This is a genomic window from Terrimonas ginsenosidimutans, assembly GCF_022012415.1.
In the GTDB taxonomy this organism is placed as follows: domain Bacteria; phylum Bacteroidota; class Bacteroidia; order Chitinophagales; family Chitinophagaceae; genus Terrimonas_A; species Terrimonas_A ginsenosidimutans.
In genome coordinates this window covers 1-57,671 of the sequence record NZ_JAKLTR010000017.1, presented here as the reverse complement: position 1 = coordinate 57,671, position 57,671 = coordinate 1, and the positions used below count along the sequence as shown (strand labels likewise).

Below are 57,671 nucleotides of genomic sequence, written 5' to 3'. Positions count from 1 at the left end.
CCGGACAGAATAATAAGTGTAAATTAGTATTACTTCGCTCTTGTCAGTAGCACAACTTAATACATACCCCCGAAAGCCGCTTGCTACATTCATATAATTGCAGCATAGCTCCAACAAAAAGTAACAGCGTTTGCTGAATGATATTCTATTGCCTGGACGGTACTGGAAAAGGTGAAGGTTTACGGAGAACAAAGGGATATCGCTGGTGGGCGATATCCCTTTTTACTTTTACAGAGGTGCACCGGGATTGGTTATACCAGAAATCTTCTTCCCGCCTTCCCGCTTTTCTTTTACCGGTATCATAGTAAGCCAGGAATGCCCCGGTCTTGTGGGCTCATGAGCGGTCAGTTTGATAAGTCAGCCCGTACCGGTAAATGCGATGATCACTTCTTTATGCCTGCGGATTCTTTGATGCCTGTAAATAACGATTTCCACGAAAGGTGAAAGATAGACCGGTGTTTGTCTCTTGTGAAGTTGACATTTGCCACGCGCGGCTCTTCTTTCTTTTTTGATGGGTTTGAATTCTTGATCATGATATTTGCGGCAAAGCTTGCGAGCTTTTTCTTCTCCAGTTTTTTACTCTCATCATCTTTTTGCAACAGCGAAACTTTTAGATCATCATACAGCATTTTAACCTGTCCGGTCATATTATTGGTATTGCCGCTCAATGTAAAGCTGAGTCCGTTGATCGTACCCTGTTCTATACGGGCCGGTCCCATTGGCACTGACAATGCGTTTATAGCTGTAGCGTCTATAGTACCGAGGTTGCCATTTATATCGAAGCGTCCGTTCGGGTGGAAAAGATAGAATTTCCAGGTAACACGCAAAGGCGCTTTATTCAGGAAGCGTGTATTGATGTTGATCGCAAGTATATTATTCTCGGCAGCAGCATCCTGCCGGTTCGTCAGATTGGTAATGGTAGCATAGGTGTTATAGAACTGAACTTTACCCGCCTGTCTTGAGATGACCGCTCTTTCCTTGTACTCAATAAACGCATTGGACAAAACGATCTTTTTGATTTGAAAAGGCAGCGGTGCTTTTACCATTGATTGATGAGGAAACAATTTGACCGGTCCTCTCATTCCTGCCTTATAGCCAAGGTCGCGGTAGATTTTTATGGATGCAGTGGCCACACCGATACTGTCTGCAAATAGTTCTTCTTTGAACAATGCGGGAAAGTTCATGCCTTTGATGGAAATTCCTTTTAAAGAAAAATCAAATCGGTCGTCCTGGCGTGGCAAACTCTGAATGAATTTATCTTCCGGGAGCAACGGATCAATATGGAAATGTCCAACACGGATCTCATTGGATGCTGAATTAAGCTGCACACTGTCCAGTCCGAAAGAGTAGGGTCTTTCTTTCGATTTCCAGGTAACGGATCCTGCGTTGATCTCCACCTGCTTTGCAAATAGCAAGCGAGTGGTGTCTTTCCAGGAAGCGCTGTCAACGCTCACATCCAGCAGGCGGATCGTGGTATTGATCACCTCAACTTTTACGTTACCGGTATTGATGTCGCGGGTTGAGATCCTCGCGTTATTGACCGTTAGCGTGTCTACTTTGATGAGGTTGAGATTGCCAAGGATCTGCTCATACACTTCGCGGGTTGGAGTGCTCCTGAGAGAGTCCCGCCCGGAATAAGTGTATATGATATCTATCACGGGATCATTGATCTGCAAGTTTTTCCCCACAATCTCTTTGTCGATAAGAGCCCGGGGTGTTTTTACCCCTGATACAATGATTGATGGGATTTTTATATTCAGCAGGGTGGGAGGCGCATCGTTTGCCTGTTTCATGGAGAGGTATTTCATACTGTCGTATGACAGGGAAAAATCCGTTACCGCCAGATCTCCGGCTACTTCATCCAGATCGAGTTTATCATATACGATCTTGTAGAGTCCTTTGCTTTTTTCTTTGATCGTATCTTCAAGCTTTGTGCGAATGATCTGTTTCCTGTAAAATCCCCAGTAGATCACAGCAGCGGCAACAATACCAAGCAAGCCGACGATGATACCAAAAAAAATCAGTTTACCTTTAGGGGTAGATGTAGCTTTTCGTATTTTGTGGGGTATGGTTCGCATAGCAGGCGTATGACAATTTCTGTTCCAAGAAAAAAAACACCTGTGAAGATGATGTTGTACAATATTTTACAAATATTCACCCCTGTAAACTACCAACAGGTTTTCTTGCATCCTTTTTGACTGATCAAATACATACCTTAGTATCACTATGCCTACATTCAACGACCGGATCAAACAGGTTTTGCTGTTAATGATCATTATTCTGCTCGCTTATCTAGTTATCATCGAATTAACGGTTTTTCTTCCCGGCTTACTGGGTGCATTGACCCTGTATATTTTAAGCCGCGCAAACTATTTTCAGCTGATCTACCATCGTAAATGGAAAAAAGGTGGTGCAGCAGGCTTATTTATCATCTATTACCTGTTTTTACTTGGTTTACCCATATATCTCGCCATTACGCTGATCAGTCCGAAGATAAATGCATTTCTTGCGGATCCTAATGCAATGATCGCAGCCGCAAGGCATTCACTTGATACGGTTCAGCAAAAGATCGGGTTTACGATCGTTTCAGAGGCAACGCTTACCAATTCATTAAGCAAGCTGACAGCATTTATCCCAAGTGTGCTGAACAGCACGGCTAACCTGATCAGTAACCTGGCGATCATGTTATTCATTTTGTATTTCATGCTGACGAATGGGCGGGAGATCGAACGTATGCTCAACCAGATCATTCCGTTGAAACAGGAGAACATCAATATGTTGGCTGCCGAAACAAAAAAAATGGTTCGGGCGAACGCTCTCGGCATTCCGCTGATCTCGATCATCCAGGGATTGGTGGCAACGCTTGGGTATTTTATTTTCGGAGTGAAAGAATGGGGATTGTGGGGCTTTCTGACCGGTGCATTCGCTTTCTTCCCGGTTGTTGGTACCATGGTGGTCTGGGTGCCAATGGTGATCTATATGTTTGCCGTCGGCGATACCTGGAATGCGACCTGGATCACGCTTTACAGCATCGTCGTTACCGGTAACGTCGATTATATCGCCCGTATCACGATCATGAAGCGGATGGGTGATGTTCACCCGGTGATCACCATCCTCGGCGTGATCGTCGGCCTTGGCCTGTTTGGCTTTATCGGGCTGGTATTCGGACCGCTTCTGATCAGCTATATCATTGTCCTCTTCAAGATCTATATGAGTGAATTTGTAAACAAAGACATCCCGAAGATCGCGGAAGAAGTGAAGGATACGGAAGAGGCAAAATTGCCCGGAAATCACTCCTGAAATAGAAGAATCTTTTGAGTGGTTCGATAGCATTTGAGCGATGGGCTGATTCTCCATCAGGAATATTTTATAAAGCAGAAGCCCTCCGGTTCAGGAGGGCTTCTGCTTTATAATGTTTGTGACTGAAATTTTCATCATTGGCGAATGACCGTAAGCGCCTGGGGGATACCTAGTCTCTCAGTTTTGAGAGTAAGCGCAGGATTTCCAGATACAGCCATACCAGCGTTACAAGCAGGCCGAATGCACTATACCATTCCATATATTTTGCTGCACGCACTTCAACACCTTTTTCGATCGTATCGAAATTGAGGAGCAGGTTGAAGGAAGCAAGCCCAACCACAAGAATAGAAAACCCGATACCGAGGGGTGTCGATGCATTTGTAAAAGACGCGATCGGAGATCCCATTGCGAGGTAAGTGATCCATTGGATCAGATAGAATATACCCAGCGCCGCGGTGGCGATGGTGATCACCATGCGGAAACGACCTGTTACCCGGATGATCCTGTAACGATAGATCAGGAACATGACCAGGGCAACGATCAGCGTAAGCGCAACCGCCTGCATTGGCAAGCCCGGTGCTGCAAAATCATAATAGGCGCTGACAGCTCCCACGAACAAGCCTTCCATCAATGCATATACCGGAGCGAGAAATGGAGACCATTCCTTTTTGAACATCATAATGATCGCAAGCACCAATCCGCCGCCGACACCGGCAAGTATCAGGGGCATAACATTTTCGCCTTTAACAGCCTGATTCCAGGAATAAACGGTAGTAACACCCATGGCCAGTAATAAGAACCCCAGCTTATTCATCGTTCCTTTAGTGATCGTTGTCCGTTGTCCGTTGTCCGTTGACCGTCAACGATTGTACATTACCGGTTCACTGCGATTTACCATTCACATAACAAAAAAAGCAGAAGCCGCCCGTTTTCCGGGCACTTCTGCTTTATAAGATTGTTCAATTCCCTTCCGGACAACGGACAACGGTCAACGTTCAACGTTCTTCGAACTGCCCGAAACCCCTTCCCGCTCTAATAATGCCATCTCACAAACGCCTCCATTGCCGCATAATGCGTCAATCCGAGATCAGCATAAATACGTGCGGTAGCGGCATTGCGGGCTTCGGCGCGCTGCCAGAACTCCCGGGAATCGCTGCCCTGGAATGGTACCATGTCTTTCTGGGACTGGTGGATGAAGATGCCGAAGCGCTTTTTTACTACCTGGTCGGGGCTCATCGGGATGGCCATTTCGATCTCCTCGATGTTCCATTCCTGCCATGCGCCTTTGTAAAGCCATAACCAGCAATCGCTGAGCCATTCGTCGCCATCGGCCTTAATGCGTCTCAAGGCTTCCAGTACTACGTTAAAACAAACGAGGTGGGTACCGTGCGGATCAGCGAAGTCTCCTGCACAGTAGACCTGGTGAGGTTTTATTTTGCGCAGCAGTTCGATCGTGATCTCGACGTCCTTTTCACCCATCGGATTCTTTTCAATGGTGCCGGTTTCGTAGAAAGGAAGGTTCTGGAAGTGTATGTTCTTGTCGGGGATGCCAACATAGCGACAGGTTGCTTTTGCTTCGCAACGGCGGATCAACCCTTTTATATTGCGGATGGTTGGGGTATCTACCTGATTTGATTTCTTTGAGGAGATGAATTCGCGGGCTTCGGCGAGGATCTGCCCTGATGTTTTTGTATCAATGCCAACGATCTCTTCAAATCCTACGGCAAAGTCGAGGAACCGCGTAACAAACTCGTCTGTCACGGCGATGTTGCCGGAAGTCTGGTAGCCCACATGCACATCATGTCCCTGATCGTGCAGCCGCTGGAATGTTCCTCCCATACTGATGATATCATCATCGGGGTGGGGGGAGAAAATGATCACGCGCTTTGGATAGGGCTCTGAACGCTCAGGATGGGCAGGGATCACCGCGTCAGGTTTTCCTCCGGGCCAGCCGGTGATGGAATCACGCAGCATGTAATATACCTGCAGGTTGATCTCGTATGCATCGCCTTTTTCGACCAGTAGGTCGCTCAGGCCAAACTCATTGTAATCACTGTTGGTAAGACTCAGGACCGGCTTTTTGAGCTTCAGTGCCATGTTTACCACGGCTTTTTTGATCATCAGGGAAGTCCATTCACAGTCGCCGGTCAGCCATGGTGTTTTGTTGCGGGTAAGCTCCGCTGCCGCGGCCTCATCAACGAAAAAGGTAACATCATCATGATTCTGCAGTAGAGAGGCCGGTACATGTTCAGAATCGTCATCTTCAACAGCCTGTTTGATCACCGGAGCTTTCGAAGGACCCCACGCAAGGAGGATCACTTTTTTCGCTCTTAATATGGTTCCGATCCCCATGGTGATTGCGAGGCGGGGAACCTGCGAAATATTGGCAAACTCGTATGCATTTGCAATACGGGTTGAATTATCAAGTGTGATAAGCCTTGTGCGTGAGTAGATGCCTGAACCGGGTTCGTTAAATCCGATATGTCCGTTCGTACCGATGCCAAGGATCTGCAGGTCTATTCCTCCAGCCGCTTCGATCTTTTTTTCATACTGGATACAATGAGATTTGATCTCTTCTTTCTCTATTTCACCATTTGGGATATGAATGTTTTCCGGTAAGATATCAACATGATCAAAGAGATTCGCCTTCATAAAGCGGTTATAGCTTTGCAGGGCATCTGTTTCGATCGGGTAATATTCATCCAGGTTGAATGTGATCACATTCTTAAAACTCAATCCTTCTTCCTTATGCATTCTAACGAGTTCTGCATAAAGGGATTTTGGAGTGGAGCCTGTTGCAAGCCCCAATACACAAGACTGTTTTTGCTGTTGTTTTGACCTGATCAAATTTGCAATTTCCACGGCTACTGCCGCAGATCCTTTTTTAGGATCAGGAAATACTTTAACGGGGATTTTTTCAAAGCTGTCTGAAAGATCCATTGCAGCTGCTTTTTTTGCCATAGTGGTTATTTTCCTATCTGAATTGAGTGGCCAAAGATATTAAAATGTAACCATTCTAATAGGGTCAATTCGTTGGTTTCAAACGGAGAATGCGAAGATTTAACCTGCAAGAAAACGCAGTACGGGTGTTAGTTTGGGTTTGGAAGGTTTCATAGGTTCCATAAGTCAGTTACTACAGACATAAGTAGTAAAGTTGATAAAGTGCACTTCCTATTATCTGTTATGTATAGAACGAAAAAAGGCGTAATAAACTTAGGGAACCTATTAAACCTCCCATCACAACACCCATCCCACCAGCATGAGCAAAGTCTTCTTCAGCGCCTTGATTGCCTGGCTCATCAGGTTGCGTGCCACCTGGTAGTTGATGTTCATGATATCGCTGATCTCTTCGTAGCTGAGTTCCTGGTAGATCTTCAGGTAGATGATCTCACGCTGGCGATTGGATAATTTTTTAAGTGCATCGATGATACGCTGTTTCTTATTTTGATCTTCCTGTTTTTCGATCATGAAATTATCATGACTCACTTCAAACAACATTTCGGAAGGCTCATTTTCGTTTAGTGCAGCAGAATGAGGTAAACGTTGTTTTTTATACAGTTTATATTTTAATGCTTTAAGCAGGTAGGCCTGAACAGACTGAATTTCTGAACGCGACTTACTTTGCCAGATCTCTGCGAACAGATCCTGAATGCTGTCTTCCAGTAAACCTTTATCTGCACAGATCTTACTTCCATACTTTATAAGTAATGGATAATAGGCAGTAAAAAGTCCGGCAAGTGCATCCCGGTCTCCATTCTTCAGCCCATGCCAAAGTTTAATATGAGGGTGCTCAATTCGCAAACGTTATGAATAGATTTTCTGCAAAATAGGCTTTAAACATCAACAATCAATAAAGAGCGGAAGAAGGCTTAATGGTGCGAAAAAATATTTTTTTTAAAAAATCACATTACAAAACAAATCCGGGCGGCACCCGGTATTTTTATAACAAAAAGAGATATGAGCAGGAGCTTTCAACGGGTCGAAGATGTAATCGAAAATGAGGATTTTCAGGCGTGGTTTACGGGAAAACACGTAGCGGGATGGGAGGAATGGCTCACTGCAAATCCTTCGCAGGCGGAACTGGTGAACGAGGCGGTCGCTTTCATGAAAGATATCCGAATGCAGGAAGCACCCATATCTGCACAGGAGATCGCACGTGCCTATTCACGGCTTGAAGACCGGATCGGAGAGGACGAGCAACGGGGACGCGTTGTGTCTATGTCACGCAACCGATTTAAACGTTGGATCGGCGTCGCTGCCGCTCTCGTGCTGCTTGCTGCTGTATTTTCTATCTGGAAATATGTTTCCAGGGATCCTTCAGTCAGTACTAAATACGGGCAGATTGCCAGCCATCAGCTGCCGGATGGTTCAACAATGGTGCTGAACGCAAACAGCTGTGCTACGCTCAGTAAAGACTGGAAAGAGGGTAAAGACCGGGAGATCTGGCTGAATGGGGAAGCATTCTTCCATGTAAAGAAGACGGTAAAGAAAGACCGGTTTGTAGTACATACCAATGACCTGGATGTGATCGTGACCGGAACACAATTCAACGTATGGACAAGAGATAATAAAACAAGCGTTCTGCTTACAGAAGGAAGTGTAACGATCCGGACAGCAACAGGCGAGGAGATAAAGATGGTTCCCGGAGAATTTGTTCAGATCGATCACAAAAGCCTTGAAAAGAAAACAGCAAACGAAGAACGGATTCTTGCATGGAAAGACAACAGGATACTGTTTGACAGTACTCCTATCAGAGAGGCGGCTCGCATAATACAAGAACATTACGGCATCAAAGTGACGGTAGATGATTCGGTACCTGACGCTAACACGCTTGGAGGTATGATGCCAAACAACAACCTGGATGTACTGCTACGTTCAATAGAAGCAACGAACGATTACAGGATTTCCCGTAAGGACGGAGAGATCCTGATATCAAAGCCTTAACAGTTGCCCGGCAATTACGCTAATGGCGCGGATTACGTAATTGTTTCAATTGCCTGAGGTTAGCATATCGCTAAACAAATAAAACTGCAACAATGAGACATTCAAAGCCCTTTTACCGAATGCTGGGGTGTTTGATGAGCGCCCAGCTATTGGTCAGCCTGGACGGTTCTGCGCAAAGCAATGGAATTTCCTTTGCATCCAACTCTTCTCAAAGAATTCCTTCATACACACAACAGCAACCGAAACAGGAAACCGGCGAAAAGAAAACACTTTTCAATGTTCTGAAAGACCTGAACAAAAAGAAAGGAACCTACTTCCTTTTTTCCGAGCAAAGTCTCGGTAGTAAACTCGTAAGCCCGGTAAAAGATGTAAACGCATCCGTTGAAAAAATACTGGATGAATTATTGAAAAATACCGGACTCAGATACACAAAAGTTTCCGACAATACATTTGTGATCGTAAAAGAAAAAGAAAAAGTTTCGGAAGAGAACCTTCAGCATCTCAACTTCAATTCTGAGAATCCTTCCGGCAGCAGGAAAATGGTCTTTGATCCGATCACCGGGAAGATCACGGATGATAAGGGAGCACCGCTGGCCGGCGTTAGTGTTTCACTGAAAGGAACTAACAAAGGAACAACGACAAATGCTAATGGCGACTTTGTGATCGATGCCAAAAAAGGTGATGTACTGCTGGTCTCTTATGTTGGCTATGCAGAACAGGCGATCACCGTCGGCAATGATGCGCAGCTTTCTATCGCACTGGCTCCGGGTGCCACGCAAATGACAGAAGTGGTGGTCACCGCGCTCGGCATAAAAAAAGAACGCAAGGCGTTGGGCTATTCTGTAACGGAAGTAAAAGGCAGCGATGTTACACAGGCCCGCGAAACAAACGTAGCCAACTCGCTTGTTGGTAAAGTTGCGGGGGTTAACGTAAGTTCTGTATCCGGTGGTCCGGGCGCATCTACCAGCGTCATCATCCGTGGTGTATCAAGCTTATCGGGAGATAACCAACCACTGTATGTGATCAATGGGATCCCTATGACCAACAACCTCGCTACAGGGAATGACCTGGCCAACACGAAAGGGCAGTATTATAACTCACCTGATTATGGTGACGGTATCCAGAACATTAACCCCGACGATATCGAATCATTCTCGATTCTTAAAGGTGCGGCTGCTGCTGCATTGTACGGTTCACGGGCAAAAGCAGGCGTGATCCTGATCACCACAAAATCCGGCAGCGGTAAAGGAACGATCGAATTCAACTCAAACTATACGGCAGATAAGGTAATGGACATTACCGACTGGCAGTATGAATATGGCAATGGTGCCAATGGTTTAAAGCCCACTACCGCAGTTGCTGCATTCGATGCCGGTAACTCGAGCTGGGGAGCAAAACTGGATGGCTCCGGCGTCATTCAATTCGACGGTCAGACAAGGCCTTATGCTGCACAAAAAGGAAATATCGGCCGCTTTTACCGGACTGGCAGCACGCTGACCAATACGGTATCATTCGGCAAAGCATTTGAAGGAGGTTCTGTACGTTTCTCCGCCAGCAATCTTCACAACAGCGCGGTAATACCAAATTCAGGACTTAACCGCAACACACTGAATTTTGCGACAAGCTACTCTGTAAGCAGGAATCTTACCATCGATGTAAAAGCGAACTATGTAATGGATAAAGCGCGTAACCGTCCGATACTGGCTGATGGTGCAGGTAACGCGAACTTCCAGACCATGTTTCTTCCAACGAGTCTGAACATAAATACACTCAAGCCAGGAACAAAGGCTGATGGAAGCGAGCTGCTATTCACCAATAACAACTATGCAACCAATCCATGGTTTGCCGCTGATAAATTCATCAACAACACGACACGTAACCGCCTGATCGGCGTGGTCAGCGCGAGGTACACTTTCGACAATGGATTCTTTGTCCAGGGACGTGCGGGCCGCGACTTCTACTACGATCGTTATACAGGCGTAGTGCCTAACGGTACCGGCTACTATGCGCAGGCATTCCGCAATATCACCGAAAACTTCAACCGTGTTTCCGAACTGAACGTGGATGTCCTGGCGGGTAAATCATTCAAGATCGGGCAGGACCTGAACATCACCGCCAATGCCGGAGCAAACCTCATGAAAGCACGCGCAGAAGGAACAACGGAAGGCGGAACTGACTTTGCTGTTCCTTATGTATACACGATCCTGAATGCAAAAAACAAAACGATCGAGTATACCGATTTCCGCCAGGAAGTTCAATCAGTATATGCAACACTTGATCTCGACTATAAAGGCTTCCTGTTCCTGAACGCGTCAGGCAGAAATGACTGGTTCTCCACACTTGCGCCTTCCAGCGATCTGGATGTATTCTATCCATCAGTGAACGCTTCTTTCCTGTTCACCCAATTCATTAAACCAACATGGATGAACTATGGTAAACTCCGGATGGGTTGGGCAAATGTGGGTCAGGCAACAAGACCATATCAGACCTTGCTGAACTACGGATTGTTCCCTCAGCAATTGAATGGCCTGCCATTGGGAAACATTACGAACACATCTATTCCTAATGCCAAACTTCGTCCGTCAAGCGCAAGTGAGATCGAAATAGGAGCAGAATTAGGTCTACTGGGAAGTAAACTTACCGTAGATGTGGCGTGGTACAACAAGAAATCAAAGAATGAGATCTTTGAATCGCCCGCGTCCAACACTTCCGGTTATACAGGTGTGATCCTGAACATTGGTGAACTAAGGAATAAAGGGTTTGAGTTTCTTGTAACGGCAAAACCATTTGACAGATCATCCAATTTTGGCTGGACCAGCTCTGTGAACGGCTCCATCAATAAAAATGAAGTTGTCTCCCTTACAGACGGACAGGCTGAACTTGCCGTAGGTACATCCCGTACCGGGTTTGGGTTCACCCGTCATATCGTTGGCTCTCCGGCCAATCAGGTAATGGCGTTCGATTATCAGTATGATGCTGCCGGGAAGATCGTACTCGGTGCGAATGGTGTGCCGGCAAGAGGGGAACTGGAAGCATGGGGTTCTGCTTATCACAAATACACGATGGGTTGGAACAACGAATTTACTTTCAACAATTTCACCCTCGGATTCCTGATCGATGGTAAATTCGGAGGCAAGCTGTTCTCTGCAACGGATTACTATGGATACTTCTTCGGTCTTCATCAGAATACACTGGAAGGACGTGAAAGTAATTTCAATCCTAATCCGGGTGGTACGGCAACAAATGCACAGGCGTACTATACAGAACTGGCCGGCAATGTTTCCAAACTCTTTGTTTATGATGCGAGCTTTATCAAATTCCGCCAGTTCACACTCGGCTATACATTGCCGAAGAAATGGTTTGGAAAAGCGATCAAGGGCGCAAGCCTCAGTTTGGTGGGAAGAAACCTGTTCATCCTGATGAAGAAGACGGATAACATCGATCCTGAAGCAAGCTACTCCGGTTATACGCAAGGCCTCGAACTTGGTGGCGTACCTCCAGTAAGAAGCTTCGGTGCAAACCTCAATTTAAAATTCTAGGCGACTTAACGATTACCGGCTGCCTGGCAGCTGAACCAATAAAAAATTATACGGATGAAAAACAAATTTATAAAACTGCTTGGTTTGTTTTCCGCCACCGTGACATTGTACACCAGTTGTACAAAGGACTTTGACGAACTGAATACAGATCCGACGGCGTATAACCCAACCAATTTTGAACCTAATTATCTGCTGACCACCGCTCAGCTTGCGTACACCGGCAGCTTTGATTTCAGCTATGAAACCTGGCGCGGGAACCTGATCTATTCATCTACAATGATGCAACAGTTGTCTACTGTGATCGGTTACTGGGCAGGTGATAAGTACATCCTGAATGCAGATTACACCGCTGCCTACTGGTTCGTGGCTTATCCTGAACAAGTGAAACCGGTAGCTGATCTTGTTGAGCTGACAAGAAACAAAGCACAGTATAAGAACCTGCACCAGATAGGGCGTATCATGCGGGCGATGATCCTGCAACGGATCACTGATCTGTATGGCGATGTTCCCTATTCCGCAGCAGGTCTCGGTTATTACAGCGGAACCTATTTCCCTGTATACGACAAACAGCAGGACATCTACACTGATATCATCAAAGAATACGAAGAAGCAGCCATCGCACTCGATCCTGCGGCAGATAAGCCAAACGGAGATGCGTTCTACCGCGGTAAAACTGATCAGATCGAAAAGTGGAAGAAACTGGCTTACTCTCTGATGCTTCGTGCAGGAATGCGCCTCTCAAAAGTAGACCCTGCCAAAGCACAGGCAACTGTTGCCAAAGCCATTGGTAAAACGATGCAAAGCAACGATGATAACGCTTACCTCGTTCATGATGAAGCCGGCGGACGTCCAACAGTGAACCGTAACTTTCAGGTATTGCAGGGTCAGCCAGAGGCCGACTATGTGAAATGGTCTAAGAAGCTGATCGATTTCATGAAGGATAACAATGATCCGAGACTTGGCGTGATCGCACAGGTGAACAATGGCGACCGGACGCCAGCCAATCAGAAAGGCATGCCGAATGGCTATGACCTCAGTGGCGTTGCCGGAAGAGATATCTCCTCAGCACCAGGTTATACAACCATGGCTGCATATTCCAAACCAAGCTCATTGCTTAACAAACTGAATGCGCCAACATTCGTATTCACTTATGGTGAGTCTGAATTGTTGCTTGCTGATGCTGCTGCGAGACTGACGGGTATTCCCGGCATTGGTGCCGCTGCGACGTATTACAATAATGGTGTGAAAGCTGCCATTACTTATATGGCACCTTATGATGCAGCTGCAGCGATCTCCGCAACGGCTGCTGATACATACCTCGCAGCACATCCGTACGTTGCAGGAAGCGGTCTCGAAATGATCAACACACAGTATTTTGCTTTGACCGCCACTATGTTCGATTTTTATGAGGGATGGAGTAACTGGAGAAGAACAAACATCCCTAATCTTACACCGGTGGTTTATCCGGGCAACGTAACCAACGGAACTGTACCACGTCGTTTCCCGTACCCACTCTCAGAAGCGAATACCAACCCGACCAACTATAAAGTTGCCCATGATGCGGTACCGGGAGGAGATCTGCTGATCGGAAGGGTTTGGTGGGACAAACAATAACGTGAATGCGGCACGTATGGTCGCGAAAAAAGTTCTATGATTGATAAATGTTGCACCGGTTAGTGCATATGCAAAAAGTCTAAGCAGTTGTATACATATAGTAAGTGAGGAGCTGCCCCGGATGGGGCAGCTTTTTTTTGCGTTGCTCAATATGCAATCCTGGATGCTTTTTTGACGGATAATGCTGATGTTTTCCCAGGATCTTTGCCGTTATTTTCACTTGAGAATTGGTGATCATCCCTTGGTCTCAGCCCTGTCGCAGTGCGATCTTTACCGAAGAGAATTCTTAAAGTTCACCGTCATTTTCAGGGCTGGTGGAGGAGGTCAGCCATGGAGGTGGCGGTGACTTTTTTATTTATTTGTTGAGAATTTAAAAAAGAAGAAAATGAGATAGTAATAAAAGAATTATACATAAGAATGTTCGCGGGCGAAAACGTATAGGATACGGATGAGAACGCATGTACGCACTACTGGAAGCAATCTTACTGAATGCTTCTGATAGTGCTTTTCGCGATCGCACACTGCAAAAAAGCGTCGCAAGCTGCGCGCGCACGTAGTGAGAGGTTTTTCAAAGTGGTGTGGTGAATAGTCTAACTGCGACTTTCCCCCACGAGCCAATTAGAAAATATCGCTTTACCATTCTCCAATTATTCAACCTGCACCACCTTCTTCTGTCATCGATTGTATTTTGCAAACAGGTATTGAGGGATTTTCTCCGAAAGGAGAAAGGGAATATTGATGCTATTATGATCAAGATTACTGAAGGTGGTAAATACCAGGTTTTTATTGCCGGATAGTTTTCTGTAAAGAAGTTGGCTGCCTGCATAAGGATTTTCCTGATCTTTCTTGCCGTGAATCAGCCAGATGGGTTTGCTGCTGATCCGGCCAGTGTTTGACATATCAGGAACACCAGCGATCGAAACCATTGCTGCGAATTTTGCAGGTGCGATATTCAGCAGGTTTTGGGCTGTTGAGCCACCCATTGAGTAGCCAACAAGATAGATCCTGCTTTTGTCAATACCGGGATATTCTTTTTCCAGGCTGTCGATCAGTTTTAGTAAAACAGGTACGTCGGCGGAGGGGTTCGAAACAAGTACTCCCTGTCCGTTCGGAGTGTAGTCTGAAGAACGTTTACTGAAATGAGGCGCGAGAACGAAACATTTGTATTTGCTGGAAATTTCCGTTCTTAACCAGATTCTCGCTAACGGCTCCAGTTGATTTTCATTATCAGTGCCTATTCTTGAAGAGTTGTGGAGTGTGACGACCAATGGATATTTCTGTCCGCTTTTAATGTCATCAGGCAATAACAACCGGTATGGAAGCTCAACATCACCACTCTTATAAGTCTTCTTCAAATACTTTGCCGGTGACAGATCGATCAATACTTTCCGCGTTTGCTGAAAAGTAAGACTATCAACTTCCGCATTATCATAGGTATGAACCTGGCCTACAGCTCCGGATGACATCAAACAAAAAAGAAAAATAGCAGTTAACCTGAACCACATATAAAAGAATTTGAACCACAAGATAGGAATGTGGACTTCAAATAAAGGCCGTTTAGATTTGAAGAACCTGAATTTTCCATAAAGAAAACAAGACATTCCAAACCTGAACGGCCTATTCGCGTTCTTCGCTATTCATGTTCATTAGCGAACCTCGAGTTCGTCGACGAACAACCATGCCCTGTGATCCGCTCCCGGTAAACCTGTCGGGATGACTCCTTTATTCTTTACCCAAACGCGGATGTAGCGCGTCTGTAAAGGCGCAGGGAGTGGGAGGTTAAGTGTTTTTTGAGCAGTTATATCGGAAGTTGTGCCGACTGATTTGAAGCTCTTGCCATCTGAAGAAACAAATACTTCCATTGCAGAAGGATAATAGATCCAGGTGCCGCGCTGCTCAAGTGTATGGGCCGTTATTTCTTTTACAGTAGTCAATTTTCCCAGATCTATTGTGGCATCGCAATCCGTTCCTTCAAAACCGAGGAACTCGCGGGCGCGAGACATGCCCTTTTCATTCTGTATACCGTTTACCAACGTGAATGCACCATCACTGATGTATTTGTTTGCCGGAGGCGTTGCGAGGGTGACCTTTTTACCCGTTGCAAGGTTGAAACGGAATTCCTGGACGATCGGCTGATTGTTCACCTGTGTACCGGTTGTGCTCCAGCCAGCGATAGTGGTCGAGCTTTTGATCGGCACAGCAGTTTTATATATTTGAGAACCGGTGGTAATGTCTGTCTCCACACCGGGTGCGGATTGCTTATAACGGATCTGCACCGATGGTTGTTTTGATTCAAGCTTCCATATCAAACCATTGTTGCCGGGAGCAGGAAGGACAGATGATTTGAGATCGAAGAATGCACGACTGTAATTCGTATTCCAGCGATCAAAACGTTTGAACTGAGTTTGTAAGCGTTTTTCAAAATCAGCCCAGCTTTTATTAGCCGGTTGTGTCCACAAAACTTCACTTAGTGCTGTCATCCTCGGGAAGATCATGTATTCCACTTTGCGCGTATTCTTCAGGTATTCAGACCATAGATTGGCCTGTGCTCCGAGAACATATTTTGCTTCAGCGGCATTCAGCGCCGGTGGTATAGGGTTGTAGCCATACACTTTCTCCAGATTCACATAACCACCGATTGTTACCGAATCTTCATTGGTTGTCTGTGAATAATCAAAATATACATAATCGGTTGGCGTCATCACCACTTCGTGATGCTGTTTTGCAGCAGCAATACCACCGGCTTCACCGCGCCAGCTCATTACTGCGGCATTAGGAGCGAGGCCTCCTTCCAGGATCTCATCCCAGCCGATCAGCTTGCGTCCTTTTGTATTCAGGTATTTTTCCATACGCTGGATAAAATAACTCTGCAGTTCATGCTCATCCTTCAACCCATTTTCTTTCATTCGTTGCTGGCAGAGAGGACATCTTTTCCAGTTTGCCTTCGGACATTCGTCGCCACCAACATGAACGATCTCAGATGGGAAAAGTGGCAATACTTCATCCAGCACATCTTTCAGGAAATTGAAGGTATTCTCTTTACCGGCGCAGAACACGTCATCGAATACACCCCAGGTCTGTTGCACCTGTTTTCCGGTTGTATCACCAGCCCAGGTACAGTCTTTCGGAAAGAAACTTTTGGTCGGTTCAGTTGGAAAACAACTCAGATCAGGATAGGCCGCGATCGCTGCGGAAGCATGTCCGGGCATCTCGATCTCCGGTACCACGGTCACATGTCTTGCGGCTGCATAAGCCACTACTTCTTTTACTTCATCCTGGGTATAGAAGCCTCCATATTTCAGGCCGTCATTACCCGTGCCCGGATAGCGGCCGATGATCGTACCGTTCCTCCAACCGCCAACAGTTGTCAGCTTCGGATATTTTTTGATCTCAATCCTCCATCCCTGATCATCTGTAAGATGCCAGTGGAAGTAGTTCATCTTGTGCATCGCGATGTAATCAATATACTTCTTTACAAAGCTTAACGGGAAGAAATGACGGCTCACATCAAGGTGCATGCCCCGGTAGCCGAAACGTGGAGCGTCTTGTATGGAAACTGCCGGTACTTTTAGCAGCGTTGCTTTTGTGACCGGCAACAGTTGGATCAGGGTTTGCATCCCGTGAAATGTTCCTGCATAGGTATCTCCGCTTACGCTGATACCTTTGGCAGTTGCTTCAAATGTGTAGCCGTCTGTTTCCGGAGCCTTGATGAACTTTTTTGTATAGAAACGGATCGTATTTATCCCGGGCGTTTTACTCACTGTTAATCTGAATCCATAGATCTGCTCAAGATAGCTGTTCAAAAATTCCGCGGCAGGAAGGTCTCCCTCATCCTGGATCACCAGCGATGTTGATTTAGACAGGTTGAAAACACCTGTTCCTTTTTTCAGGGATGCCGGCTTGGGAATAATTGAAATCTCCTGTGCTCCACTACAGAGAGAAAAGGAGAGCAGCAAAATCAGGTAAAGAAATGATCTCATAGCGCTTTTTAATAAATAGTGTCTATTTGCACGTTACTGTAATACAGGCAGCACTACATTGCTGCTGTTTTTTCCGTCATGGAAGATGCGGATCGTTGCTTTCTGGAAATCCTTTGCATCCATACCAGGAATATAGCCGAACTTCTGGGGGTTTCTGTCAACCAGCGGGAACCAGCTGCTTTGCACCTGTACCATGATCCTGTGTCCTTTTTTGAATGTATGAGCCACTTCATTCAATCTGATCGTTACTTTTTCGATCTTGTCTTTGACGAAGGGCTCAGGTTTGCTGAAACTATTCCTGAATTTTCCACGGAATACGTCGGCTCTTACCATCTGCTGATAACCGCCCATTGGTGTGGGGCGGGCATTCGGGGTGCCTGCCGGCGCGGGGATCATTTCATTTTCGCCCCAGACATCAATCAGTTTCACCACAAAATCAGCATCTGACCCAGTAATGGACACTAATAGGTTCGCGATTACTTCACCAGTCAATGTAAGATCGTTTGTCAGCGTATCCGTTTCAAAGCTGATCACATCAGGACGCTGTGAAGCAAAACGCTGGTCTTCCACCAGGTACTCATTGTTTCGCCTTGGGCTGATCACGCCTGTATAAGGGACAGGTTTGTTCGGGTCACTGAGATAATCAGTAGAACTGTTGACACCGGCTGGTTTGGCCGTCGTTAATTTACCGGAAGGCTGAAAATAATAGGGAACAGGCTTGCTGTCGGCCGGAGGCCATACGTCGTAGCTTTTCCATTTGTTGGATCCTGTTTCGAACAGGGTCACTTTCGACCTGTCAAAGCTGCCTTTATCTTTCAGATAGAAATTGAAGAATTTTGTTTCGATCTCATCCTGGAAAAACTGGTTGAGGTTTTCGCCAAAATGATACTGGCCATAGCTTGTCCAGCTTGGGCCGGCCCAGCCTCCATGTGTCCATGGTCCCATTACGAGCCGTGCATTGCTTTTAGGGGATTGCGAAGCAATTGCCGAATATGTTTTCAGGGCACCATACATATCTTCCGCATCAAACCAACCTCCCACGACCAGTACGGCCGGCGTGATGTTTTTCAGGTGCTGTTTGATATTGCGTGATTGCCAGAATTCGTCATACGTATCATGTTTGATCACCTGACGCCATACACTGTTGCTGTCTGAAAAGAATTTGTCCGTATTAGCATTCTTTAATGGACCAAGATCGAGGAAATATTTGTATGCATCTGAGTAACGAGCACGGAAGAAAGGAGCGTAGCTTTCTCCATTGGCTGCTTTAGGGCCATCAAAGCCGCTGTAGAAACCAAAGTTATCCATCAGGAAGAATGCTCCGTTATGGTTGCAGTCATCGCCCATGAATTCATCAGACATCGGCGCCTGCGGTGATACGGCTTTCAATGCAGGATGCGCATCCGGCAAAGCTGCGGTAGAATAAAAACCGGGGAATGAAATACCGGTGATCCCTGCCCGGCCATTGCTGTTTGTATTCTTCAGCAGCCATTCGATCGTGTCATACGTATCGCTTGATTCATCAACATCTTTATTTGATTTTTTATTCGGAATGTATGGCGTCATTTCCCTGAATGTGCCTTCACTTTTGTAACGGCCGCGCGCATCCTGGTAAACAAAAATGTATTTTTCTTTCATCAGGCTGGTGTTCGGGCCAAGCCTTCCACGATAGTTCTCCTCACCATATGGTCTGCAGGAATACGGAGTACGCTGCATAAGGATAGGGTACTTCTGCGAGCTGTCTCTGGGTGTATAAACGGCAGTATACAACCTGATGCCATCCCGCATCTGGATGTAATATTCTTTTTTAAGAAAATTCTCTTTGATCCATTTTTCATCAGGATTTCCACCCTGCGCAAAAGCGAGGATCGGGAACAAAAGAAATAAATAGAGCGCTATCTTTTTCATAAATGAGTTTACGTGTTCGAAATGAAGGGGCAATTAAAAAGTTTAAAAAGTTTATTGTTTAAAAGTTTAAACGTTCCCTGTTTCTGTCCAAAAATCATTAAATCACTGGCATCTGCTCAACTATCCAACTTTTAAACTTTTATCGCAACACCGGCAGCGTCACACTACTGCTATTAACATTATCATGATAAATGCTGATGGTAGCTGTTTTGAAATCTTTCGGTTGGGCTTTATAAATATCCATAAACACCTGCGGGTTGCGATCAGCTAAAGGGAACCAGCTGCTCTGCACCTGTATCATCAGCCGGTGGCCTTTTTTGAACGTATGTGCAACATCGGGTAGTGAGAATTTTACGGTCTCCACTTTGCCGGGTTTGAATGGTACCGGTTCAGAAAAGCTGTTGCGGAACTTGCCACGCATGATCTCTCCGCGGACAAGCATCTGGTAAGCGTTCATCGGGTAGGAACCGCCTGGTGCGCGGCCGGGTTGAGGAACGTCGCCCGGATAAGCAAAATCGTCGGGGAAAACGTCAATGATCTTTACCACAAAATCTGCATCTGTGCCAGTGATGCTTGTCTTCAGGTTGGCAATGACTTCACCTGCGAGCGTAAGATCGTTTTCCAAAGGAGCTGTCTGGAAGGTCAGCACATCCGGGCGGCGCGAAGCAAAACGCTGATCATCGGTCATGTATTCGCGTGTACGGTTGAAATGCACATCTTCAGTATAAGGGACCGGGTGCGCGGGATCGCTTATATAGGAATAAGGAGCAACTTTTGATGTTGGTTTGTCCCATGACAGCTGATTGTCTGCGGAGAAATAGATCTCCCGGCCACTGGTTGCTGCGGGCGGCCATTGCTCAAACTTCTTCCAGGCGTTCTCCCCGGTAAAGAAGATGCTTGCTTCCGGTAACTCAGGATTCTTTCCTTTTCCCTTCAGGTAAAAGTTAAAGAACGGGATCTCGATATTGTTCTGATACCATAGTGCGGTATTGCTGCCGAATTTTACATTTCCGAGAAACCCTCCGTCGCGGCTGGCCCATTGACCATGATACCAGGGGCCCATTACGATCTTGTTGTTGGTAGAGGGACTTTGCTTTTCAATTGCCTTGTAAAGATTCCAGGCACCATAACAATCTTCTGCATCGAATAAGCCACCAACCACAAGTGTGGCGGGTTTGATGTGGTACATGGCTGTTCTTGCATCACGCGCCTTCCACCATGCGTCATAATTTGGATGAGAATACATTTCTTTCCAGAACCTGATACTGTCACCCATGAGTTCTCCCAGCTTCGCGAGAGACCCTGCTTCGAGATAGAATTTGTAGGCATCTTTTACGGGGAATTCAAATCCCTTCGGACCTATCGTCGTTGGTTTAGGCCTGGGTTTTCCGAATGATGAATAAAAACGGAAACCATCCATCTGGAAGAAAGCGCCATTGTGGTGGAAATCGTCGCCCATGAACCAATCTGTTACCGGAGCCTGTGGAGATACGGCTTTCAGCGCCGGGTGAGCCGAAGCGGCGGCCATCGTGGAATAAAACCCGGGGTAGGAGATGCCGAACACCCCGACATTACCATTATTTCCGGGAATGTTTTTCACCATCCAGTCGATCGCATCATACGTATCGCTGGCTTCATCAATATCTGAGTTTGATTTTTTGTCTTTGTTAAACGGGCGTACATCCATGAATTCACCTTCGCTCATCCAGCGGCCGCGTACATCCTGGCGAACGATGATATATCCTTCACGCAGGTAATATCTCAGGTGCTGCAGCCAGAGATTGGAAGGGTAGAGCGTGTCTCCGTAAGGCGCGCAGGAATAGGGTGTCCGTGTCATCAGGATCGGATGTTTCTCCGTCATATCTTTCGGCGCGTATACGGCAGTGAATAGTTTTATACCGTCGCGCATAGGAATATAGACTTCGCGTTTGGTGTAATTTTCCCTGACCCAGGCAGAATCCTGCTCATGCTGGCTGAACCCGGTAAGCGGGAGCATAAACATCAAAAAGTAAACAAGTAATCTTCTCATGATATGCGTAGTTTTGAAGCGATAAATTTACCTATAATGTTTTGCCGCAATCATAAAACTTATGAACAATAATAAGCAGATAATCGAACGCTTTTACAGCGCTTTTCAACAATTGGATTATAAAACCATGCAGGATTGCTATAGTGATGAGATCGTATTCAGCGATCCGGTTTTTGTGCTGCTGAAAGGAGAAGAAGCAAAAGCAATGTGGGAAATGCTTTGTAAGCATGCCAAAGATTTTAAACTGACTTTCTCGGATATAGAATTGCTGGATGATGAATATGCTACCTGTAAGTGGACAGCTACTTATATTTTCTCAAAGACGGGTCGCAGGGTGGAAAACAAGATCAAAGCATTCATGCGTCTGGCGGATGGAAAGATCATTGAGCATAGTGACGCTTTCCGTTTAAGCAAATGGCTTGAGCAGGCATTTGGCTGGAAGGGCGTACTGTTTGGCTGGACGGGCTTCATGAAGAGGGGAGTGCAGAAAGCGGCGAGGAAGGGCCTGGTGGCGTTTATGGATAAAAATCTGAAAGTTTAAAGGTTTTAAGGTTTGGGAGGTCTGGCAGGTTTCGAAAGTTTGAAGTTAAATAGTAGAGACCCTGTAATAGTACTAGCTACAGATCTAACCTGTCAATGATCACGATCGAGATCTCCAAAGCATTAGAGACAAGCCTCCCAAACCTGCTAACCTTTTAAACTTCCTTTTTTCACTCCTCCAGCACCCCAAACTTCCCCAGACTCACATCCCTGATCGCCTGATCAAGTTCATCATACGTGTTCATGAGGAAAGGGCCATACTGTGCAATAGGTTCATCTATCGGCTCACCTGAAAGGATCAACAGGATAGCATCTTCGCCGGCCGAGATCGTGATGTGTTCGCCTTCATTTTTAAATAACACAAAATGATCTGCGGGAACGTCAGCATCATTGATCCGGGCACTGCCTTCCACGACCAGGATACCCGTGTTATAAAAAGAAGGAAGATCTGCTTCCAGCACCGCATCTTTTTTCAGTTTTGCATTGTAGACCTGCATGGGTGTAAACGTCGATGCAGCTCCGCGGACCTCATTTAATTCTCCGGCAATGACTTCTACTTCGCCATTATTATCAGGCAGCAGGTACCTGCCCATCATGCTGTTGGTGATCTCCTGGTATTTGGGCGGACTCATCTTGTATTGTGCGGGAAGGTTCACCCAAAGCTGCACCATCTGAAAAATGCCACCTTTCCGGCTGAATTCTTTTTCATGATATTCTTTATGAAGAAGGCCCGAAGCTGCGGTCATCCACTGGACATCACCCTCGCCGATCACACCACTGTGGCCCGCACTGTCATGATGTGCCACTTTCCCCTTATAGACGATCGTCACCGTCTCAAAACCACGGTGCGGATGAACACCCACTCCACGAGGTTCTTCACGGGCACTGAACTCTATTTTCGCATTGTAATCAAGAAGAAAGAAAGGGCTCATCCGCTTTTTTCCGATCAGATTATTGGGAAAGAAACTGTGGACCCTGAATCCATCACCTACCATGTGCGCTGGCGGAGGAGGGATCACGGCTTCGATCGTTTTTGTTTGTGTTGACATAGACGTTCCTTTTAGGCAGATAAATCAAACGAGAGTATTTAATCGTTCAAAAGTTTAATGGTTATGCAGGCTTTCCAGGAAAACCAGTGAACTATTGAACTTCCGGGGTCCTCACACCGGGACCTTTTCCGGCAACAGGCGCTCTCCCAGCCAGATGAATTCCGAGAGGAAGTTGTGTACCGTATTGGCGAAGCTTTCGTCCGCGAGTGTTCCGTCAGGGTTGAACTTCTTTTCAACGAAAGGAACGATCAGCATATAGGGGGATGCCAGTCCGAACAAAGCCGGAACAAGCAGCAATAATTGTTGGGCGCATCGCAAGCCTCCATGAGATCCGGGTGATGCGGTGGCAATGCCAAATGGCTTATGATGCTGCTTGGGGTAATGATCCAGCAGGTTCTTCATGACAGGAGAGTAACTCCCGTTATATTCCGGCGTCAGTAATATGAATGCGTCAGCGCCAAAAATGCGCTCGCTCAGGGGGCGGAACTGCTCCGGTGTCTTTTCGATGCTCACAAAAACAGTCTGAACTGCCGGCAGATCCCAGTCTTTCATATCAATGATCCCCGCTTCATGGGGAGTCTGCTCTTCAATCCAGCGTTGCAGGTGTAATGCCACACGACGTGTGATGCTGTTGGGCCGGGGGCTACCTGATATTATTTCTATTCTCATTGTCCGGTATTGATAACACAAATTTACTTATTAATGTTCGAACATTAAATGACCTGCTCATTGTTGGCCATCGGCCATCCGCCGCGCGGGCCAGCGACCATCGAAACTTTTTGCCTCGATTATCACACGATGATCCTGAAAGTCCTAATTTCGGCAGCTAAAGATATGCAATGATCAACCGCAGAAAATTTCTCCTCTCATCCGTGTTCAGTTCAGCCGCCGTACTGGCGGGCAAGCTCGCAGCTGCTCAGTCAGCAGCAGGCACACTCAAAGGTAATCCAACTGTAGTTTCCACGTGGGACGCCGGTCTTGCGGCCAATAAAGCAGCGTGGGAGATCCTGGGCAAAGGCGGCCGTGCGCTGGACGCTGTCGAGAAAGGGGTAATGCATACAGAATCGACGCAGAGTTGCTGCGTTGGTCTGGGAGCCAATCCTGACCGTGATGGCTTCGTTACCCTGGATGCGTGTATCATGGATGAATCTTTCAATTGCGGCAGTGTCGCGTTCCTTGAACGTATCAAACATCCGATCTCTGTTGCCCGCCGGGTGATGGAAAAGACACCACACGTAATGCTCGTTGGGAGCGGTGCACAACAGTTTGCTATTGCAGAAGGGTTTCCACTGGAAGAACAAAAATTGTCAGATGATGCGCAGAAAGCCTATACAGAATGGCTGAAGAAGTCGGAATACAAACCTGTGATCAATATCGAGAATGCAGGGCACGGGCCTTTTGCTCCAAGCCAGTTTGAAAATGGCGAATGGAATCATGATACGATCGGCATGGTTGCCATGGATACAAATGGCAATCTCAGCGGCAGCTGTACAACCAGCGGCATGGGTTTTAAGATGCGCGGAAGGCTTGGAGATTCCCCTATCATTGGTTCAGGTCTGTTTGTCGACAACGAGGTTGGTGCGTGTACTGCTACGGGCCAGGGTGAGGACGTGATCCGCATTGCAGGATCCCACACGGTTGTTGAACTGATGCGCCAGGGGCTCTCTCCCGATGCCGCATGCAAAGCAGCGATCAACAGGATTGTCCGGATCAAGGGCAAAGCCGCGAAGGAGATACAGGTCGCGTTTCTTGCGATCAACAAAAAAGGACAGGCCGGGGCATATTCGATCCAGAAAGGATTCAATTATGCGATCAGAACAAATGCCGGTGAAAAACTGATCGCTGCAAAAAGTCATTTCAGCTAGGCTGAGGGCTTTCGCCAGTAAGATCTTTTATACTATTTCAAAAAGTCACAACTTAATAAATGAGCTATCTCATAGAAATAGCAACGTCAGACTTTGTCACCACTCAGTCGGCGGTAAAAGGCGGTGCCGACCGGATCGAACTCTGTGCTAATCTCGCTGAAGGTGGAACAACGCCGTCTGCGGGTACGATCCGCCAGTGCAGGGAAGCGTTTGATGTGCAATTGTACCCGATCATCCGGCCGCGTGGAGGCGATTTTCTTTACACGCCTGAAGAGTTTGAGATCATGCTGCACGATGTAAAACTGAGCCGTGAATTTGGCTGTGACGGGGTGGTGATCGGCATGCTCGGGGCAAACGGTGATATTGATGTGAGCCAAACCTCAAAGCTTGTTGAAGCAGCTTACCCGCTTGGTGTCACTTTTCACCGGGCATTCGACCGCTGTGTGGACCCATTCAAAGCGCTCGAACAGCTGATCGGGATCGGGTGTGAGCGGATCCTGACATCAGGGCAAAAACCGGGTGCGCCGGAAGGGGTGGAGTTGATCGCGGAATTGAACAAAGCTGCGGATCATCGGATCATCATTATGCCCGGAAGTGGAGTCAGGGTAGATAATGTCCGGTGGTTATCAGAGCAGACCGGTTGCACCGAACTGCATTCATCCCTTCGCAGGAAAACCCGTAGCAGGATGGAGTTTGTTCATCCCGGATTCGCTTCTTCTGAAGAAAGCTATATGAACAATGCGATCGATGAAGAAGAAGTGCGCCAGTTAAAAAAAGCCCTGCTTAAAGAATAAGCGTTATTATCTGCTTCGAAAAATAATATTCCATGCGTACCATACTGTTGCTTTTTGCATCAAATATCTTCATGACTTTCGCCTGGTATTATCACCTCAAGCATGAGGGATGGCCATTATGGAAAGCGATCCTGATCAGCTGGCTGATCGCTTTTATTGAATACTGCCTGGCAGTGCCTGCAAACCGGTTGGGGCATTCCGCCGGATTCAGCCTTTTTCAACTGAAGATCATACAGGAATTTATCACGCTGCTGGTATTTGGCGTGTTCGCCGTGTTTGTCATGAAGGAAGCATTTCACTGGCGGTATCTGGTCAGCTTTGCCTTTTTACTGGGAGCGGTGTATTTCATGTTCACGAAAAGATTTGGGTAATACTGAGTTTGTCCCGACGTGCAGGGCAGAATTGTTCCGCAACCGGGATCACGCCCACCAGCCTGCCGGAAGAAATACAACAGATATGCACCTTCCCGCCCAATTCCCGGCAGGCGGAAGATTTCAATATTTTGTTAATCTAACCGCCAAACCATTCGTTTAGCTGCCGGCGTTTTATAAATTTGCCGGATATCTTTACAATATGAAAAAACTCACCGCCTTATTCACCGCTCTGTTCTGTGCCCTTATACTTTCTGCGCAGGAAGCCCCGGAAGGTCTGTTCCTTAATTCCAAAGCGCCGGAATTCAAAGCAAAAGACCAGGACGGAAAAGAGGTTCGCCTCAAGGACCTTTTGAAAAAAGGGAAAGTAGTGCTTGTTTTCTATCGCGGAGAATGGTGTCCTTACTGCAACAAATTCCTGCAGAAACTGGAGGATTCACTTTCACTGATCAAAGAAAAAGGGGCCACGCTGGTGGCCGTTACGCCGGAGCTTCCGGAGAATATCGGTAAAACGGTCACAAAGACAAAGGCCGAATTCCCGATCCTTCATGATGAAGACCTGAAGATCATGAAAGCGTATGATGTGGAGTTTGAGGTACCAGAGAATACACTGACGCGCTATCGGAATTCCGGGATTAAGATCGACGAGAATAACGGCAAGAATGGTAATTTTCTCCCTGTGCCTGCCGTATATGTGATCAATAAAGAAAGCACCGTCGTTTACCGTTTTTTTAACCAGGATTATAAGAAACGTCCAAACGTGAAGGAGATCCTGGAGTTTCTTCAGAAAACACTATAAGCAGATATCTTCCTGGTCATAACAATTAAGCTGACGGTTTGAGAAGACATCCCCGCACTTTTGATCCTTACTGTTTTACCACCCGGCTGTTTTCGGTCAAGTGGTAATACCGTAAGGATTTTTTTTTGAAGGTTATTGTTGTTGAGAGATCGGCTCTTCCAGTACCAGCGAGATCTTTGCAATCCGTCCTTTATTGCCTGCGAAGAAGATCGAACGTCCGACCCGCGCGATTTTTACCACATGAAAACCTTCCTTGCTGATCAGCTTCCATGTCTTGCCGCCATCTTCTGAATAATCAACGCCATTCAATCCACAGGCGAGAATATCCTTTTCTGAAATAAATTCCACACCGCTTCTGTAACCATGCGGCGGAATAAGAGGAGTCTTCCATGTTTTGCCCCCATCGGTTGAATACAGGCAGTTCTTTTTGGTAGATGAATCTGCTGCAAAATCGCCACCTACAATCACCATTCGTTTTCCCGGTTTGATCGGAACACCGCCATCAAAGATATCTATCGCATTTGCCCCGGTTGATTCTGTTCCCTGAAGCAGGTCTAACGGAGTTGTGCCTCGCGGACTCGTCAGCCTGGATTTCAAACCACCACTGACCAGGTAGAACTGACCATTCTCGAATAGTTTGACATTGCTGCCGCTTGCGGCAAAAAAGGCTTCACCACTATCCAGTGCAACACGGTTTTCGGCTGCACTCATTTCTTCCCAGGTATTGCCACTGTTACTTGTCCGGGCGATAAAAGCCTTTCCGTTGATCGGGTCACCAACAACGATCCCATGACGAGGTGTGGCAAAATCCATGGCATCAAGAAACATTCCCTTCTGACGGTTTTCATACACTACTTTCCAGGTTTCACCGCCGTCGTTTGTTTTTAAAATATAGGCGGGTTCGCCGATTCCCAATACAATGGCCACTTTGGCGTCAAAAGCTTCGATGTCGCGGAATTCGGTTTTCTCAAACCCCGGCACGGTGATCCATTTCCAGGTTTTGCCACCATTGCTGCTTTTCCCGACTGTCCCTCCACTTCCACTTACCCAGATCACGTTATCGTTAACAACGCTTAAACCGCGCAGGCTTGACTTTACGCCGGAGGCGATCACTTCCACCGCAAGTTCCTGGGAAAAGGAAGTGGTGAAGATCCCTGTAGAAATGATCAACGCGATAGCGCGTGTGAAGAATGAACTCATACAAACAGAAAATAATTTCAAGAATTGATTATGCCTGAGACAAGATATATGAAAAAATCAACCGGCCCTATTCCAATCGCTTTTTTAGCTCCGCAGCCTCAATAATGCCTTCACCACGCCACGTATCCTTTCCATTTTTAAAAATAATAAAGGTTGGCAGCGTCTTGATACCAAGACTTTTCTGGATCTCTGTTTGGGTGCCTGCATCAATTTTGATCAGCTCAAACCTAATTGAGCCGTCTTTTTTCAGAGAGTCAAGCACGGGTTGCATCTTACGGCAGGGTGGGCACCAGTCGGCTCCAAAATCAACCAGGACTGTAGTATTTGTACCCACCATTGCGCTAAGATCCAACAGGGTGAGCTGTTTTTCCTGTACAGGATTCTCCAGTGGCCGGGCCTCTATTTTCCAGGCATTGATACCGCCGTCCAGTTCGATCAGGTTGGAGAATCCCTGGGTTTCCATCCATTTTGCAGCAGCCGTGCTCCTCACGCCACCCAGGCAATAGATATAAACCGGCTTTTGACGGTCTATCGCTTGCACCCGTTTCCTGAACTCAGCCGTGTCATTCCAGTTTGCCTGCATGGCATTTTTGATGTATCCCAGCCTGAATTCTTTTTCTGTACGGACATCCAGTATGAGCTGATCACCTTCAGAAATGGCTTTTTCGAAGGCTTCAGGGGATAGCACACGGGGTGACTGGCCGGCGACAGCACAAGAACTGAACAGCAAAAGGGCGAGAATTACAGGGCGCATTGACAAAGATTGTTTTACACAAAAGTAAAGGGAAGGCAACACCTGTGCCATTCACGTCGTTATTTTATTGACGCAACGGTTCAGGCACGACAAAAAACTCTTATTTTTAAGCATCCTAATTATACCTTTTATGAAGAAACTATGCGGGTTATTTCTAACCGCCCTTATTCTACTGTACTCCTGTCAAAAAGAATCAAGTTTTGAAAACGGGGCAGGTCTATCGGCAGAGGGTTCACTGCAGGCGGATGGGACCGGAGATTGCCTTCCTAAAAATGTGTTGGGAATATATGAGGCTGGTACTGAGTTGATTGCGACAGATAATGTGATCGAAGTGCAGGTTGATGTGGAGAAAACGGGTCCATATTTCATCAAAACAGATACGGTAAACGGGTATTCATTCAGTGCACGCGGGAATTTCAGTGCTACGGGGCTCACAACCGTGACGCTTCAGGGCAGCGGAACACCGGAGTTTGACGGAATTGACAATTTCCTCGTTGTATTTGACTCAACTGAATGCATCGTGCCGGTATCGGTATTACCGGCCGGCGGCGCGGTTCCTGCAGAAATGACGTTTACCGGTGTGCCGGGTACCTGCATGGACTACATTGTTAACGGGGATTATGTTGTCAACACGGCGCTTGGCGCCACTAATACTGTAGATGTCAAGGTGAATGTGACAGTTGCCGGCACCTATACGATCACCACACAGGCGAGTAATGGCATGACCTTCACAAGTTCCGGGACGATCCTCACCGGTGTGCATCTGATCAACCTGAAAGGCTCAGGAACGCCGGCTGTTGCCAGCCTGACGACCATTCCGGTGACTTATGATGGCGCAAACTGCAGTTTCGATATCAACGTGCTGGCAACAGCGCCTGTTGATAAAGACTATTTCCCCCGCAAGCCGAACAGTAACTGGAGTTATGATATCGATGACAACGCGGATTCGATCCTGCTCACTGCCAAGTCAGGAGCAAACTCTACCGTTACAACTCCAGGCGGAACTGTTTACAATATTTTCACCGCAAAAGACGAGGTTAATAATTTCGTTGATTTCGCGGGTTATAATAAAAGCGGAAGCGATTACTATACCATCAATGATGTTGGATATCTGCTGGACTTTGATGATTCAGGCACTGCACAATTGGGAGAGTTTATTTTCCTGAAGCACAATGCCAATGTAGGATCCACCTGGTATTCCCCTGTATTTACCGGTCTCCAGAATGGCGTTACCGTAAGGGCGAGGATCAAGTTCACCATCCTGCAAAAGGATGTGAGTGTAGCCGTGACCACTTCCGAAGGGGCGTTCACCTATCCTAATACCATTGTGGTAAATGAGCAGAATGAGTATGAACAGGGTGCCACATGGGTTGAATACGAATACTTCTATAGAAACTATTATTCGCTTGATATCGGAAAGGTTCAGGTTGAAGGTTTCCTGAAATCCGCTCCTGCGGCTCCGGGATATAAAGAAGAGCTGCGCCGTTACCAGATAGCCCCTTGACAAGCTTTGCTGTTCTAATAAAAAAGGCGGAGATCAACCGAATCGTTGATCTCCGCCTTTGCCTTTTAAGAACTATTCAATAAAGGATCAGAATCCAATGTCGTTTAGTTCAATGATTTTCCCGAAAGTTCATTCGATGGCCGTTGGCCGAAAATACATATACGACTAGTGTCAATATCCTATACCAATTAGCAGCAATAGCTTCCATCCAAGTGTGGCCATCGGTCATCGGCCATCGGTCATCGGCCATCGATCATCGGCCATCGATCATCGGCCATCGGTCATCGGCCATCGAACTCGTGTACGGAGATCTCTTAACAAAACTATATTGGATCAGAATCCTTTCTTTACAGGCTGAGCGGATTTCAAGGCAGGCAGCTTGAAATCATCCAGTGCACTTTTCTGCGCGATCATTTTTTCTATCGCCTCAACAGACCGTGGTGCATTGGAAGAAAGCAGTTCGTATCCGTTCTGAGTGATCAATGCATCATCTTCAATACGGACAGCGATACTCCACCATTTCTTATCGCAATCACTTCCTTCAGGAATATAGATACCCGGCTCGATGGTGATCACCATATCTTTCTTCAATACAGCGGAGTTGCCACGATCATGCACATCCAGTCCAATATGATGAGAAAGCCCATGCGGATAGTAACGCCCTACTTCATTCTTGTTCTTAATGATCCCATTCTTCAACAGTCCATCTGCGATCACATCTCTGGCGGCTGTGTTTGCTTCAGACCATTTTGCGCCGTCTTTCAGTAATTTGAAGGCTGCTTCCTGTGCATCATATACGATCTGGTAAATGATCTTCTCCTGGGCGGAGAATTTGCCACCTGCAGGAATGGTTCTTGTTACGTCAGCCGTATAGCCATGATATTCGGCTCCAACATCCATCAGAAGGAGGGAGGTTCCAACTTTTGTTTTTGTATTCTCCATATAATGGAGCACACAACCGTTCTCACCCGCTCCAACGATCGAGCCATACCCAACACCTTCAGCACCGTACTTTTTATGCACAAATTCATGCAGGCCCTGGATCTCGAGTTCACTCATATCCGGTCGAACGGCTTTCATTACTTCGTTCTGACCTTCACAGGAGATCTCCACAGCTTTGCGGAGCAGGACGAGTTCCTCCGGCGTTTTTATTTCACGCAACGTACCGGTCATCTGGCGAAAGGCGCGGTTATCAAATCTTGCATCCTTTGAATAATCTTCGGGCATGGCTGCCTTTTGTTTGAATTGGCTTATGAGATCATAAAGGTCAGCTCTGTCTCTTGGATTGTCAGCAACATCTGCGGGCAACCGGTCGAAAATGATCTTTTCGAATTTTGCAAAATCAACATTAAAGTTTTTGAAATCTTCGGCATTGAAAGCCATAGGGATCCCGAGCCTCGTCTGCGCTCCTTCAGTTCCCAGTCTGCGGCCGGTCCACTGTTCTGCCTGCGCATTGCGCTTCTGTACAAAAAGTACCTCTGCATATTTTTTACCAGCGGAATCTGTTTGTTCATCTTTAAAGATCAGCATCATCGACTGTGGCTCTTTGTAACCGCTGAAGTAATACAGATCCGGATTCTGATGATACATATAGTCCACATCGTTGGAGAAGTTGCGGGTTGGATAGGCAAACACAATCGCCACAGAGTTGGCAGGCATCAGCTGGCGAAGTGCAGCACGGCGTCCTGCATGAAATTCTTTTGGAAGATAATCCTTGGGAAGGTCGTCCTGTGCTGCCGCGGATAAAGCGGTGCAGACTGCCAGGAAGGGAAGCAGTTTTTTTCTCATGAGTGCATTAAACATAAAACGATGATTAGTTTGACTAAAAATAGTCTTTTCTAATCACCGTTTAACATTAAATACATGAATGGTCTGATGAAAATTATTCATCGTCTTCTTCTTCTTCGTAGTACGCATCCTGTGCGTTGTAGTGTTCTTCCCAGGCTTTAACGGCTTCGTCGCTCAGACATTCGATGATATCAAACAACATATCCTTTTTCAGCTTCCACTCCGTTTGTGTTGGATCATCGAACCGTTGTATAAACAGACAGTGATCTGTTTCCACCGCCACTTTGATCAGCGCGATCGCTGACTCTTCTTTGTCTTTGACCAGGTAATAACATCCGTTTTCCAGCAAATCATAAGTGTACATACATCCTCCCTTATTTTTTATTTTTCTAGTCTTTCTTCCTACCGTTCCTGGTAGTTTGTCTCAAATACCCGAAGGTTCAGAGCAGCAGTTTTGTATCGGGAGAATTTAATCGGGTTAGTGGGTAGGTCAAAATTAGGGATTTGCCCCGTTTCCACATCGCCTGGCAAAACAAGAAGCCGGAAAAATTTATAAACAGGGCATAGTTAGTTAAATGTCAATAAATTAAGTGAACTAATATACATAAATCCACATGTTAATATCTTTTGGAATTTGCACCTATCGGAGTGTTTTTTCGAATTTTCATGCTGAATGAAAATCCGCTGATTTAATGCATCTGTCCGGCCTTAACGGTTAAAAATAAGCCGGGAAGACCGCAAACAGGATCGTCTGTTGACTGGTGAAAATAACCTGGTATAAAAAACGGATGCCATTCAGTAACTGAATGGCATCCGTGTGTGCAAATGAAAAACTAACTCTCCGTTTTAGTTCTTTGGTTGTAACTGGATCTCGCCAACTTCCGTTGCCTGACCTTCTGTTACCACAACATCTTTTTTACGTGTATTTGCGAATGGCTCCTGGGCTTCGATGATCACACTGTATGTTCCAGGTTTTACGTCTTTAATTTCGAATGCACCACTCGATATATCAGCGCGAACAGTATCCGTTGAAGATATAGCCCATGCACGGATCGCTTTATCAGCAGGCGTTACAGTTCCTTTTACAGAACCACCTTCAAAGGCTTTAAATGAAAATAAAGAAGCTGCTGAAATTGCAATCGCTGCGAGTGTTAATCTTGCTTTTTTCATGGTTAGTAATTTTTGTTCTTGCAGGATTACATCTGTGACGGCAGGCATTATCACAAGACAGATATACTGCCTTTACACAACTGCTCAACACATATATGCTTACCCCTGCATAGAGTAATGAATGAAAAATTGTTTAGCGATTAACCGTTTGCAAGGACTGTGCCATAGCATAAATCAGCAATATATTTTTCAACACATCTTGTTGTAATAAACTATAACTGAGTTGATAAAAGAACAGGTGTTAAAATCGGTTCAATCGATCTTAACGTTCATGATCTTTGCAGATGCGTGTACAATTGTATCAATGAATAGTTTTAGATTAAATGTTTTTCCAGTAAGCCAAACTCTTCGATTGGATTTGCATGTTTGTGAAGTATTCTGTACACGCAATTTATGACCGGCATCCTGACGGGAATGTCTTTCAGCAAAGGCATTAATTCTTTTGATGCATGGAATCCTTCAGCAACGGTGGCCATTGACTGCAGTGCTTTGCTGACCTGTATACCTCTGCCGATCAATGTGCCGAGGATCCTGTTCCTGCTTTGCTCTGAATAGGCAGTGATCAGCAGGTCGCCTGCATACACGGAGTTAAAAAAATCTCTCTTTGCCGGTAATATTTTTCCGAGGAACTCATCGGCTTCATGCAGAGCATTGGATACAAGTACCGACTGGAAATTTTCGCCATACTGCAAGCCATTGGCAATGCCAGCTGCTATGCCTATAATGTTTTTGAGGATCGCTGCGTATTCAACACCAACCGGGTCGGTATTCTTTAAGATCTCTAAGTATGAAGTATTAAGTGAGGAGCTGATCTTTTCGATCCATGTTCTATCAGTACCACAGATTGTAATGAATGATTTTTTCTGTAAAGCAATCTCTTCCGCAATACAAGGCCCGCTGATCACTGATATAGATGATTCTTCCCTGCTTAACTTCCTGCTGAGATACTGGCTGGGCGTACATCCGCTGCCCGGGATGAATCCCTTGATAGATACCACCAGATGTTTATCTTCAAACCATCCTTTATCGAACCGCTGCAGGCTTTGTTCCAGGTAAGCAGAGGGTACGGCAAAGATGACAAGTTCTGCTCCCTTTACTGAGAGAAGAGGGTCTGCAGTTGGGAATATATACTGCGTACGAAGAGGGGCAAAACTTAAATGCCTCGGGTTATAGCCACTTGTTTGAATGAATGATTGCTGCTCGGAATTTCTCACCAGCCATGACACAGCAGTGCCGCTATCTGCAAACATCTTAACCAGTGCTGTCGCCCAGCTACCACTCCCTATGACAGATACACGTTTTAACATCTACGAAAATACTCTTAGTGAAACAACAGTTTGATTAAAATAGAATTAGAATGATAAAAAAAAGTTACCCTGGATATGGCAGATGAAAGCAAGTAACCGTCAATGCAAATCTTTCTGCCATATCCATGGTAACGGATCATTCAAAGCCTATCGTGATCCTTCAGCACGCTGAAGATTTTTTTCCAGCATCTGGATATACTTCGGAGCATTTTCATTGGCAGGATCAAGGGCTACGATCTTTTTAAATAACACGATCGCAGCGGCGTAATCTTTCTTTGTGTTAGTTTCATATGCAGCCATATAATTGTACGCTTCGATCATCCATTTCTTATCTGATGCACTTGGGTTAGTTGAATCAATGGACTGGATCAGTTGCTGATAGTAGGGGATTGCAAGACCTTCAGCCATCGCTGTGTCTATCGCAGCATTGCTTCGTGCCTGCCAGTAATATCCATATGTTCTCTGCTCGGGATATTTCGCTGCATACTTTCCAAATATGGAATCAGCCGCTGCATAGTCAGCAGCTTTATATGATGCAAGACCCCAGTTGAACAGATGCACATTGGTCGCTTTTTCATTTCCGGTATAGAACTTACCCAACCATTTTGCCTCGGCGGCATTATCATTCACCTGCTTGGCCAACTTGGCAAGCGTTTGATAATAATTGCGTATCGCTTCTTCGTCTTTTACCAGTTCCAAACCTTTTTCCAGATAAGACATAGCAGAATCGGCTTTGCCGTTTGCAATGAATAAGGCACCCATATTCTGATAGTCTTTCAGTATCACATTGCTATCCGCTTCATGCTGAAAATACTGTTGCATAAAATTGATCGCAGCCGCAGAGTCTTTTTGCTCCTGGTGAGAGTAGGCAATCAGTTTGTACAATCTTGCAGGAGCATTTTCGCCATCACGTGCGATCAGTGAAGTGGCGAGGTTGATCGCCGGCTGATATTGTTTGTTCAGATACAGCAGGTCCGTCTGATCGTAATCATGCTGGGCTGTCTTGTCGGAATATGATTTGTATTTATCGAAATACTCCATTGCTTTCGCAGGCTCGGTATACAGATAGTGGTTGTACAATGCATAGTACGCGGGCGCAAATGACTGATTTGCTTCTATGGATTTGTTGAAATAATCGAGATACATCTCTGCATTTTTTTGTGTCAGGAATATTCTTCCCAGTTGATAGTAGGCGTTTGCAGATTTTTTATCCATGCCGATCGCTTCCTGGTAGGCCTGATAAGCTTCGGAACCTTTGTGCATACGACGGAATGCGTTGCCCTGTAATACAAGCAGTCCGGCATTCTTTTTATCACGCTTTTGCGCTTTGTCCAGCATGTCAAGCGCATACACGAGGTTGCCGTTTTCCGCCTCGATATGAGCTTCTGCTATAGCCGCAAGGATCCCTGCGTCCTTTGATTTGGTTGCAGCCACAGCTAACTCAAAATAATGGTTGGCACTGTCCGCCTTATTTGTGTTTAATAACAAGCCTCCATATGCAACAAGATAATATGGATTTTCATGCACTGAAGCAGGTGCCAAAGCAAGCGTATCTGCTGCCTCATTGGGAAGATCCTGTTTCAGGTAGGAATTGGTGAGCAGACACCAGGCTTCCGCATTACCCGGTTGCTGGTTAATGACAGAATGGAACGCGTTTTCAGCGCTTGCATAACGCGCGCTTTCCAGATAAGTCTTCCCTTCTTCGATCGATTGAGCGGAAAGAAGCAATGATGCATTCAGGCAGCTAATAAACAGAGTGATCTTTTTCATGATGGTAGTTGTATTTCAGGTTAACAAATCAGACAGGTTGAATAGCCAGGATCTGGGTGCGCGAATCCACTGGTAAAAGATCAGAGATATAACGGGCGGGAAAAACGCCTGCATTTGTTTCCTCGCCCGGATACACGATCAGCATATCCGCATTTACTTTTTTGCAATAGTTCAGTAATGCCCTTGCGTGGTTATTGCCACGCAACACATCATACTCGACTGAGCCGGGCCAGCTTGTTTTTAGCAGCCGGAATGTATTAAGTAACGAATCTTTTGAGTAAGCATCATCTTTATCATGGCTCAGACAGGACACAAGCCTTATAGTACAATCCGGCGTATCCCGCCATGCATGCAACAGTTCGAGTTTCTTCTTTGGAAATTTAGGACCAACAGGGATCACAACCGTCCGGACGGGATTCTTTAATGAACCGGGTTTGACCGTCAGAACAGGCACACCGGTGGCTGTAGCAATCCTGGCAGGAATAACTTTTCTTCCAAATGGCAGCAACCAGTTGGATGAATGCTTTCCGATCACGAGCAGGTCAGCTGACAGAAAAGACGCTTTTGCCGTTATAGCTTTTTCCACTGACTGGGTATTGTCTGTCCAGGTGATCACACGTATTCCTGGTTTTACTTTTTGGATCCTTAAGACCAGCTCTTCCAGGCGTTGTTCAATGCGTGCCTGGAATTCGTAGTCACGGGTTTTGGCAACCTGCCGCAGCGTGCGTAGGATCCAGGACGGCCGGGCAACGTGAAGCAGATGAATAGCTGCGTCAGCATCTTCCAGCAGCCCCAAAGTTTTAGCAATGGCTACCTGGGTGTTGAGTGTAAAATCAACCGGGATCAGTATGGTGTTGAATCTTGCGGACAAGTGATAAATGTATACTGGCGTGCTTAGGCACTGATTAACTGTGAATTAGAAAATTATTAGAAGTTGACGGCAAAGAGGCTGCAGTCCATAAAGCTCATTTACTGTTGATCAGTCACTATACAAAGGAATTGTGCTACGCTCAAACGATAACTTGATGAATGATCAATACAAGATCAACCGTTTGCGGTCCGCTGTAGCAAGGCAGATCGCCGCCGATGTCGTACCTTGCGGCTTAACAAAATGAACAATATGGAGGATTTACGAATATTGCTTGTCGAAGATGAGGTCAGAATTGCAGATACCCTTCGCATGGGTTTGGGAGAGAACGGGTATGACGTAGAAGTTGCTTATGATGGTCAGATCGGATGGAGAATGTTCCAGACAAAGCGATTCAATCTTTTGATCCTTGATATTAATCTTCCCGGTATCACCGGCTACGAACTGACGAAGATGGTAAGGGCACAGAATGAAAACGTTCCGATCATTATGCTCACTGCGTTGAGCTCGCTCGATGATAAGATAGAAGGATATGATGCTGGTGCTGATGACTATATTATCAAGCCATTTGAGTTTAAAGAATTACTGATGAAGATCCGCGTACTGATGCGCAGAACAGCTGATGTACAGGCGCCGGTCGGCAATCTTCTTCGTGCAGACGACCTGTTGATGAACCTCGATACAAAAGAAGTGAAACGTGATGAGACAACAGTTCATCTCACTGCAAAGGAATTTCAATTACTGGAATACCTGCTTCGTAATAAGAACCGGGTTGTGTCGCGGGCTGATATAGCGATCAATGTATGGGATATTGATTTTGATACAAACACAAACATAATTGACGTGTATATCAATTATGTGAGGAATAAGATCGATAAACCCTTTCCCCGGAAACTTATCCAGACCCAGGTGGGAATGGGTTACATTCTAAAAGAAAGCTGATATGCCAGTAAGGTATCGCATCATTCTGCTATTTACATTGGTGGTTTTTTTCATCCTTGGAATTGTATGCGGTTCCATCTATTATTTTACGTCCACATCACGGTCTAAGATGATGAGAAGCCGGTTGACCAATCGCGCGATCACGACATCAAGACTGCTCCGTCAATCTGAGGTCTTTGACCGCCATCTTGTTCGCCGGATCGATTCCTCTATGTCCATTTCGTTAAAAAGCAAAGCTGTACAGGCATATAATGAAGAGAACAAGCGGGTATACAGCTATATGGATCGCTGGCAGGATTCGATACACAGCACAAATGAACTGCTGAATGAAGCACGCGAAAAAGGTTCGGTTTATTTCAGGGAAGGGGATAAGGAAGGTGTAGCATATTATACAGCCATGCCGGGAAATGACCTGGTGATCATTTCCGCAGCAGTGGATGAAGATGGTAAACGAAACCTCAGTTCTCTGAAACAGTTGCTCATCACCAGCTTTATCCTTGGGATCCTGATCTCCTTTGCCGGTGGGTACATCTTCTCTGCACGCCTTCTGAGGCCCGTTAAAAAGATCACGGAAGAAGTCACAGACATCTATGCGTACAACCTCGCCCGGCGGATCCAGGAAGGGAATACAAAAGATGAATGGTATAAACTATCGAAGACGCTGAATGATCTTCTGGACAGGTTGAATCAAAGCTTTGAAATGCAACGGAGGTTCATCTCCAATGCTTCACACGAGTTGTCCACCCCGTTGACACTTATCTCGAGTCAGCTTGAAGTGTCCCTGCAACGTACAAGAACAGATGAAGAGTACAGGAAGGTGATGCAGGATGTGGTGAATGATGTTCACTATATGAATAACCTTGTGCAAACGCTGTTGAAATTCGCTACGGCGTCTGGTAACCCGGGTGGCCTGAACATCGATCTGATCCGCATAGATGAAGTGCTTATGCGCATTCCCGCTTCCATACAAAAACAGGATACCTCTTTTTCTGTCTCGCTGCAATTCAATAATCTCCCGGAAGACGAAGACAAGCTGCTTGTATTCGGCAATGAAGAATTACTCTTCACCGCCTTCCGGAATATAGTAGTTAATGCCTGTAAATATTCGCCGGACCATCATGCAGAAGTGGTGCTTACCGTGTCTCCCGATCTGTTTACGATCGCTGTGATCGATAAAGGCCCTGGAATACCAGATAGCGAAGTGGAAAATATCTTCCAGCCTTTTTACAGAATGGAAGAGACAAGATCTGTAGGAGGTTTTGGTCTCGGACTTTCGCTTGCCAGCAGGATCATGAAGCTGCATAAAGGGGAGATCAATGTTGAGTCGGTATCGAATACAGGAACAACATTTGTGCTGCAATTGCCTGTTGCTGGTAAGTTATGAAGGATGGCCGTTCGCCGGCCATCCTTCACAGACCTCACACCCCGGTCTTCATCTGCTTCCCTGCAACCATTCCAATTGCCGCCCTGTGCAATATCAATGCATCATTGGCTGTGTCCATTGATATTTCAACCCACCCGTAAAACCACTGGCTATTTTTATTTACTCTCACGGCAAGAAATTCATGGTTTGCATTTTTCCACGGCTTTTCCCAATACGGCGCACCGGTAAGGCCGGTATTTTTCTTTGCCAGTTCTGCCTGACCGATCACATACCAGTCAAAACCTGAGAAAGGTTTTTCAGTGATCATTTCATCACGGCCAAGGCGCGGGGAGTCGTTTTCTCCTCCCAGCATCAATGCTGATTCTGTACCGGTTGATGCAAAGAATAAGACCTCATCTTCGTTCTCATTGGGATTGCCAATATACCATGTTGCAAATGCGATGTCCCTGATCCCATCCCGGTTGAGATCGATTGTTTTGGATTCCCCTTGTTTTACTTTGGCATCATTCAATTCAGTGATCATCATTTCAGGCAAGATCTTTGCCTCATCCGGTTGCGATCTATCAAGAGTACTGTCTCGCTTGCTGCAAGCGCTAAGGAGTATAATTGTGAAAGAAAAGATAAACAGAATTTTCATGGTAAATGTTTATTACACTTACAATGAAACATGACCAAACGTTGCATCAAATCCGGAAACGTGTATCAATTGCGCTGATCCCTGTATGAATTGCACTACTGTATCATTCGTTCTGCACAGAATAATATTTCTCGATCTCTTTACCAGTGGCGAGCACGAGACCTTCAGGCCTGTTCTCATTTACACTCCATGAACTATTCTGAAAAGAAAGATAGCCGAAATGAACCCCATCAAGTACCACATGAAAAGAAACGGGTTTCCCGGAGTCATTTAATTTTTCTGAAGGATTCACCCATCCTTCATAGTTTTTTCCTTCATAGTCAAAACGTATATCAAAGATATTTTCTTCCATGATCAGATTTTTTCTAGTGCTTTAATTGCTTTCTTCATGTCTATTCCCTTCCCGAGAACGGGTTTAAACAGGTCGCCGCGTTTCTTTAACAAGCCGGGCACATTATGAATGTTGAAGTCCTGCATTGACAGGCCTTTCTTCACTTCATTCCATTCCAGTGGCATAGAGACGGTCGCTCCGGGTTTGGGTCTTGCAGAGTATGGTGCTGCCAGCGTTGCCTGTGGGCGGTTCTGTAGAAAATCAAGGTACATTTTTCCTTTACGGGCTGATACAGCGCGTTCAATACTTGTAAATTCAGGGATCTGTTGATGGACGATAGTTGCGATGAGTCTTGCAAACTCTTTTGAATGCTCATACGTATACCTGGCTCCAAGCGGAATATAGATATGTATCCCGGTTGATCCCGAAGTCTTGGGGTAGGAGGGGATCCCTGCTCCATTCAGTATGGTATGCGTTACCTGTGCGGCTTCGATCACGTCCTCAAATTCTGTACGTTTTCCCGGATCCAGGTCAATGATACACCAGTCAGGGTTTTCAGGTTTACTGACCGTACTGCTCCACGGGTTGATCTCAATACAGCCGAGATTCGCCATATACAGCAAAGTTTCTTCGTCATTACAGATCATGTAATTTTTCTGCTGGTCTTCGTCTTTGCTTTTGTAAGGAAAGAGTTCAATCCAGTCAGCGATCTTTCCTGTAACATCTTTCTGATAAAAACTTTTTCCATTGATCCCATTAGGATAACGGTTCAGTGATTCAGGACGCCCTTTGAGATATGGCAGGATGAAAGGAGCGATCTGGTAATAGTAATTGATCAGTTCCCCCTTCGTGATCTTTTCTTTTGGCCAGTATATTTTTTGAACGTTGGTAAACTGCAATTCCTTTCCATTCAGTTTTCTTACCTGTGTTTTCTCTGATGGATTGACCACCGTTTTCCGCGATGTTTTAACTGGCGTTGTTTTCAGTTTGCTTTTAGAATTTGATCTTCCTTTCGTTTTTGTACTTACTGCCTGGGATAAATTTGTGTCTGCTATTTCGCGTTTTACATCCCTTGCATTTCTATCTTCCCGCATTCCTTCGAAAGAAGGATGACGCATCACACCGTCGGTGGTTACTTCACGATAGCTGACCTCACAAACCAGTGCGGGTTTCAGCCAGGTAGCTTTTGCTTTGGGCGGATCGGGTCTGAAGCGTGAGGGTTTGTTTACATCGGGTTCTGTCGTAAATGGCGATTTGTTTACAGTGATCGGTTTGAACAGTTTTATCATATCCTTTTGCTGCGCCTGGGTAAATCCTGTTCCGATCTTTCCTGTATAAAAGAATTTACCCTTTTCAAATACACCCACCAGCAAAGAACTGAACGGTTTTCCTGATCCTTCGTTTCGCGTGTATCCGCCGATAACGACTTCATGCCGGAGACTTGTTTTCATCTTCACCCATTCACGTGTGCGGATGCCTGGGGTATATTCACTGTCGGTTTTTTTTGCAATGATGCCTTCCAGTCCCATTTCACCGGCGGCCTTTAATAATTCCGAAGCAGTTGCCCCAAATGATTCGCTCATGCGTATGATCCCATCGTTGGGAAGATGGTCTTTTAAGATCGAACGGCGTTGGTTCAACGGCAGCCCGGTCAGATCCTTGCCATCCAGCCAAAGTATATCGAATACATAGTAAAGTAGTGTGCCGTCAGCTTCGCTTCGCCAGTTCTGAAGACTACTGAAATCAGATGCTCCATGTTCGTTGGTCACAACTACTTCTCCGTCCACAATGGCGTGCAAACCCCACTTGGACACAGCATCATAAACCGGGTAGAACTTCTCATTGAAGGATTTGTTATTGCGGGATACCAGTTCAACCTTTTTCCTGTTCATCAATGCGACGGCGCGGTATCCGTCCCATTTGATCTCATATTCCCATCCAGGCTCGTCAAACGGCTTATCCACCAAAGTGGCAAGCATGGGAGAAAAGCTGGAAGGAAATGCGGAGCGCTTGCCCGGGATGGCACTCTTATTCTTTTTCTGTGCAGCAGCACGACTCTTTACTGTTTTAGTTTTTACGGATGCCATACTTACTGTTCATCAAAATCAAGGCCGGATGGCAATCGCTAAGAGTATTCACTGATATTTTTTGAATGCCGCAACAATCATCCCTGAACAGATCAAATTTTTTTTCGGGCCCGTACCCGTTTTTTTATGAACGCAAACGATTGATTTGCGGTAATCGTAGTTTTACAGTCCAGAACGGGTATTTTTTCTCTTGGTAATCAATGCTCAACGCTTTATGTTTGTATCAGAAGTTGATTGATAGTTATATCAATCCATCCAATATCAACCGAAAGACCAGTTCCAATTAAATCCTTTAAAAAACCAATCCAATATCGGTCAACTTCTTCTTTTTACCGTCCAGAAAAAGATTCAGAAGGTCATTGCGAAGAGCAGTGGCCTTTTGCTTTTTTATGCGCGAATGATGCATGAATCAGCATGAATGTGCACGAATAGATCATTGCATATTGCAGGCAATTGACACCTTGCAAACACGCGTTGTAATGGATCTTGCCTGGATCATCCCTGTGTGGGCAAGCTCTTACCCCGATTTGTTTTGATTTTAGTCATCAACTAAAAAAATAATATTCCTAAACGGTCGTTTTTACGTAATGTGCAGCATATTTGTAGTAGATATTTGACAACCAATTTCCCAATATGAACTACACCTGGAGAATTTGCGGTAGCTTAACTTCGACACTGTAAAACCGCAACTATCCAACCAACTAATATCCCTATAATGAAAAAATGGCGTCAACTCATCCAATCCTTTTTTACCCGGTACATTGTTGCCCCGGAACCAACAACTTCAGTAGCAATTGTCAAAAGGCCTGAAGTCGATCTTCAGATGACCCGCTTCGAAGTATGGCAGTCTCTGAAGTCTGCGAAACGTCAGATCCCCTTCCTGTTAAATTATGCTGATAATCACCCTACGGTGATGGATGAGCTGCGTATGGAAGGCTGGAGGATCGATATGCAGATAGGCCCTGACGGCTCTCTTGGATACGCTATTTCAGTTGATCGCCCGAATATGATGTCCTGATCATTTAGAACATTTTACCGATAGCTAACCCCTTTCTTGAGAACAACGGGGTTACGAAAATAAAAAGGCTCCGGTTTGCGGAGCCTTTTTATTTGTATTGCCACCTGGCAGTATTATTCACCGGCGGGTTCCCACACAGTTCAATTTTGTTTCCTTCGATATCAACAACGTGTACAAACTTACCATAGTCATATGTAGCGATATCGTCCAGGATGGTCACCCCCTGGGTTTTTAATTCTGCCACCAGTGCTTCGATATTTTCCACGCGGTAGTTGATCATAAACTCTTTCGTGGATGGTTCGAAGTATTTAGTGTTATCTGCAAAGGGATTCCATGCGGTAGCGCCTTTCTTTTCAGGAGCAGCATCTTCCCGCCATTCGAACACCGCGCCATAGGCACCTGCATCTATACCGAGATGGTCTTTATACCATTGTTTGATCTTTTCCGGATCCTGCGCTTTGAAGAAGACGCCACCGATCCCTGTAACTTTTTTCATTTTTCTGTTTTGATGAGTTGATACCCCAATATTACACTTTAACGATCATCTGAAGCGGCTGCCTGTTATATTTTTCAGGCATGGGAATAGCGTCAACCGCAGACGATCTTTGACCATCCTGTCGCCTCCGGCTAATTCTTTACCAGTAACAAATACTACAACAGATGAACTTCGATGACCCGATTCACGGCGTCTCCCACCATTTGTCTCCATCAAACTTTTCACCGATTAGTAAGGGTTGTCCGATCATAGGTGTCACGATCGGGATATTTAATTCCCTGGCCCTGGCCGTAACCCTTTGTGGCGGCTCATTCCAGGGATGATTGGCCAGAGCGAACTTGGCCCAGTGGACCGGCATCAGCACTTTTGCACCAAGTTCCGCGGCCACTTCTGCCGTCTCTTCAGGCAAGAGGTGTATATCATGCCATGCAAGGTTGTACTGTCCGCATTCCAGTAAAGCAATATCGAATCCGTGGGTCTTTTCTCTGATCATCTTAAAATGCGGGCCATAGCCGGAATCGCCACCAATAAAAATACTGTAGCCAAACAGCTCCAGTATGAAAGACGACCATAATGATTCGTTTTGTATAAGACCGCGGCCTGAAAAGTGTCGCGCTGGTGTTGCTGTAATGGCGATGCCTTCTTCAGGAGTTTGCTTTTCCCACCAATCCATCTCAGTGACTTCAACTGATGACGAAACCTCCGGTAAGTATTTAGCCACACCCATTGATGTATACAGATGCTTAACACGGGGTAACAATGCTGCCAGTGTTTTTCTATCCAGGTGATCATAATGATTATGCGTGATCACGAGGTAATCGATATCCGGAAGATCTGTTGCCGTATAAACGTTCGATCCTTTAAATGCTTTGACCAAACCCGGAACAGGTGACGCATAATTGCTGAAGACGGGATCCACCAGGATCCTGATACCCTTGCATACGATCAGGTAACTTGAATGACCAAACCAGATGATCGCCGGCTTATCAGATTCAAACGATCGCAGATCCGTTTTTACCGAAGGCAGTGCATGGGTTGGGATGACCGAAGCAGGTCTTCTGAAACGCTCGGCTAATACTTTCGTCATACTGCTGCCTTTCGCCAGCGTGGTGGTAGGGATAAGATTGTGAAACCGCCCTTTCATATAATGATCCGATTCCTTCGGGATACGCCATTTTCCTTTCATTGTGTAAAATTCGGCATTTTATCCAGGCTTTTACCGGCACAAATCTGCCACCAACCGACAAAATTCATCAATCTTTCCTGCGTACCCACGGGCCTGCCACAAATGCTTCAGCTCTTCCCGGACAATCGTCCTTCAATGAAGTCAGTTTAAAAGAATCGCCTTTTGCGTCAATTTTGAAATAGCCAGCCGACGCTTTTGCACATGGACTTTTGCCATCGATCTTTGTGAATACAAGCGTATCACCACTAATGACATATTTCATTGTTTCGATCACACCAAATTCACCCGCCAGCAGATAAACAGTATCCTTACGAAAATCAAACATGCAATCATAAGGTTCCGGCACATTCGCGATACCTCTCCATTTTGTATTTTCAAATTGTGCGGACGCAGCGACTCCCACAGAGATCACAATAATTAAAAGAAACAACTTCTTCATAAAAAATAGTTTGGTTAAAACCCATCTGACGCAATCCAAAACAAAATGTTCCAATTCAATAAATATTTCCCGGGAAATGCGGATCTCCTGCATGCGTGTACATTTGCAGCGACTGGTGTTCGTTCACGTTAATTCATTACTTTTGCCGTGCAATGCAAAAAATAGCCGCATTCATATTGATCCTGGCTTTTCTCGGTCAAACATTTGACCAGGGCTTCTCTTATGTAGGCTATGTTATCAACAAGGCAGAATATCTCCGCAACTGCGAAAATAAATATCGTCCCATGCTGCACTGCGAGGGAAAGTGTCAGTTGATGAAAAAAATAGAAGCGCAGCGCAAAAAGGAAGAACAGCAGGCGCCGGAACTCAAGCTGGCCGCGAAGTCTGAAGTGATCTCTTCCAAATCATCTTTCCTGGTAAATCCTCCAGGTATTGTCATAGAGATCTCTACAAAGTATATCAACGAAAACACAGGAACCCCTGTAGACAGATCTTCTTCATTTTTCCATCCACCCAATTGTTGAGAGAGCCTTCTCCCTATAGCCGATCAATGTTTAGATCCTGGCAGCCGCGATCATAGCCGGCACTACAGGCATTTAAACCTGTCATCTTTTTATTATTAAAGTCAATAACATGGTTCGTCCTTACCACTGGTACGATCCCATGCTGACAAGGAGAATGCGTGCATTGCTCACTGCATTGATATGGGTAGCCTGGCTAACCATTCTTCTCCTGCAGTATGATCAGATCCTGCGTGTATTGATCTCGTTGAAACGCTATTTGTAATCATACAATAGCTGTTCAAAAAATCTTCTGAAAAGAGGAAGAGCATTGTATTGCCCAAACGGAAATAAATCATCTCTACAACAACTTCAACATGAAAACATATCAACAGATATTACTTCTTTGTATCAGCAGCAGCATGCTTTTCGCTACCTGCAAGAAAGAAAAAATTGAGCAGCCTTTGGAGGAACCCGTCTCCGGTACTGTCGAATTTGATAATATAATCGGCGGGCAGAACCTTTTGCTGAATACAGTTAACTACAGCAATGCATCCGGGGAACAATTCAATATAACACTGTTGCAATATTATATCAGCAATATATCGCTCCGGAAAACCGATGGATCAGTATATACCGTCAATCAGGACAGCAGTTATTTCCTGGTCAGGGAAAATGATCCGTCAACCCGGTTTGCAAGGTTTAAAATACCTGCCGGCGATTATGATCAGCTGAGCTTTGTTATTGGTGTCGATAGTCTTAGAAGCACAATGGACATCAGCAAAAGGACAGGTGTACTTGACCCAGCGGGAGGCCATGATGATGGTATGTACTGGGGATGGAACAGTGGATATATCTTCTTTAAAATGGAAGGGATATCTCCTTCGGCACCTGTAGATCCAAGTGGCCAGCGTAAATTCCGTTACCATATCGGTGGTTTTGGAGGGTATTCAGCGCCAACGATCAACAATATCAGGAAGGTGACGATCGATCTGAAAGCCTCCGGCATTATGCAGGCAAGACACGGCAGAACGCCCAATATCCACCTGATGGCTGATATCTTAAAAGTGTTCAACGGGGCGAATACTTTGAGCATTGCTACAAATCCGACTGTGATGTTCAGTGACTACAGCACAAAAGTGTCCGCTAATTATTCATCGCTATTCTATCATGATCATACAGAAAACTAAGCCAGCTTATGAATATCCGTTTTATCTCATTCACAGCAGGCTTTGTCCTGTTGATATCCTGCAGCAAGGAGATCATGGATCATTTCAGAGGTTTTCAACAGCCTGCAAATTTTCCTGCTCCGGTTTACCGGATGAGTGATAACCCCATTACGGAAGATGGATTTATCCTGGGTCGTAAATTATTTTACGAACCCAGGCTTTCAAGAAATAATACCGTCTCCTGTGGAAGTTGTCATATTCAGTCGTCTGCATTCACACAGCATGGTCATGATGTCAGTCATGGAATTGACGATCGCCTGGGAAGCCGTAATTCCCAGGCTATCATGAATCTGGCATGGTCGCCCAACTTTTTCTGGGATGGCGGCGTTTTCGATCTGGATCTTCAGCCGATCGTCCCGATCACTAACCATGTTGAAATGGATGAGACCGTTGAGAACGTTCTTGCAAAGCTCAGGTTGCATCCACAGTATCCTGCACTGTTCAAAAAAGCATTTGGTTCTGAAGAGATCACCACTGCGAGAACCATGAAGGCTTTATCTCAGTTTATGCTGATGTGCGTAAGCAGTGAGTCGAAGTATGACAGCGTGAAGAACGGTACTGCCAGTTTCACGGATGCTGAAGAAAAAGGGTATATGATCTTCCGGGAGAAATGCGGCAGCTGCCATAAGGAACCCTTATTCACCGATCATTCATTTCGCAATAACGGCATTCCTGTCGGACCAAATAATGATGAAGGCCGATACCTGGTAACTCTGAATGAAACTGACCGGTATAAATTCAAAGTGCCGAGCCTGCGCAACCTTGAGTTTACCGCGCCCTACATGCACGACGGTCGTTTCCTTAACCTGGATGCCGTGCTGGACCATTACAATGCTGGCGTGCAGTCCACACCCAATATAGATCCTGCACTGGTAAACGGGATCCGGCTTCAGCCGACGGAAAGAACTCAACTTCTTACATTTCTTAAAACACTTAGCGACCGGAAATTCTTAAACAACCGGTTGCTCGCAGAACAATAGCATTTAAAAAAAATCTTAATGAAACATTTATTCAACGCAATACTGCCGGTGTTCTTACTGATCATGCTCACCGCATGCGGCAGCGATAATGAAAAGACATCAGGCAACGAAGTTTCTTCCGGCCATAAAGGCCATATGATGCCGCCGGCAGACGGCAACTACTGTGACAGTATAAATGCCGGATTGATCCGGCCGGATACTATGAAAGGCAGCCCGGTAAGAACAGCAATGGCTACGATCAACGGTACACATATTCATATAGAATATGGTTCACCGGGAGTGAAGGACCGGATCATCTGGGGCGGACTGGTCGCATATGATAAAGTCTGGGCAACAGGTGCACATAATGCAACAACCGTCCAGTTCAGCGCTCCGGTGATTATTGGCGGGAAGGAGATCCCAAAGGGAACGTACGGCCTGTTCACCATTCCCGGCAGATCAGGCTGGCAGGTCATTCTGAATACGAGGTTCGAGCAGCACCTGGCAGATGATTATTCAGTGGATGAAGATATCGTCAGGATCGCTGTTCAGCCAAAGCAAAACTCCATGACCCAACGGCTCACCTACTATGTAACGCCGGCAGCAAATGACGGAGGAGAGATCAGTATGCGCTGGGAAAAGGTGGAGATCATTATCCCATTTAAAACCAATGTTGTTTAGTTAGAGATCGTCCTACACCAGCCCGATGGCCGCATTTGTATGGAACCTATTGGTATAGGGTATCGACACTAGTAGGTATATGTATTTTCGGCCAACGGCCATCGGTCATCGGCCAACGAATGAACTTTCGGAAAAATCCTTTACTAAACGACATTGCATTTAAAATCGTTAAACCATGAAGAAGATCTGCAGCCTGCTCATCCTGTTATATGCCCTTCCTTCGTTCGCCTGCGATATATGTGGCGCCGGATCAGGTGGTTCCTATCTCGGTATTATGCCCTCTTTCCGCAAGAAGTTCATCGGTGTAAGATATCAATACAATAGCCTCCGGCACCATCTCGGGCCAGGCGGCAGTATCAATTATCTTACCACTACCGAAGCTTATAATACGGTGGAGGTATGGGGAGCCGTCAATCTTGGCAGTAAGTTCAGAGTGACGGCGTTTGTTCCATACAATTTTATAAAACGGACCAACCAACAGGAGAATATAAAAGACCAGGGAATAGGGGATATCACTGTTATTGGCTACTATCAATTGCTGAATAGAACGAACGATGCTGATGTTCTCCGGCATTCGTTATGGATAGGAGCAGGTGCAAAGCTCCCTTCCGGGAAATATGATCCTGAAGATAAGAATATACAACAGGCCTCTCAGAATACCTTTCAGCTGGGAACAGGAAGTGTAGATCTTTCCGTTCATGCAATGTATGATCTTTCTTACCGGCAAACAGGGCTGAACCTGAATATTGGTTACAAGATGAATACATCCAATAAATATGAATACAGGTATGGAAATAAATTCACTTCCAATGCGCTGTTCTATCACCGGCTTAATATCGCCGGTAAAGTCTCCGTCGCCCCGAATGCAGGGGTGATGTTTGAAAGTGCCGGAAAGGATCATAAGACCAGAGATATACAGTCGTGGGAGACAGGTGGCTTTGCTTTACTTGGTACAGCCGGACTCGAAACCTCAATAGGCCGGATCAATGTTGGCGCAAACTTTCAGACACCGCTCAGCCAGGAACTGGGGGAAGGGAAGTTAAAGGGAAGAGATAGAGTGATGATGCATGTTGGTCTTGCTTTTTAGGTCCAGCGATCAACCAAAGGCGTTGATCTCATTAATGGAGTAAATGGGGGCAAAACACTCGTCGTGAACTCCAAACTGAAACGCTCTCTTATCATCTTTCCGTCTGGCGGTTTTTTCCGGCTTCTGGAAGGAGGATGAGAGAGCGTTTGGTTTGGAGCTTCTCTTAATGCACGGATTGGTGTTAACTATTCCTGCTGAAAAGCTTTAGTGTTGTCAGCGCGATCACTCTCGAGCATGACGGAGTAAGGATCCACACAGATGGTCGCGGGTTTCGCATTCATTACCCACCGGAACTTGTTACTGTTTCCATTGAGGAAAAACTTATTAATGTAAACGGGTTCTGCTACTGAAGGCCGCCGGCCGGGAATGTTGCCGAAAACGGCAATATCAATGCTGTCACTGATCGGGATCTCCCGGGTTGAGCGAAAGGAACCGTCCATTTTTCTGGCGGATACAGTGCATTCAATCTCGAATTGGCCGTCTTGTAATGGCCGTATGGTTGCCCTGTCGACAGACAGGTTCCAGGTGATCCGTTTGCTAAACAGGTCTGTTATTAAGTTATTTTCATTTTCAGATGCCCCAATTGTCAGCGCCTGTTTTAAACCGGCTGTGTTTGCCCTGATCCCGGTGGAAGAATGCTTCATTAAAAAACTTTTCAGCTTTTCACTCATTTGCTGTTCACCGATGCTTTCCTGTATGGCATACAGCCCGATTCCGCCTTTCTGGTAATAAACAAAGGGCTGATTGATCACTGTATCCATCGTATGCTCCTCTTCTGCGAATTCACGGTAAATGAAATAAAGCCTGCTGTCATTCTCCAGGTAGTTTCGGAGGTATGATCGTCCGAATCTTTTTTGTACCACCATATTTTCGGTATACTTCGCGAGAGATTCTGTCAGAACTTTACTTCCCGGCTCTGCTGAAGGTTGTAGCTTTGTTCCCCACCATTGATGTGCGGTTTCATGGGCAGCTATTGCATAAGCATGATTCACTTTACTTGTATCGCGGTAGTCACTCAGGTAGTTGATCCGCTCCGCGTTGAACATCACTCCCGGATAAGCTGTTGCGGCACCGCCGTACTGTGGCACTTCCGCCATTTTCAGAGAGGAAAATGGATAATCGCCGAAGTTTTTACGGCAATAATCAAGTGCGTCTTTCATTCCCAGCAGCATCGCTGTTGTATTGGCTTCATGCCCCGGATGATAATACAATTCGATCCTCACATTGTCGTATATTTCGGACCTTACCTTGTATGCCGCAGAACTCAGCGCAAACATGAACGGAATAGGTTGTTCCGATCTATATCGGAAAAAAGAACGACCGTTTTTCTCCCATGTTTCTTTAAGCGAACCAACTGATACTACGCTCTGGCCTTTTTCACTGGATATTGTTGTTTCATAATCCACCAGGTGATACAATGTATCAGGAGGCAACAGGGATGGTTTTTCCGGAAGATGGTTTGCCAGCCGGCTTACTTTATCATCTGTCTCATACCGGTCGTTGTATCCGATGTATGGAAGGAATTTCTCCAATTCTATATAGGTGCCATCTGGGGCGACGTTATTTTCTGCATCGAACGAAGTAAACCCCGACCGGGTGATCTCAAGGGAAAATAAAATGCTGATGCGATCGCCGGGCTTAAGTGGAGTGGAGAGCGCATATTCGTACTGACCAAACACAGCATCGTGGGTGAGTAGTTTCGCACCCGCTATGGCAATATCGGCAGAGGTTACAGATGGATCAATGCCAAGCCAGAGGCTGGCCAGGGGAACTGCCGACCCGTTTTTCAGTTGATATGTTCCTCTTACGGTATAGCGAAGATCAGCTGGAAAGATGTCTACTTCTGTTTTGACGGAAGTGATAAATGGTTGTATAGTTAACGCTTTCGCCCGGTACTTCTTTTCATAATCGATCTGCCATTGCAATTTTGCCCCGCGGCTTTTATATCCGCCAGTAGTATTTGTTTGATGATAGATCCATCCGCCGGCGACGATCATAACCGCAATGCTGGCCGCTGGAAGAAGTAAGGCTTTTAACGTGAACTGCTTCCGGAGTTGCAGCAATCGTTGTTTGAATCCTGTTGCCCTGGTATTCTGCCAAAGACCGATACTGATCGCTGACAGTAGTAACGCAAAACAGCCCCAGTATAGCATGTACCAGTTGAAGGAGGTTGCATTCCTGCCGAATCCGTTCATCGCAGTATAAAATAATTCAGGGACAGAGGCGTATCTCAACATATAATGTTCTATTCCCAGCCTGGCACTGAAGACGATGGTGGCGGTTACCAGCGCTGCGAGCATTATTCCCAGGTACTTATTTGAACATAAGGTTATGATGAATAGTATCAGCACTGAAAACAACAGCAGGGGAATACCACAATAGTAATACAACTGAAGGTAGGCGGTAAAGTCGATCTGGCTGTAACCACTCATGACCTGTATCGCAATTCCGATACCGATGTTAGCGGTGATCACAAATGCGATCAGGACTGCCAGGCAGGCCAGCTTCGCCGCCCAGGGAATGATGTTTCGCAGCGGGCTGGAGTAGATGAGTGAATGCATATTGGCAGATCGTTCACGCCACGTGAGTTCGGCTGCATAGAAAATGATCAATACCAATACTGGCCTGATCACCACGAATTGCTCAATGATCACGCTTGTATCGGGGTAGGATCGGATACTGTATATGCCACCGAACAAAGTGTCTTTCAATTCTACGGCATACATAAAGACCCATACGATCATCATGACCATAAAAGGGATATGTTTGAACAGGGCGGCTGTTTCCAGGCGAAACTGTGATCTGAATGCTTTCAATACGTAAGAGAACCCGGTTGCAGATGTGTTTACCGGTCGATAGGCCGTGAGAGCTGACAGGGCAATCTTTTTCTCCTTTATTTTTTTTGTTTCCTGCAGTTTCAGTTCAAAACGAAAAGATCTGAAAGTAAGTGCAAGTACCAGTAATGATAGGGTGGTCCATGCCAACCGGTTCACAAGGAAAAGCCCTTCGGGCATCATCAGCAGGCTATTCCTTTGCTGCGCCGTCCAGTTTTTTGTTTCGCTGAAAAAGATCGAAAGCCCAAACGGATCTGCGATCAACGCCATGCTTCCCGGTGCATTCAACGGATCAGCATTGGCGAGCAGAGGGGAGTTGCCGAGCATTGATCCTGCCCAGTAAAAGACGTATAGCAGAACTCCGGAAGCATATACTAAACGGATACTACTGCTCAGGACCGCAGCGCTGAACAGGATCGCACAGCACAGCAAGACGTTGGGTGCGCCGATGGTAATGATGGCGTATACGTAGTGCAGGAGATGGAACGTTCCAACTTCTGATGACGGTAATAAAAAACAACCGGCGATCATTCCCAGCGAAGTACACACCAGGCTCATCAGCACGGCCAGGAACAAACCGGTGAAACGTGTGATGAAATAGCTGCGTTTACGTATGCTTGTGGTGAACAGCATAGAATCCATCCTGTATGTTTTATCACGCAGTATAACGTTGGCACAAAACAGGGTTCCTGAAAAAATAGTACAGAGAGAAAGCAGCCCGGTTATATTCATGATCACATAGGGGCTATTCTTATAAACATCATTTCCAAACCCGCCACGAACGGCTATCATGCCCAGCAGGAAGAATATAAGTAACGCGATCCGGAAAACCGTTTGTGAGGAATGGTATTTCAGTTCAAATCGTAATAATCTGTTCAGCATATCACACCTCCTTTTACTTCAGGTTGTTTGCCGAATAACGCAGAGAAATATACATCTTCGAGTTCCGGATAAAATGATTCGAAGCCTTCAGCAGGCTGCGTTGGGGAAATCGCGTGTACGGTTATTTGTCCGCCGGTCAGTCTTGTGGAGATCACGTCCAGTGTTTGCTGGTAAACCGGCAAAGCTGATTTTGGTACGATCTTCTTCCAGATCATACCATCCAGTTGCTGAGTGAGGCTGGCCGGTTTGCCTTTTAGTATAACTTTTCCGCCCGCGAGGATCGCCATCTCTGAACAGAGATCGTGAACATCTTCCACAATATGTGTTGAAAGCAGTACGACGATGTTTTCACCGATCTCACTTAACAGATCATGGAAGCGGTTCCTTTCCAAAGGGTCAAGGCCTGCTGTGGGCTCATCGACGATGATCAGTTTGGGATCTCCAAGCAATGCCTGCGCAATTCCAAACCGTTGACGCATGCCCCCGGAGAATGAACTGACTGCGCGCTTTCTTTCAGTGTAAAGATTTGTCTGTTGCAATAACGCAGCAACCTGTTCTTTTCGCTGCTTTTTATTGAGTACGCCTTTCAGTACAGCCATATGGTCCAGCAGATCCAGTGCGGAGACGCGGGGGTAAACGCCAAAGTCCTGCGGAAGATAGCCAAGCTGCATTCTCAGCTGTTCAGGATGCTGCAGCACGTTGATACCATCGAAACTTATCTGGCCGCTATCGGGTTGCTGAAGGGTGGCAAGCGTTCGCATCAGTGAGGACTTACCCGCGCCGTTTGGGCCAAGCAATCCGAACATTCCGCTGGAGATCGTCAAAGAGACATTGTCCAGCGCCTTTACGCCGTTCTTATACGTTTTACAGAGATCAGTAATTTCAAGGTGTTGCATGTGTGTGTTATGTTGATTTCTGCGCCAAAGTAGGATAGCCTCATGCAGCAGGAAAGTAATAATGAGAAAAGGCATTGCATCACGGATGAACGTCTTCAAAGAGCGGAGAAGCGTACCTGGCTTACTTACGTCATCAAAAAAGATCCGTTGATCATTCTGTTTTTGCAGACAGCCCGGATTGTGCGTTTTTTACAGGTATGCAACATTTAACAGGAAAAAGAGTGCTCGAGAAGCTGATCACATATCGCGAAGCCTGTTTTTTCTTTGGCCTTTGGTTATGGATCACCGTTATTATGGGGATGGAAGGAAGTGCGGCCAATTGGAAGATCTTTTTCAGAACCTTTGCCCTGCTTTCCCTGATGATGCTTCCAATGATCATATTCTCCCTGGTCAAGCCATTAATGCAAAAAACGTTTAGTAAGCGTATGTTCGTTCTTTGCTGGTTGCTTTTTTTCGGAGGGATCGTCCCGGGGCTGGCTTTACTTGGACCAGGGATGGGAGACAGGGAAATACCCGGCTGGCTGTTTGGTGCCTGTGCCATCTGTGGGATCGTACTTGAATTGCTTCTTGTTGCAAATGATTATTATCGCAAAAGGATCGCAGGAATTACGTGGGTGAGAAAACTTAGTCTGGAGAAAGCGGTGTTTATCATTCTTGTTATTCTTGCTGTCATGCTGTCCGCGATGGCCGTATCCAGTATGGATGATCCCCGTTTTCATTCTGAAGAAAGATTGCTGATCGGCTTTGTTCTGAACCCTTCACAGATTATCAGGCATTTTGGGATGTTCTGCGGTATGTTCATGCAGTTCCTGGTGATCTATATGGCGGGTTATCTCATCTTTCTTATTAACAGCCGCTTCCTGGTTGCGGTCATGTTAAAGAAACACGGATTGATCGCGTACGTACTCAGTATGCTCACAGTTGTAGCGATACTGTACCCGGTCTTATTTCAGCTGCTGATGATATTGCCGATAAATAGACTGCTCGGCCCGATCTTTACTTCCAATCCATTTGCTGCGGAAAATGCAGCAGGCGCGGTATCCATAATGATCTTAACGCTACCGGTTCTTCTTTCCCAGCAATGGACCCGGCAGAACAGCCAGATCGTATCACTGGAGAAAGAGAAGACCCAGGCGGAGTTGGATCTGCTGAAGCAACAGATCAATCCACACTTTCTTTTTAACACGTTGAATAACCTGTATTCACTCAGTCTTCATCATTCTGAAAAAACGCCGGACAGTATCCTTCAGTTATCCGACCTTATGCGTTATGTGATCTATAAGGGCAGGGAAGAAAAGGTGCGATTGGAAGAGGAGATCCGATATATAGAGGATTTCATGGATCTTCAAAGAATGCGTTTGAGACAACCACTTGATCTTCGTTTTGAACAGGACATTGCGGATCCTTATCAGCAGATAGCTCCCTTATTGCTGATCGTTTTTATAGAAAATGCTTTCAAGCACGGTATTGAGCCAGCGGAAGACGCGGCCTTTTTACACCTGATGCTGAAGGCTGATCCGCGTGAATTGATCTTTACCTGCAGTAATTCTTTTGAGAAAGGAAATGATAAGGAGACCGGCATTGGCCTGGATAATCTGCGCAAACGGCTCGAGCTACTTTATCCGGGTAAACACAGGCTGCATACCGAAGTAAAAAATCATACTTTTAAAGCTGAACTCCAAATCAATTTCACATGAGTTTGCGTTGCCTGATCGTGGATGATGAACCTTTGGCCCATGATGTGATCCTGAAATATATGGAAGACGTTCCTTTCCTGGAAAAGGCGGGGCAGTGTTTTCGTGCAACGGAAGCAATGGAGTTTCTTAGTCACAACACGGTAGATCTCATCTTTCTCGACATACGCATGCCCAGGCTCACTGGTCTCGATCTGCTTCGTTCATTGCAGCAAAAGCCGCTGGTGATCATCACATCTGCTTATGAAGAATATGCACTGGAGAGTTTTGATCTGGATGTGTGTGATTATCTGTTGAAGCCATTTCGCTTCGATCGCTTTTTGAAAGCAGCGAACCGCGCACTGGCTATGTATACATTGAAGAAGCAATCCGGAACCACCAGCTTTGCACCAGCTCCTCCCGCTACAGAAACAGAACCAGCCCATATCTACATCAAGTCTGATAAAAAATTTATCCAGGTACAACTTGAAGAGATCCACTACCTCGAAAGCCTTGGTAACTATGTGAAAGTATGGGAAGAAAAAAAGTACCTGTTAACCGCCAGAACTCTGACAAGCTTTGAAGAACAACTACCGGCGGAACAATTTATCCGCATTCATAAATCTTTTATACTGAACAAAAAGTTTGTGCAGTATATCGAAGGGAATTTTATTAAACTGAAGAATGGGGCAGAGCTTCCGGTGGGGAAGAATTACCGGCAGGAAGTGAAGCAACTGCTGGGGGGGTGAAGGTGCTGGCAGCGGGGCGGTTTTTCGACCGGGGAGCGTCGAAAAACTCTGTGTATGTTTTTTGCCGGGCGGGCAAGGGCGCTGTTTTTTCGAGGGGAGGTCGAAGACTCCGTTTACATTTTTTGCCGGAGGGGCAAGGGCCTTTTTTTCGACGGGAGGTCGAAAGACTCTGTTTACTTTTTTTGCCTTGATGCAAAAAAAGATCAAGGCTACGCGCAAATAGCCAGCCCCGCACTCGATGCGGGGGCTAAAAATTATGGGCTGCACCTGGCACTAAAATAAACTCGCCGGAAAAATGTTTTGGATTGATTGGCGTGTTGGCTCAGACAATATTTTAGCGCCCTCGCCTTCGGCTCGTCGGTTACGCCCATAATTTTCTTAACGCCATTTGCGCTATTCCGCCGCTCTTAAAGCAGGCAGAAGGCCTCGACAGGATTGTAACCTTACGGTTCAAGTAAGTTTTTCTATTACCTTATTATAAAACATATCAATAGAAGAGTATCCTTTTCAAACTATGATACAGCTACTGAGTTATAACGAATCTTCCTCGCAAACGAATCCTCCTCTT

48 protein-coding genes are annotated in these 57,671 nt (G+C 45.9%); 21 read left to right on the top strand and 27 right to left on the bottom strand.

From position 1 onward, the window contains the following. Positions 1 to 383: 383 nt before the first annotated feature. Positions 384 to 2,078, bottom strand: coding sequence for an AsmA family protein (locus LZZ85_RS22330; protein WP_237875587.1), 1,695 nt, complete (start codon positions 2,076 to 2,078; stop codon positions 384 to 386). A gap of 148 nt (positions 2,079 to 2,226) precedes the next feature. On the opposite strand from LZZ85_RS22330, the gene LZZ85_RS22325 reads away from it, so the two are divergent. Beyond that, positions 2,227 to 3,300 (top strand): AI-2E family transporter, encoded by a 1,074-nt coding sequence (locus LZZ85_RS22325; protein ID WP_237875586.1) that lies wholly within the window; start codon positions 2,227 to 2,229, stop codon positions 3,298 to 3,300. A gap of 169 nt (positions 3,301 to 3,469) precedes the next feature. Here LZZ85_RS22325 and LZZ85_RS22320 read toward each other — a convergent pair whose 3' ends face one another. The 3 genes from LZZ85_RS22320 to LZZ85_RS22310 form a co-directional block, all read right to left on the bottom strand. Next, the gene (locus LZZ85_RS22320; RefSeq protein WP_349291752.1) at positions 3,470 to 4,129 is read right to left on the bottom strand and encodes a Bax inhibitor-1/YccA family protein; all 660 of its coding nucleotides are present in this window, start codon (positions 4,127 to 4,129) and stop codon (positions 3,470 to 3,472) included. 203 nt (positions 4,130 to 4,332) lie between these two features. Then, the gene (gene nagB, locus LZZ85_RS22315) at positions 4,333 to 6,261 is read right to left on the bottom strand and encodes a glucosamine-6-phosphate deaminase (RefSeq protein WP_237875584.1); all 1,929 of its coding nucleotides are present in this window, start codon (positions 6,259 to 6,261) and stop codon (positions 4,333 to 4,335) included. Positions 6,262 to 6,537: 276 nt separating this feature from the next. After that, the gene (locus tag LZZ85_RS22310) at positions 6,538 to 7,101 is read right to left on the bottom strand and encodes an RNA polymerase sigma factor (protein WP_237875583.1); all 564 of its coding nucleotides are present in this window, start codon (positions 7,099 to 7,101) and stop codon (positions 6,538 to 6,540) included. Between the two features lie 156 nt (positions 7,102 to 7,257). On the opposite strand from LZZ85_RS22310, the gene LZZ85_RS22305 reads away from it, so the two are divergent. From LZZ85_RS22305 to LZZ85_RS22295, 3 genes are all read left to right on the top strand, one after another. Further along, positions 7,258 to 8,244 carry a FecR family protein gene (locus LZZ85_RS22305; RefSeq protein ID WP_237875582.1) on the top strand — a complete coding sequence of 329 codons (987 nt, stop codon included), beginning with the start codon at positions 7,258 to 7,260 and terminating at the stop codon, positions 8,242 to 8,244. Positions 8,245 to 8,336: 92 nt separating this feature from the next. Continuing rightward, positions 8,337 to 11,783 (top strand): SusC/RagA family TonB-linked outer membrane protein, encoded by a 3,447-nt coding sequence (locus LZZ85_RS22300; protein WP_237875581.1) that lies wholly within the window; start codon positions 8,337 to 8,339, stop codon positions 11,781 to 11,783. 54 nt (positions 11,784 to 11,837) lie between these two features. Next, on the top strand, positions 11,838 to 13,397 hold the full coding sequence (locus LZZ85_RS22295) for a SusD/RagB family nutrient-binding outer membrane lipoprotein (protein WP_237875580.1): 1,560 nt from the start codon (positions 11,838 to 11,840) through the stop codon (positions 13,395 to 13,397). Positions 13,398 to 13,965: 568 nt separating this feature from the next. On the opposite strand, the gene LZZ85_RS28880 is transcribed toward LZZ85_RS22295, so the two are convergent. The 5 genes from LZZ85_RS28880 to LZZ85_RS22275 all read right to left on the bottom strand — a co-directional run bounded on the left by LZZ85_RS28880 (position 13,966) and on the right by LZZ85_RS22275 (position 21,314). Next, on the bottom strand, positions 13,966 to 14,151 hold the full coding sequence (locus tag LZZ85_RS28880; protein WP_432422780.1) for a fibronectin type II domain-containing protein: 186 nt from the start codon (positions 14,149 to 14,151) through the stop codon (positions 13,966 to 13,968). Continuing rightward, on the bottom strand, positions 14,072 to 14,902 hold the full coding sequence (locus tag LZZ85_RS22290) for a carboxylesterase family protein (protein WP_237875579.1): 831 nt from the start codon (positions 14,900 to 14,902) through the stop codon (positions 14,072 to 14,074). Before LZZ85_RS22290 ends, LZZ85_RS28880 begins: the two co-directional genes overlap by 80 nt. Positions 14,903 to 15,043: 141 nt before the next feature. Then, positions 15,044 to 17,377, bottom strand: coding sequence for a glycoside hydrolase family 20 protein (locus tag LZZ85_RS22285; protein ID WP_237875578.1), 2,334 nt, complete (start codon positions 17,375 to 17,377; stop codon positions 15,044 to 15,046). 33 nt (positions 17,378 to 17,410) lie between these two features. After that, complete coding sequence (locus tag LZZ85_RS22280; protein ID WP_237875577.1) at positions 17,411 to 19,285, bottom strand: CocE/NonD family hydrolase; 1,875 nt, start codon at positions 19,283 to 19,285, stop codon at positions 17,411 to 17,413. Between the two features lie 139 nt (positions 19,286 to 19,424). Continuing rightward, a complete protein-coding gene (locus LZZ85_RS22275) occupies positions 19,425 to 21,314 on the bottom strand; it encodes a CocE/NonD family hydrolase (RefSeq protein WP_237875576.1) in 1,890 nt (629 codons plus the stop codon). 61 nt (positions 21,315 to 21,375) lie between these two features. Between LZZ85_RS22275 and LZZ85_RS22270 the strand changes: the two genes are divergently transcribed. Continuing rightward, the gene (locus tag LZZ85_RS22270) at positions 21,376 to 21,855 is read left to right on the top strand and encodes a nuclear transport factor 2 family protein (protein WP_237875575.1); all 480 of its coding nucleotides are present in this window, start codon (positions 21,376 to 21,378) and stop codon (positions 21,853 to 21,855) included. 169 nt (positions 21,856 to 22,024) lie between these two features. Here LZZ85_RS22270 and LZZ85_RS22265 read toward each other — a convergent pair whose 3' ends face one another. Continuing rightward, positions 22,025 to 22,903: a pirin family protein gene (locus LZZ85_RS22265; RefSeq protein WP_237875574.1), complete on the bottom strand. Its 879-nt coding sequence runs from the start codon at positions 22,901 to 22,903 to the stop codon at positions 22,025 to 22,027. Positions 22,904 to 23,014: 111 nt separating this feature from the next. After that, positions 23,015 to 23,572: an NADPH-dependent FMN reductase gene (locus LZZ85_RS22260; RefSeq protein ID WP_237875573.1), complete on the bottom strand. Its 558-nt coding sequence runs from the start codon at positions 23,570 to 23,572 to the stop codon at positions 23,015 to 23,017. Positions 23,573 to 23,742: 170 nt separating this feature from the next. On the opposite strand from LZZ85_RS22260, the gene LZZ85_RS22255 reads away from it, so the two are divergent. From LZZ85_RS22255 to LZZ85_RS22240, 4 genes are all read left to right on the top strand, one after another. Then, positions 23,743 to 24,768 (top strand): isoaspartyl peptidase/L-asparaginase family protein, encoded by a 1,026-nt coding sequence (locus LZZ85_RS22255; RefSeq protein ID WP_237875572.1) that lies wholly within the window; start codon positions 23,743 to 23,745, stop codon positions 24,766 to 24,768. Between the two features lie 59 nt (positions 24,769 to 24,827). Next, entirely contained in the window at positions 24,828 to 25,562 is a 735-nt protein-coding gene (locus tag LZZ85_RS22250) for a copper homeostasis protein CutC (protein WP_237875571.1), read from the top strand. A 32-nt stretch (positions 25,563 to 25,594) separates the two neighbouring features. Beyond that, positions 25,595 to 25,933, top strand: a complete 339-nt coding sequence (locus LZZ85_RS22245; RefSeq protein ID WP_237875570.1) for a DMT family protein — start codon at positions 25,595 to 25,597, stop codon at positions 25,931 to 25,933. A 202-nt stretch (positions 25,934 to 26,135) separates the two neighbouring features. Then, positions 26,136 to 26,732: a peroxiredoxin-like family protein gene (locus tag LZZ85_RS22240; protein ID WP_237875569.1), complete on the top strand. Its 597-nt coding sequence runs from the start codon at positions 26,136 to 26,138 to the stop codon at positions 26,730 to 26,732. Positions 26,733 to 26,864: 132 nt separating this feature from the next. On the opposite strand, the gene LZZ85_RS22235 is transcribed toward LZZ85_RS22240, so the two are convergent. Both LZZ85_RS22235 and LZZ85_RS22230 read right to left on the bottom strand, forming a co-directional pair. Then, entirely contained in the window at positions 26,865 to 27,932 is a 1,068-nt protein-coding gene (locus tag LZZ85_RS22235; RefSeq protein ID WP_237875568.1) for a sialidase family protein, read from the bottom strand. Between the two features lie 67 nt (positions 27,933 to 27,999). After that, on the bottom strand, positions 28,000 to 28,686 hold the full coding sequence (locus LZZ85_RS22230; RefSeq protein WP_237875567.1) for a thioredoxin domain-containing protein: 687 nt from the start codon (positions 28,684 to 28,686) through the stop codon (positions 28,000 to 28,002). Between the two features lie 130 nt (positions 28,687 to 28,816). On the opposite strand from LZZ85_RS22230, the gene LZZ85_RS22225 reads away from it, so the two are divergent. After that, complete coding sequence (locus tag LZZ85_RS22225) at positions 28,817 to 30,190, top strand: hypothetical protein (protein WP_237875566.1); 1,374 nt, start codon at positions 28,817 to 28,819, stop codon at positions 30,188 to 30,190. A 333-nt stretch (positions 30,191 to 30,523) separates the two neighbouring features. On the opposite strand, the gene LZZ85_RS22220 is transcribed toward LZZ85_RS22225, so the two are convergent. The 6 genes from LZZ85_RS22220 to LZZ85_RS22195 form a co-directional block, all read right to left on the bottom strand. Next, positions 30,524 to 31,978: an aminopeptidase P N-terminal domain-containing protein gene (locus LZZ85_RS22220; RefSeq protein ID WP_237875565.1), complete on the bottom strand. Its 1,455-nt coding sequence runs from the start codon at positions 31,976 to 31,978 to the stop codon at positions 30,524 to 30,526. Positions 31,979 to 32,072: 94 nt separating this feature from the next. After that, the gene (locus LZZ85_RS22215) at positions 32,073 to 32,342 is read right to left on the bottom strand and encodes a hypothetical protein (RefSeq protein WP_237875564.1); all 270 of its coding nucleotides are present in this window, start codon (positions 32,340 to 32,342) and stop codon (positions 32,073 to 32,075) included. 482 nt (positions 32,343 to 32,824) lie between these two features. Next, positions 32,825 to 33,148: a carboxypeptidase regulatory-like domain-containing protein gene (locus tag LZZ85_RS22210; RefSeq protein ID WP_237875563.1), complete on the bottom strand. Its 324-nt coding sequence runs from the start codon at positions 33,146 to 33,148 to the stop codon at positions 32,825 to 32,827. Positions 33,149 to 33,462: 314 nt separating this feature from the next. Continuing rightward, positions 33,463 to 34,455, bottom strand: a complete 993-nt coding sequence (locus LZZ85_RS22205) for an NAD(P)H-dependent glycerol-3-phosphate dehydrogenase (RefSeq protein WP_237875562.1) — start codon at positions 34,453 to 34,455, stop codon at positions 33,463 to 33,465. A gap of 147 nt (positions 34,456 to 34,602) precedes the next feature. Next, positions 34,603 to 36,225 carry a tetratricopeptide repeat protein gene (locus LZZ85_RS22200; protein WP_237875561.1) on the bottom strand — a complete coding sequence of 541 codons (1,623 nt, stop codon included), beginning with the start codon at positions 36,223 to 36,225 and terminating at the stop codon, positions 34,603 to 34,605. A gap of 28 nt (positions 36,226 to 36,253) precedes the next feature. Continuing rightward, positions 36,254 to 37,096, bottom strand: coding sequence for a universal stress protein (locus tag LZZ85_RS22195; RefSeq protein WP_237875560.1), 843 nt, complete (start codon positions 37,094 to 37,096; stop codon positions 36,254 to 36,256). Between the two features lie 249 nt (positions 37,097 to 37,345). On the opposite strand from LZZ85_RS22195, the gene LZZ85_RS22190 reads away from it, so the two are divergent. Continuing rightward, positions 37,346 to 38,035 (top strand): response regulator transcription factor, encoded by a 690-nt coding sequence (locus tag LZZ85_RS22190; protein WP_237875559.1) that lies wholly within the window; start codon positions 37,346 to 37,348, stop codon positions 38,033 to 38,035. A gap of 1 nt (position 38,036) precedes the next feature. Further along, positions 38,037 to 39,419 carry a HAMP domain-containing sensor histidine kinase gene (locus LZZ85_RS22185; protein WP_237875558.1) on the top strand — a complete coding sequence of 461 codons (1,383 nt, stop codon included), beginning with the start codon at positions 38,037 to 38,039 and terminating at the stop codon, positions 39,417 to 39,419. Between the two features lie 34 nt (positions 39,420 to 39,453). On the opposite strand, the gene LZZ85_RS22180 is transcribed toward LZZ85_RS22185, so the two are convergent. The 3 genes from LZZ85_RS22180 to ligD form a co-directional block, all read right to left on the bottom strand. Further along, positions 39,454 to 40,056, bottom strand: coding sequence for a hypothetical protein (locus tag LZZ85_RS22180; RefSeq protein WP_237875557.1), 603 nt, complete (start codon positions 40,054 to 40,056; stop codon positions 39,454 to 39,456). Between the two features lie 103 nt (positions 40,057 to 40,159). After that, complete coding sequence (locus LZZ85_RS22175) at positions 40,160 to 40,408, bottom strand: hypothetical protein (RefSeq protein ID WP_237875556.1); 249 nt, start codon at positions 40,406 to 40,408, stop codon at positions 40,160 to 40,162. A 2-nt stretch (positions 40,409 to 40,410) separates the two neighbouring features. Next, positions 40,411 to 42,474 carry a DNA ligase D gene (ligD, locus tag LZZ85_RS22170; RefSeq protein WP_237875555.1) on the bottom strand — a complete coding sequence of 688 codons (2,064 nt, stop codon included), beginning with the start codon at positions 42,472 to 42,474 and terminating at the stop codon, positions 40,411 to 40,413. Between the two features lie 715 nt (positions 42,475 to 43,189). Here ligD and LZZ85_RS22165 point away from each other — a divergent pair. Then, positions 43,190 to 43,492, top strand: coding sequence for a hypothetical protein (locus tag LZZ85_RS22165; protein ID WP_237875554.1), 303 nt, complete (start codon positions 43,190 to 43,192; stop codon positions 43,490 to 43,492). A gap of 88 nt (positions 43,493 to 43,580) precedes the next feature. On the opposite strand, the gene LZZ85_RS22160 is transcribed toward LZZ85_RS22165, so the two are convergent. From LZZ85_RS22160 to LZZ85_RS22150, 3 genes are all read right to left on the bottom strand, one after another. Next, a complete protein-coding gene (locus LZZ85_RS22160; RefSeq protein WP_237875553.1) occupies positions 43,581 to 43,988 on the bottom strand; it encodes a VOC family protein in 408 nt (135 codons plus the stop codon). Between the two features lie 184 nt (positions 43,989 to 44,172). Then, positions 44,173 to 45,174, bottom strand: coding sequence for an MBL fold metallo-hydrolase (locus tag LZZ85_RS22155; RefSeq protein ID WP_237875552.1), 1,002 nt, complete (start codon positions 45,172 to 45,174; stop codon positions 44,173 to 44,175). A gap of 67 nt (positions 45,175 to 45,241) precedes the next feature. Beyond that, positions 45,242 to 45,613, bottom strand: a complete 372-nt coding sequence (locus LZZ85_RS22150) for a hypothetical protein (RefSeq protein ID WP_237875551.1) — start codon at positions 45,611 to 45,613, stop codon at positions 45,242 to 45,244. Between the two features lie 152 nt (positions 45,614 to 45,765). On the opposite strand from LZZ85_RS22150, the gene LZZ85_RS22145 reads away from it, so the two are divergent. The 6 genes from LZZ85_RS22145 (at position 45,766) to LZZ85_RS22120 (ending at position 50,069) form a co-directional block, all read left to right on the top strand. Further along, positions 45,766 to 46,137: a hypothetical protein gene (locus tag LZZ85_RS22145; RefSeq protein ID WP_237875550.1), complete on the top strand. Its 372-nt coding sequence runs from the start codon at positions 45,766 to 45,768 to the stop codon at positions 46,135 to 46,137. Positions 46,138 to 46,246: 109 nt separating this feature from the next. Further along, positions 46,247 to 46,399, top strand: a complete 153-nt coding sequence (locus tag LZZ85_RS22140) for a hypothetical protein (RefSeq protein WP_237875549.1) — start codon at positions 46,247 to 46,249, stop codon at positions 46,397 to 46,399. A gap of 91 nt (positions 46,400 to 46,490) precedes the next feature. After that, positions 46,491 to 47,303 (top strand): MbnP family protein, encoded by an 813-nt coding sequence (locus LZZ85_RS22135; protein ID WP_237875548.1) that lies wholly within the window; start codon positions 46,491 to 46,493, stop codon positions 47,301 to 47,303. 8 nt (positions 47,304 to 47,311) lie between these two features. After that, positions 47,312 to 48,322, top strand: coding sequence for a cytochrome-c peroxidase (locus LZZ85_RS22130; protein WP_237875547.1), 1,011 nt, complete (start codon positions 47,312 to 47,314; stop codon positions 48,320 to 48,322). 18 nt (positions 48,323 to 48,340) lie between these two features. Continuing rightward, a complete protein-coding gene (locus tag LZZ85_RS22125; protein ID WP_237875546.1) occupies positions 48,341 to 48,982 on the top strand; it encodes a DUF2911 domain-containing protein in 642 nt (213 codons plus the stop codon). Between the two features lie 175 nt (positions 48,983 to 49,157). Then, positions 49,158 to 50,069: a transporter gene (locus tag LZZ85_RS22120; protein ID WP_237875545.1), complete on the top strand. Its 912-nt coding sequence runs from the start codon at positions 49,158 to 49,160 to the stop codon at positions 50,067 to 50,069. A gap of 185 nt (positions 50,070 to 50,254) precedes the next feature. Here the strand turns inward: LZZ85_RS22120 and LZZ85_RS22115 are convergent, their stop codons facing one another. Beyond that, on the bottom strand, positions 50,255 to 53,785 hold the full coding sequence (locus tag LZZ85_RS22115) for an ABC transporter permease/M1 family aminopeptidase (protein ID WP_237875544.1): 3,531 nt from the start codon (positions 53,783 to 53,785) through the stop codon (positions 50,255 to 50,257). After that, positions 53,779 to 54,681 carry an ABC transporter ATP-binding protein gene (locus LZZ85_RS22110; RefSeq protein WP_237875543.1) on the bottom strand — a complete coding sequence of 301 codons (903 nt, stop codon included), beginning with the start codon at positions 54,679 to 54,681 and terminating at the stop codon, positions 53,779 to 53,781. The genes LZZ85_RS22115 and LZZ85_RS22110 overlap by 7 nt, the downstream gene beginning before the upstream one ends. 197 nt (positions 54,682 to 54,878) lie before the next feature. Between LZZ85_RS22110 and LZZ85_RS22105 the strand changes: the two genes are divergently transcribed. Further along, positions 54,879 to 56,378 (top strand): sensor histidine kinase, encoded by a 1,500-nt coding sequence (locus LZZ85_RS22105; RefSeq protein WP_237875542.1) that lies wholly within the window; start codon positions 54,879 to 54,881, stop codon positions 56,376 to 56,378. Then, positions 56,375 to 57,103: a LytR/AlgR family response regulator transcription factor gene (locus LZZ85_RS22100; RefSeq protein WP_237875541.1), complete on the top strand. Its 729-nt coding sequence runs from the start codon at positions 56,375 to 56,377 to the stop codon at positions 57,101 to 57,103. Before LZZ85_RS22105 ends, LZZ85_RS22100 begins: the two co-directional genes overlap by 4 nt. Positions 57,104 to 57,671: the final 568 nt, after the last annotated feature.

What these genes read in the sequence shown, in the direction of transcription:
- LZZ85_RS22330 (WP_237875587.1), bottom strand. Translation starts at nt 2,078, where the DNA reads ATGCGAACCATACCCCACAAAATACGAAAAGCTACATCTACCCCTAAA.
- LZZ85_RS22325 (WP_237875586.1), top strand. Translation starts at nt 2,227, where the DNA reads ATGCCTACATTCAACGACCGGATCAAACAGGTTTTGCTGTTAATGATC.
- nagB (WP_237875584.1), bottom strand. Translation starts at nt 6,261, where the DNA reads ATGGCAAAAAAAGCAGCTGCAATGGATCTTTCAGACAGCTTTGAAAAA.
- LZZ85_RS22305 (WP_237875582.1), top strand. Translation starts at nt 7,258, where the DNA reads ATGAGCAGGAGCTTTCAACGGGTCGAAGATGTAATCGAAAATGAGGAT.
- LZZ85_RS22300 (WP_237875581.1), top strand. Translation starts at nt 8,337, where the DNA reads ATGAGACATTCAAAGCCCTTTTACCGAATGCTGGGGTGTTTGATGAGC.
- LZZ85_RS22295 (WP_237875580.1), top strand. Translation starts at nt 11,838, where the DNA reads ATGAAAAACAAATTTATAAAACTGCTTGGTTTGTTTTCCGCCACCGTG.
- LZZ85_RS22290 (WP_237875579.1), bottom strand. Translation starts at nt 14,902, where the DNA reads ATGTGGTTCAGGTTAACTGCTATTTTTCTTTTTTGTTTGATGTCATCC.
- LZZ85_RS22285 (WP_237875578.1), bottom strand. Translation starts at nt 17,377, where the DNA reads ATGAGATCATTTCTTTACCTGATTTTGCTGCTCTCCTTTTCTCTCTGT.
- LZZ85_RS22280 (WP_237875577.1), bottom strand. Translation starts at nt 19,285, where the DNA reads ATGAAAAAGATAGCGCTCTATTTATTTCTTTTGTTCCCGATCCTCGCT.
- LZZ85_RS22275 (WP_237875576.1), bottom strand. Translation starts at nt 21,314, where the DNA reads ATGAGAAGATTACTTGTTTACTTTTTGATGTTTATGCTCCCGCTTACC.
- LZZ85_RS22270 (WP_237875575.1), top strand. Translation starts at nt 21,376, where the DNA reads ATGAACAATAATAAGCAGATAATCGAACGCTTTTACAGCGCTTTTCAA.
- LZZ85_RS22265 (WP_237875574.1), bottom strand. Translation starts at nt 22,903, where the DNA reads ATGTCAACACAAACAAAAACGATCGAAGCCGTGATCCCTCCTCCGCCA.
- LZZ85_RS22260 (WP_237875573.1), bottom strand. Translation starts at nt 23,572, where the DNA reads ATGAGAATAGAAATAATATCAGGTAGCCCCCGGCCCAACAGCATCACA.
- LZZ85_RS22255 (WP_237875572.1), top strand. Translation starts at nt 23,743, where the DNA reads ATGATCAACCGCAGAAAATTTCTCCTCTCATCCGTGTTCAGTTCAGCC.
- LZZ85_RS22250 (WP_237875571.1), top strand. Translation starts at nt 24,828, where the DNA reads ATGAGCTATCTCATAGAAATAGCAACGTCAGACTTTGTCACCACTCAG.
- LZZ85_RS22245 (WP_237875570.1), top strand. Translation starts at nt 25,595, where the DNA reads ATGCGTACCATACTGTTGCTTTTTGCATCAAATATCTTCATGACTTTC.
- LZZ85_RS22240 (WP_237875569.1), top strand. Translation starts at nt 26,136, where the DNA reads ATGAAAAAACTCACCGCCTTATTCACCGCTCTGTTCTGTGCCCTTATA.
- LZZ85_RS22235 (WP_237875568.1), bottom strand. Translation starts at nt 27,932, where the DNA reads ATGAGTTCATTCTTCACACGCGCTATCGCGTTGATCATTTCTACAGGG.
- LZZ85_RS22230 (WP_237875567.1), bottom strand. Translation starts at nt 28,686, where the DNA reads ATGCGCCCTGTAATTCTCGCCCTTTTGCTGTTCAGTTCTTGTGCTGTC.
- LZZ85_RS22225 (WP_237875566.1), top strand. Translation starts at nt 28,817, where the DNA reads ATGAAGAAACTATGCGGGTTATTTCTAACCGCCCTTATTCTACTGTAC.
- LZZ85_RS22220 (WP_237875565.1), bottom strand. Translation starts at nt 31,978, where the DNA reads ATGAGAAAAAAACTGCTTCCCTTCCTGGCAGTCTGCACCGCTTTATCC.
- LZZ85_RS22215 (WP_237875564.1), bottom strand. Translation starts at nt 32,342, where the DNA reads ATGTACACTTATGATTTGCTGGAAAACGGATGTTATTACCTGGTCAAA.
- LZZ85_RS22210 (WP_237875563.1), bottom strand. Translation starts at nt 33,148, where the DNA reads ATGAAAAAAGCAAGATTAACACTCGCAGCGATTGCAATTTCAGCAGCT.
- LZZ85_RS22205 (WP_237875562.1), bottom strand. Translation starts at nt 34,455, where the DNA reads ATGTTAAAACGTGTATCTGTCATAGGGAGTGGTAGCTGGGCGACAGCA.
- LZZ85_RS22200 (WP_237875561.1), bottom strand. Translation starts at nt 36,225, where the DNA reads ATGAAAAAGATCACTCTGTTTATTAGCTGCCTGAATGCATCATTGCTT.
- LZZ85_RS22190 (WP_237875559.1), top strand. Translation starts at nt 37,346, where the DNA reads ATGGAGGATTTACGAATATTGCTTGTCGAAGATGAGGTCAGAATTGCA.
- LZZ85_RS22185 (WP_237875558.1), top strand. Translation starts at nt 38,037, where the DNA reads ATGCCAGTAAGGTATCGCATCATTCTGCTATTTACATTGGTGGTTTTT.
- LZZ85_RS22180 (WP_237875557.1), bottom strand. Translation starts at nt 40,056, where the DNA reads ATGAAAATTCTGTTTATCTTTTCTTTCACAATTATACTCCTTAGCGCT.
- LZZ85_RS22175 (WP_237875556.1), bottom strand. Translation starts at nt 40,408, where the DNA reads ATGGAAGAAAATATCTTTGATATACGTTTTGACTATGAAGGAAAAAAC.
- ligD (WP_237875555.1), bottom strand. Translation starts at nt 42,474, where the DNA reads ATGGCATCCGTAAAAACTAAAACAGTAAAGAGTCGTGCTGCTGCACAG.
- LZZ85_RS22165 (WP_237875554.1), top strand. Translation starts at nt 43,190, where the DNA reads ATGAAAAAATGGCGTCAACTCATCCAATCCTTTTTTACCCGGTACATT.
- LZZ85_RS22160 (WP_237875553.1), bottom strand. Translation starts at nt 43,988, where the DNA reads ATGAAAAAAGTTACAGGGATCGGTGGCGTCTTCTTCAAAGCGCAGGAT.
- LZZ85_RS22155 (WP_237875552.1), bottom strand. Translation starts at nt 45,174, where the DNA reads ATGAAAGGAAAATGGCGTATCCCGAAGGAATCGGATCATTATATGAAA.
- LZZ85_RS22150 (WP_237875551.1), bottom strand. Translation starts at nt 45,613, where the DNA reads ATGAAGAAGTTGTTTCTTTTAATTATTGTGATCTCTGTGGGAGTCGCT.
- LZZ85_RS22145 (WP_237875550.1), top strand. Translation starts at nt 45,766, where the DNA reads ATGCAAAAAATAGCCGCATTCATATTGATCCTGGCTTTTCTCGGTCAA.
- LZZ85_RS22140 (WP_237875549.1), top strand. Translation starts at nt 46,247, where the DNA reads ATGGTTCGTCCTTACCACTGGTACGATCCCATGCTGACAAGGAGAATG.
- LZZ85_RS22135 (WP_237875548.1), top strand. Translation starts at nt 46,491, where the DNA reads ATGAAAACATATCAACAGATATTACTTCTTTGTATCAGCAGCAGCATG.
- LZZ85_RS22130 (WP_237875547.1), top strand. Translation starts at nt 47,312, where the DNA reads ATGAATATCCGTTTTATCTCATTCACAGCAGGCTTTGTCCTGTTGATA.
- LZZ85_RS22125 (WP_237875546.1), top strand. Translation starts at nt 48,341, where the DNA reads ATGAAACATTTATTCAACGCAATACTGCCGGTGTTCTTACTGATCATG.
- LZZ85_RS22120 (WP_237875545.1), top strand. Translation starts at nt 49,158, where the DNA reads ATGAAGAAGATCTGCAGCCTGCTCATCCTGTTATATGCCCTTCCTTCG.
- LZZ85_RS22115 (WP_237875544.1), bottom strand. Translation starts at nt 53,785, where the DNA reads ATGCTGAACAGATTATTACGATTTGAACTGAAATACCATTCCTCACAA.
- LZZ85_RS22110 (WP_237875543.1), bottom strand. Translation starts at nt 54,681, where the DNA reads ATGCAACACCTTGAAATTACTGATCTCTGTAAAACGTATAAGAACGGC.
- LZZ85_RS22105 (WP_237875542.1), top strand. Translation starts at nt 54,879, where the DNA reads ATGCAACATTTAACAGGAAAAAGAGTGCTCGAGAAGCTGATCACATAT.
- LZZ85_RS22100 (WP_237875541.1), top strand. Translation starts at nt 56,375, where the DNA reads ATGAGTTTGCGTTGCCTGATCGTGGATGATGAACCTTTGGCCCATGAT.